45 protein-coding genes and 1 tRNA gene (1 of these 46 running past the window's edge) are annotated in these 57671 nt (G+C 66.4%); 20 read left to right on the forward strand and 26 right to left on the reverse strand.

Translation table 11 applies throughout. From position 1 onward, the window contains the following. Positions 1-546 precede the first annotated feature (546 nt). Together xerC and ACIBZJ_RS16560 are read left to right on the forward strand one after the other, a co-directional pair. Positions 547-1518, forward strand: coding sequence for a tyrosine recombinase XerC (xerC, locus tag ACIBZJ_RS16555; RefSeq protein WP_395930269.1), 972 nt, complete (start codon positions 547-549; stop codon positions 1516-1518). A gap of 173 nt (positions 1519-1691) precedes the next feature. Next, the gene (locus ACIBZJ_RS16560; protein WP_395930271.1) at positions 1692-6458 is read left to right on the forward strand and encodes a hypothetical protein; all 4767 of its coding nucleotides are present in this window, start codon (positions 1692-1694) and stop codon (positions 6456-6458) included. Between the two features lie 83 nt (positions 6459-6541). Here ACIBZJ_RS16560 and ACIBZJ_RS16565 read toward each other — a convergent pair whose 3' ends face one another. Continuing rightward, positions 6542-6757, reverse strand: coding sequence for a helix-turn-helix transcriptional regulator (locus ACIBZJ_RS16565; protein WP_395930273.1), 216 nt, complete (start codon positions 6755-6757; stop codon positions 6542-6544). 250 nt (positions 6758-7007) lie between these two features. Here ACIBZJ_RS16565 and ACIBZJ_RS16570 point away from each other — a divergent pair, with 250 nt between their 5' ends. The 3 genes from ACIBZJ_RS16570 to ACIBZJ_RS16580 all read left to right on the forward strand — a co-directional run bounded on the left by ACIBZJ_RS16570 (position 7008) and on the right by ACIBZJ_RS16580 (position 12733). After that, positions 7008-7559, forward strand: coding sequence for a hypothetical protein (locus ACIBZJ_RS16570; RefSeq protein WP_395930275.1), 552 nt, complete (start codon positions 7008-7010; stop codon positions 7557-7559). Between the two features lie 712 nt (positions 7560-8271). After that, complete coding sequence (gene mobF, locus ACIBZJ_RS16575; RefSeq protein ID WP_395930277.1) at positions 8272-12105, forward strand: MobF family relaxase; 3834 nt, start codon at positions 8272-8274, stop codon at positions 12103-12105. Positions 12106-12226: 121 nt separating this feature from the next. Further along, positions 12227-12733 carry a topology modulation protein gene (locus ACIBZJ_RS16580; RefSeq protein ID WP_395930279.1) on the forward strand — a complete coding sequence of 169 codons (507 nt, stop codon included), beginning with the start codon at positions 12227-12229 and terminating at the stop codon, positions 12731-12733. A gap of 167 nt (positions 12734-12900) precedes the next feature. Here the strand turns inward: ACIBZJ_RS16580 and ACIBZJ_RS16585 are convergent, their stop codons facing one another. From ACIBZJ_RS16585 to ACIBZJ_RS16600, 4 genes are all read right to left on the reverse strand, one after another. Then, positions 12901-13476, reverse strand: coding sequence for a GNAT family N-acetyltransferase (locus ACIBZJ_RS16585; RefSeq protein WP_395930281.1), 576 nt, complete (start codon positions 13474-13476; stop codon positions 12901-12903). Beyond that, positions 13473-14948, reverse strand: coding sequence for a multiprotein-bridging factor 1 family protein (locus ACIBZJ_RS16590; protein WP_395930283.1), 1476 nt, complete (start codon positions 14946-14948; stop codon positions 13473-13475). The genes ACIBZJ_RS16585 and ACIBZJ_RS16590 overlap by 4 nt, the downstream gene beginning before the upstream one ends. Before the next feature lie 78 nt (positions 14949-15026). After that, positions 15027-15227: a DUF397 domain-containing protein gene (locus ACIBZJ_RS16595; protein WP_395930285.1), complete on the reverse strand. Its 201-nt coding sequence runs from the start codon at positions 15225-15227 to the stop codon at positions 15027-15029. 6 nt (positions 15228-15233) lie between these two features. Next, entirely contained in the window at positions 15234-16100 is an 867-nt protein-coding gene (locus ACIBZJ_RS16600; RefSeq protein ID WP_395930287.1) for a Scr1 family TA system antitoxin-like transcriptional regulator, read from the reverse strand. 466 nt (positions 16101-16566) lie between these two features. Here ACIBZJ_RS16600 and ACIBZJ_RS16605 point away from each other — a divergent pair, with 466 nt between their 5' ends. From ACIBZJ_RS16605 to ACIBZJ_RS16635, 7 genes are all read left to right on the forward strand, one after another. Next, positions 16567-16749 (forward strand): hypothetical protein, encoded by a 183-nt coding sequence (locus ACIBZJ_RS16605; protein ID WP_395930289.1) that lies wholly within the window; start codon positions 16567-16569, stop codon positions 16747-16749. After that, the gene (locus ACIBZJ_RS16610) at positions 16746-16961 is read left to right on the forward strand and encodes a hypothetical protein (RefSeq protein ID WP_395930291.1); all 216 of its coding nucleotides are present in this window, start codon (positions 16746-16748) and stop codon (positions 16959-16961) included. Before ACIBZJ_RS16605 ends, ACIBZJ_RS16610 begins: the two co-directional genes overlap by 4 nt. An 87-nt stretch (positions 16962-17048) precedes the next feature. Next, entirely contained in the window at positions 17049-18305 is a 1257-nt protein-coding gene (gene fxlM / locus ACIBZJ_RS16615; protein ID WP_395931218.1) for a methyltransferase, FxLD system, read from the forward strand. Continuing rightward, the gene (locus tag ACIBZJ_RS16620) at positions 18302-18457 is read left to right on the forward strand and encodes an FxLD family lanthipeptide (RefSeq protein WP_395930293.1); all 156 of its coding nucleotides are present in this window, start codon (positions 18302-18304) and stop codon (positions 18455-18457) included. Before fxlM ends, ACIBZJ_RS16620 begins: the two co-directional genes overlap by 4 nt. A gap of 57 nt (positions 18458-18514) precedes the next feature. Next, on the forward strand, positions 18515-21259 hold the full coding sequence (locus ACIBZJ_RS16625; protein ID WP_395931220.1) for a lantibiotic dehydratase: 2745 nt from the start codon (positions 18515-18517) through the stop codon (positions 21257-21259). Then, a complete protein-coding gene (locus ACIBZJ_RS16630; protein WP_395930295.1) occupies positions 21256-22335 on the forward strand; it encodes a lanthionine synthetase C family protein in 1080 nt (359 codons plus the stop codon). The genes ACIBZJ_RS16625 and ACIBZJ_RS16630 overlap by 4 nt, the downstream gene beginning before the upstream one ends. A 5-nt stretch (positions 22336-22340) precedes the next feature. Further along, positions 22341-23243: a thiopeptide-type bacteriocin biosynthesis protein gene (locus tag ACIBZJ_RS16635; protein WP_395930297.1), complete on the forward strand. Its 903-nt coding sequence runs from the start codon at positions 22341-22343 to the stop codon at positions 23241-23243. Here ACIBZJ_RS16635 and ACIBZJ_RS16640 read toward each other — a convergent pair. Both ACIBZJ_RS16640 and dndA read right to left on the reverse strand, forming a co-directional pair. Continuing rightward, positions 23201-24610: a DNA phosphorothioation-associated putative methyltransferase gene (locus ACIBZJ_RS16640; RefSeq protein WP_395930298.1), complete on the reverse strand. Its 1410-nt coding sequence runs from the start codon at positions 24608-24610 to the stop codon at positions 23201-23203. The genes ACIBZJ_RS16635 and ACIBZJ_RS16640 overlap by 43 nt on opposite strands. 14 nt (positions 24611-24624) lie before the next feature. Beyond that, entirely contained in the window at positions 24625-25761 is a 1137-nt protein-coding gene (dndA, locus tag ACIBZJ_RS16645) for a cysteine desulfurase DndA (RefSeq protein ID WP_395930300.1), read from the reverse strand. Positions 25762-25910: 149 nt separating this feature from the next. On the opposite strand from dndA, the gene dndB reads away from it, so the two are divergent. Genes dndB through dndE form a run of 4 tightly spaced genes read left to right on the forward strand, consistent with a single transcriptional unit; the run spans position 25911 to position 31036 of the window. Beyond that, entirely contained in the window at positions 25911-27053 is a 1143-nt protein-coding gene (gene dndB / locus ACIBZJ_RS16650) for a DNA sulfur modification protein DndB (RefSeq protein WP_395930301.1), read from the forward strand. Continuing rightward, positions 27050-28606, forward strand: a complete 1557-nt coding sequence (dndC, locus tag ACIBZJ_RS16655; RefSeq protein ID WP_395930303.1) for a DNA phosphorothioation system sulfurtransferase DndC — start codon at positions 27050-27052, stop codon at positions 28604-28606. The genes dndB and dndC overlap by 4 nt, the downstream gene beginning before the upstream one ends. A 7-nt stretch (positions 28607-28613) precedes the next feature. Then, positions 28614-30617 carry a DNA sulfur modification protein DndD gene (dndD, locus tag ACIBZJ_RS16660; protein WP_395930305.1) on the forward strand — a complete coding sequence of 668 codons (2004 nt, stop codon included), beginning with the start codon at positions 28614-28616 and terminating at the stop codon, positions 30615-30617. After that, positions 30614-31036 carry a DNA sulfur modification protein DndE gene (gene dndE / locus ACIBZJ_RS16665; RefSeq protein WP_395930307.1) on the forward strand — a complete coding sequence of 141 codons (423 nt, stop codon included), beginning with the start codon at positions 30614-30616 and terminating at the stop codon, positions 31034-31036. Before dndD ends, dndE begins: the two co-directional genes overlap by 4 nt. A gap of 639 nt (positions 31037-31675) precedes the next feature. Here dndE and ACIBZJ_RS16670 read toward each other — a convergent pair. The 8 genes from ACIBZJ_RS16670 to ACIBZJ_RS16705 all read right to left on the reverse strand — a co-directional run bounded on the left by ACIBZJ_RS16670 (position 31676) and on the right by ACIBZJ_RS16705 (position 42538). Beyond that, entirely contained in the window at positions 31676-32629 is a 954-nt protein-coding gene (locus ACIBZJ_RS16670) for an HNH endonuclease (protein ID WP_395930309.1), read from the reverse strand. A gap of 5 nt (positions 32630-32634) precedes the next feature. Then, entirely contained in the window at positions 32635-34347 is a 1713-nt protein-coding gene (locus tag ACIBZJ_RS16675) for a hypothetical protein (RefSeq protein ID WP_395930311.1), read from the reverse strand. Between the two features lie 926 nt (positions 34348-35273). Beyond that, positions 35274-35777: a DNA phosphorothioation-associated protein 4 gene (locus tag ACIBZJ_RS16680; RefSeq protein ID WP_395930313.1), complete on the reverse strand. Its 504-nt coding sequence runs from the start codon at positions 35775-35777 to the stop codon at positions 35274-35276. Then, the gene (locus ACIBZJ_RS16685) at positions 35746-37809 is read right to left on the reverse strand and encodes an AAA family ATPase (RefSeq protein WP_395930315.1); all 2064 of its coding nucleotides are present in this window, start codon (positions 37807-37809) and stop codon (positions 35746-35748) included. The genes ACIBZJ_RS16680 and ACIBZJ_RS16685 overlap by 32 nt, the downstream gene beginning before the upstream one ends. Before the next feature lie 187 nt (positions 37810-37996). Beyond that, positions 37997-40207, reverse strand: a complete 2211-nt coding sequence (locus ACIBZJ_RS16690; RefSeq protein WP_395930317.1) for a DEAD/DEAH box helicase family protein — start codon at positions 40205-40207, stop codon at positions 37997-37999. 511 nt (positions 40208-40718) lie between these two features. Beyond that, positions 40719-40791, reverse strand: a tRNA-Thr gene (locus ACIBZJ_RS16695). A gap of 34 nt (positions 40792-40825) precedes the next feature. Then, a complete protein-coding gene (locus tag ACIBZJ_RS16700; protein ID WP_395930319.1) occupies positions 40826-41398 on the reverse strand; it encodes a hypothetical protein in 573 nt (190 codons plus the stop codon). A gap of 66 nt (positions 41399-41464) precedes the next feature. Then, positions 41465-42538, reverse strand: coding sequence for a LacI family DNA-binding transcriptional regulator (locus ACIBZJ_RS16705; protein ID WP_395930321.1), 1074 nt, complete (start codon positions 42536-42538; stop codon positions 41465-41467). Positions 42539-42828: 290 nt separating this feature from the next. On the opposite strand from ACIBZJ_RS16705, the gene ACIBZJ_RS16710 reads away from it, so the two are divergent. Together ACIBZJ_RS16710 and ACIBZJ_RS16715 are read left to right on the forward strand one after the other, a co-directional pair. Continuing rightward, positions 42829-43917 (forward strand): ABC transporter ATP-binding protein, encoded by a 1089-nt coding sequence (locus ACIBZJ_RS16710; protein ID WP_395930323.1) that lies wholly within the window; start codon positions 42829-42831, stop codon positions 43915-43917. 115 nt (positions 43918-44032) lie between these two features. Continuing rightward, a complete protein-coding gene (locus ACIBZJ_RS16715) occupies positions 44033-44533 on the forward strand; it encodes a VanZ family protein (RefSeq protein WP_395930325.1) in 501 nt (166 codons plus the stop codon). Here ACIBZJ_RS16715 and rlmB read toward each other — a convergent pair. Both rlmB and cysS read right to left on the reverse strand, forming a co-directional pair. Then, positions 44486-45466, reverse strand: a complete 981-nt coding sequence (gene rlmB / locus ACIBZJ_RS16720) for a 23S rRNA (guanosine(2251)-2'-O)-methyltransferase RlmB (RefSeq protein WP_395930327.1) — start codon at positions 45464-45466, stop codon at positions 44486-44488. The two genes, ACIBZJ_RS16715 and rlmB, sit on opposite strands and share 48 nt — an antisense overlap. 15 nt (positions 45467-45481) lie before the next feature. Then, entirely contained in the window at positions 45482-46861 is a 1380-nt protein-coding gene (gene cysS, locus ACIBZJ_RS16725) for a cysteine--tRNA ligase (RefSeq protein WP_395930329.1), read from the reverse strand. A 96-nt stretch (positions 46862-46957) separates the two neighbouring features. Here cysS and ACIBZJ_RS16730 point away from each other — a divergent pair, with 96 nt between their 5' ends. Both ACIBZJ_RS16730 and ACIBZJ_RS16735 read left to right on the forward strand, forming a co-directional pair. Next, positions 46958-47443 carry a SigE family RNA polymerase sigma factor gene (locus tag ACIBZJ_RS16730; RefSeq protein ID WP_395930331.1) on the forward strand — a complete coding sequence of 162 codons (486 nt, stop codon included), beginning with the start codon at positions 46958-46960 and terminating at the stop codon, positions 47441-47443. Next, a complete protein-coding gene (locus tag ACIBZJ_RS16735) occupies positions 47440-48519 on the forward strand; it encodes a hypothetical protein (protein ID WP_395930333.1) in 1080 nt (359 codons plus the stop codon). The genes ACIBZJ_RS16730 and ACIBZJ_RS16735 overlap by 4 nt, the downstream gene beginning before the upstream one ends. A gap of 264 nt (positions 48520-48783) precedes the next feature. On the opposite strand, the gene ACIBZJ_RS16740 is transcribed toward ACIBZJ_RS16735, so the two are convergent. The 9 genes from ACIBZJ_RS16740 to ACIBZJ_RS16780 form a co-directional block, all read right to left on the reverse strand. Beyond that, positions 48784-49746 (reverse strand): TolB family protein, encoded by a 963-nt coding sequence (locus ACIBZJ_RS16740; protein WP_395930335.1) that lies wholly within the window; start codon positions 49744-49746, stop codon positions 48784-48786. A 112-nt stretch (positions 49747-49858) separates the two neighbouring features. Continuing rightward, the gene (locus ACIBZJ_RS16745; RefSeq protein ID WP_395931222.1) at positions 49859-50398 is read right to left on the reverse strand and encodes an NTP transferase domain-containing protein; all 540 of its coding nucleotides are present in this window, start codon (positions 50396-50398) and stop codon (positions 49859-49861) included. 1 nt (position 50399) lies between these two features. After that, positions 50400-51506: a ring-opening amidohydrolase gene (locus tag ACIBZJ_RS16750; RefSeq protein ID WP_395930337.1), complete on the reverse strand. Its 1107-nt coding sequence runs from the start codon at positions 51504-51506 to the stop codon at positions 50400-50402. A 41-nt stretch (positions 51507-51547) separates the two neighbouring features. Continuing rightward, positions 51548-52477 carry a carbamate kinase gene (locus ACIBZJ_RS16755; protein ID WP_395930339.1) on the reverse strand — a complete coding sequence of 310 codons (930 nt, stop codon included), beginning with the start codon at positions 52475-52477 and terminating at the stop codon, positions 51548-51550. Between the two features lie 92 nt (positions 52478-52569). After that, positions 52570-54066 carry a carboxyl transferase domain-containing protein gene (locus tag ACIBZJ_RS16760; protein ID WP_395930341.1) on the reverse strand — a complete coding sequence of 499 codons (1497 nt, stop codon included), beginning with the start codon at positions 54064-54066 and terminating at the stop codon, positions 52570-52572. Between the two features lie 75 nt (positions 54067-54141). After that, entirely contained in the window at positions 54142-54834 is a 693-nt protein-coding gene (locus tag ACIBZJ_RS16765; protein ID WP_395930343.1) for a hypothetical protein, read from the reverse strand. A gap of 47 nt (positions 54835-54881) precedes the next feature. Then, positions 54882-55541 carry a hypothetical protein gene (locus ACIBZJ_RS16770; RefSeq protein WP_395930345.1) on the reverse strand — a complete coding sequence of 220 codons (660 nt, stop codon included), beginning with the start codon at positions 55539-55541 and terminating at the stop codon, positions 54882-54884. A gap of 30 nt (positions 55542-55571) precedes the next feature. After that, the gene (locus ACIBZJ_RS16775) at positions 55572-56759 is read right to left on the reverse strand and encodes a CaiB/BaiF CoA transferase family protein (RefSeq protein WP_395930347.1); all 1188 of its coding nucleotides are present in this window, start codon (positions 56757-56759) and stop codon (positions 55572-55574) included. 51 nt (positions 56760-56810) lie between these two features. Continuing rightward, positions 56811-57671: the 3' portion of a lysine N(6)-hydroxylase/L-ornithine N(5)-oxygenase family protein gene (locus tag ACIBZJ_RS16780; protein WP_395930349.1), read on the reverse strand. It continues 435 nt past the right edge of the window; the window shows 861 of its 1296 coding nt (coding positions 436-1296); the start codon falls outside the window, past its right edge; it ends in the stop codon at positions 56811-56813.

Below are 57671 nucleotides of genomic sequence, written 5' to 3' on the forward strand. Positions count from 1 at the left end.
GCAATCCGATGGGAACGCCAACAGCAGTCCTCGACCGACTCGAACGCTCCGGACTCGCGGTCAGCGTCGCCGAGCTACGAAGCCAGCGCCACTAGTTACCTCACCGAGACGGCAACCCGCTGACCGTCAAAAGCTCGACGTATATTTCCTGGTCAGAACAGAGCTGGTGAGGGGACTTGAACCCCTAACCGCCCGAATATCGCGTCCAGTACTTTCGTTCTTAGTCAAAACTGGTCAGTAAGTGGCTCAAGCAGCGCGGATACTCAATCCACATTGTTCTCCGAAATCGACTTTGGGTGTGGTTTTGCGTTGTAAACTGTCACTAAACTGTCCTACGATTGACGGTGGAGCGTGGCCATGGGACGGCCTGCGTTAGAGGTCGGCACACACGGAAAGATCCGCCTGTACCGGGTCCAGGACGGTTGGCAGGCCCGCACGCTCTACCGGGACTACGACGGCCACACCCGATCGGTGGCCCGCAAGGGCAAGACCAAGGGCGCCGCCGAACGAGCGCTCGGGAAGGCTCTCCGCGACCGCGGCCGGTTCGTGGCGCTCGACGAGGATCTGACGGCCGAGACCAAGGTTTCTGCGCTGGCCGAGCGTTGGTACACCGGCGTCGAGAAGACCGATAAGGCGCTGAACACCAAGCGCGCCTACCGCGACCGGCTCGATAAGCAGATCATCCCCGGGCTCGGTGGGCGCGCGATCCGCGACCTGGGGCGACTCTCGACGATCGACCGGTTCCTGACCACGATCGAGACCAAGCACGGCGCGTCGACGGCGAAGATGTGCCGGTCGGTGCTCTCGGGGATGTGCGGCCTGGCGGCTCGGCACGACGCACTCGACCGGAACCCCGTCCGGGACGCCGCCGCGATCTCCACCAAGCCGGAACGCCTCCCCCGCGCGCTGACGGTCGCGGAAGGGCGCCAGTTGCGGGCCTGGCTCACGTACGACGACAAGGCCATCGGCCGAGATCTGCCGGACGTGATCGACATCCTGCTCGCGACCGGCCTGCGGATCGGCGAGGCCTCCGCGATTGTGTGGGACGCCGTCGATCTCGACGCCGGCACGATCGAGGTTCGAGGCACGGTGATTCGGGTGAAGGGCGAAGGGCTGGTCATCCAACCCAAGCCGAAGACGAAGGCTGGGTATCGGACGCTGACGCTGCCGAGTTGGGCGGTGGACATGCTCAAGCGTAGGTACCGGGATGCTGACGACCCGACGGAGCAGAGTCCAGTGTTCACTGCCCCGAAGGGTGGGCTGCGAGATCCGTCGAACACGCAGGCTGATCTGCGGGAGGCATTCGACTTCGCTGGCTTCGACTGGCTGACGTCTCACCTGCTCGGCCGAAAGACCGTTGCGACGGAGATGGACAAGGCGGGGCTGTCGGCACGGGCGGCGGCTGATCAGCTGGGGCAGCAGAACCCGAGCATGACCCAGGACCGGTACATGGGACGGGGCGCGCGAGACACGGGCGCCGCAAACGTCCTGGAGGCATTCGGCTTCGTCGCGGCCTGACCGACGAAGCTGTCTCCACGGTGCGGTTCGGCATTCCGGGCTGCCTGCCCGTCGCGGTGTAGGTCACCCAGAGGCTCTATCCTCTGATGCTCGGGTTTCCGTGCAGCCGAGGGCACACGCGAACGACGCGAACTCGGAACTCATCGACAAGCGGCACGCGGATAGGGGGCAGTGTGACGCAGTCTGCGGCTGGCGGATCGGGCAACGTCGCGGGCGTCCGCCACGAAGGTCGCAGCCTTGCGTGGATGGCCGCCCACATGCTCGTGGAGAAGGCACTACCTGATTGGGCACCGGCTGGCCTGATCACCGCTGTCGGTGCTCAGACGAGCAGGGCCGTCGACGACATCGGTGCGTTGACAGACGCGGATGGGTGGATCTGCGCGCAGGCCAAGAAGAACCTGTCGCGTAGCGACCGGCCCACCAGCGATTTGGCTTCCGCGCTCGCGCAACTGATTGAACTCAAGTCGGACGGCATCCCCGACAGGCCTCCGCACCAGGACACCATGCGTGCTCTCGATGCCGAACGAGATCGCGTCCTCATACTCACTGACGAGCGAGCTCCCCGGACGGTTGCAGTCTCGTTGGCAGACGTCACAGATCGTCTCCGCACTTTGCCTGAGGGCGTACCGCTGGGGGAAGTTGCTGAGAACCGCGGCGAGCGCGAGGCTCTAGCCACCCTGCACGGCCATCTAGAGCGGCTGCTCGCGGCCAAACACGGACGGCCATCCAGCGAGGCCGAGGTAAGGGCGGTACTGCGTCTGCTCGCCGTTAGGGCCGTTGACCTAAGAGAAGATGGCCGGGACCTCCAAGCTCTCCTGCCGGACCTGCGGGACTTGCTGGAGGACCCGGCACGGGTGCCCGATCTCTGGCGAAGCATTGAGGCCATCGCTCAGCGGCTCGCATCCGAGCGCCGATGGATGAGACGTACTGACCTGGTCAGTGAGCTGGAGTCTCGCGGCTTTTATCTCCGACCCCTCACCCGGCTTCGTCCCGACATCCAGCGGCTTCGCGATGTCAGTGCCAGCAACTTGCAATCGCCGCCAACGAACCTGGCCGTCACGACTCCAAACGGCCCCATTGAGCTTCCCCGGCCGGAGGTAGCGCTCCTTGAGACAGCGACATCTAACGTCGCGATCACGGGCGAGCCTGGAGCGGGCAAATCGGTTGTGCTGCACCGGTTGGCTAATTTTCTAGCTTTCGACATCGTCTATCTCACGAGCCACCAATTGCGCGGCTCGGCCGGCGAGACCCGGACCGAGATCGTTCTACAACATGGTCTGGAGGAGGTACTTCGAGGCTGGACCGGCTCCAGTCCAGGTGTGCTGCTACTTGATGGCCTCGACCAGACACGCGGTCTCGATACATCTACATGGCTGCCGCTGCTCGCTCGGCGTCTTGAGGGAACCCGCTGGCGGATCGTGGGAAGCGTTCGCTCCTTCGATCTGCGACAAGGTCGGGATTGGCAATCGATGTTTGCTGGTACGCCGATCGACACCAGCCGTGCGGACCCGCTGCTCTCGCAGGTGAGTCACCTCGTCGTCGGTGCACTTACGAGTACGGACGTGGCGGTGATCCGGGAGAGCAGTCCCGCGATGGACACAATGTTCGCGCGAAACGGTGACCGCCTGCGAGGGCTGCTAACCAATCCGTTCAACCTAAACCTCGTCGGCGAATTGCTCTCCGCGAACGTCGATATCTCCGCTGTCCGCAGCCGATTGGACCTCCTGCATAGCTACTGGCGCTTGCGTGTGAGCGGCAGACATGACGGACGCATGCGTCACCGCGTACTGCAGCATCTGGTCCGCGCGATGGTGGCAGAGAAGGTCCAGCAGGTCGACGATTCCCACCTACAGGACTCATCTCTCCAGGTACTGAGCGATCTGCTTCGCGACGGCGTGCTGCGAGAGACCGCACCCAATCAATGGATAGTCACCCCAGCGATCGGTTTCACTCACCCTGTACTATTCGATTACGCCGCTGCGATTATCGCGCTTGGCGATATCGATCACGCAGACTCCCTCGCCGACGCCCTCGACGCTCACCCCGATTACGCTCTGCTGCTCCGACCCAGTCTCGACTACCGCCTCGCCATCGCGTGGCACGCTGACCCAAACCGTTCGACGTACTGGCAACTAGCGCTCCGGCTCAGCAGTCGGGCGGCCGGTCACACTCTCGCGGCGGCGGCCTCGGCCGCGCTGGCGGCCCAAGTGTTGCAGCAATCGTCAGATCTCAATGAACTGCAATCAGCGTGCACCGCAGATCAAGATGCTGAGCGTTGGACCGTTAACGATGCGCGAGCGCTTGCGTTCCTAGTCGCTGCAGGACTGCGCTCGACTAAATCGACGCAGGTGGCACTCGACGCCTTCGGCCAGTTTCTCGCTGCACTTGGAACGCATGCCCAAGCGACTGATGACGTTGCTTTGGCGCTGCTGGCAGCGCAACTGTCTACCCGAGCGGTGGACGAGCAGGGCCTTGACCGCGATAGCGCATCGGCGCGCTACTGGGTAGATACATCTGTTGCTTGTATGAAGGTCGCCTTGGTCGACCCCGAAAGCGTAGAACGCTTCGAACTCGCCGAACGCGCCGCGCTGGGACTATCAACCGCGGCAAAACTCGACGCCGCCGCAACTGCCGCCACTATCCGTCAAGTAATCGCGGAGCCGGCACTCCGCGCCTGGGGCACGGAAGCCGTACGCCCATTGATCGAGGCGCTCCCGGCCATCGCTAAGCAGGACGTCGAACTCGCAGCCGAAATCGGGCGCAGCGTCTGGATCTTCGACGACGACCAAGATCAGCCCACTCAAATCGGCAACAGCCAGATTCTTCGGCTGACGTCGAACCGAAAACAAGACCTCGAAGGTGCGCGGCACCAGGTTGGCGGGAAGTTCCCCGCGCTCGCGGCCGAAGACGTCACGGTGGCAGCGGCGCTGTTCGTCACGGTCGTGGAGCACCGATCCGCAGAAAGACGTCCCAGCGTCGAGCCACCATCAGGTCAGCAACCCGCTGTCCAGTACAGCGGCGATCTGCGATTCGTTGGGGGTCATCACGCACTTCCCGCGATGGCCAACGCCCTCATCGATCGCTTTGAGGCGCTCGCGCCCGACGGCGGCGAAGCCATCGAGGTGTTGCGCAGTCGCTTGACCCATTCGGAGGTGTGGAATCGCTTGCTGCAGCGTGCGGCCTCCAGCCCGTCGTCCGAACTCGCTGTCGCGCTAGTCCCCGTCCTATCCAGCCCTTCGCTCTTCGCCCATCCTCAGACTTGGTTGGCCGCCGCGCACGTCGCTCGTCGACTGGCTACCGTCCTTTCCGCCGAAGACTTGGCGCCCATCGACCAGTCGATCATTGCGGCCACCGAACCCAACCAGGACGACACCGACGTACGACGCGAACGACTCAGGGATCGCCGCGCGCTGATTCTCAATGAACTAGCCGCCGCAAGAAGCGAAAATCCAGCCGATAGCGTGCTCGCTCCTATCCTCCTTGACGAGGACGGTTCTTATCGCGTCACACCCGACAGCGAGACATCTGATCTCACCCCCAGGCAGGACCTACTGCGCCGCGCCCATGAGGCCCTCTCGTCGGTTCGTCAAGCAGGCGACCGGACTTCTGCCAGGCGATTGATTCTCGATCTATGGCCGGAACTCCGTGCAGCTCACGAGGCTGAATCAACGGACCAGAACCTACACGTACAGCTAGTCTCGGCGGCCTTCGAACTAGCCGCACTTCCCGATGTGCTGCCGAACACGATGATTGGTGAACAGGTCTTCACCGTTGTGCAGGCCGCGGTCCCCTCCGCGCCAGAGGACCAAGACCGGGCGGCCGGCAGCGCCACGGAGAATGACGAAGGCTGGCTGCAGACCGCCCAGACCGAAGCCCTTCCAGCCGCCCAGCGGCTTCTAGCACGACGAGAATGGCGAGATGCGCACGGCGAACAACTTCGGTCATGGCTCATCAGCCAACTGGATAGCGACATCTTCGAGCATCGAGTCTTGAGTAACCAGGCAATTGCCACGATCTGGCCCAGTCCCGACGACCGCATCCGCGCGGTCGAACAACGACTTGCTAATGAACATCAAAGCCATATCGCGCGATTGCTGCTCAACCAGCTATACTGGCTGATCTCCACGCACCCGCACGAGGTCGATGCCGCCTTCGAACGGCTCGCGATTAGCTCCCCAGCGCATTGCTGCGCCGAGCTAAGTGGCACTCGTAGTGAGATCTACAATACGCCGGCTGAAGACCTCGGCCGCTCTCTAACCACGCTCGCAGTGCGGGTACAGACGCCCTTCGCGGATAGGATGCTCCGGGAGTGGATACAGAGCCCGACCACCTACGCGGGGATGGTGGCCGCGATTTGCTCTTGGCTGCGAGGCTTCCTCAACTCGGCAGATCTCTCCCTTGGCGGGGCTCAGCAGCGAGCATTCGCGCTGCTCGATCGGGCGGCCGACGGTCTTTTGGCTGCCTGGACTGCTGGCACTGACAGCCAGGCCGCTCTTGAGGTCGCGAATGCCATCGCCGAACAGATCTACCACGCCAGCGGGGCATTCGAAGCCGGCGAACCAACGAAGGAAGCCCTTGGGGATCCCGGACTATTCGCGGACCTAGCGATCCCGGTTTTGGAAAAGGTCAGGTTGGCCCGCCATCCTGCCGTGACACACCATATTGTCGAGACAGCTGCCCACTTCGCAAATGTGCGACCTAGGCCCGCACTGCTTCTTGCGATGCGTGCAATTGTCGATGATTCTCACTACGCAGCTGAATCCCTCGGATTGAACGCCGCATTGAAGCTCATTGAACGGTACGCGGCAGACCACCGCGACCTTATCCTTGGCGATCCGGACTGTACGAGTGCGGTTCGCCGTGTACTAGAGCACTTTGTGCGAGTCGGGTGGGCGCAAGCGGTGGAACTGGTCGAACGTGCTGATGAATGGTTCCGCTAAGTTCGCTATTCGCCGCCTTCCTCGCTCACTGTCAGCGCGGCGCCTCCGGCTCCTCGCCGCGCCGCGCCGACCGAGCGTCATCCTTATCTGGCCGTCGGCCCCCAGCGGTCGTCGAAAACTTCGTCGCGCTGCCGGGCCAGCCACGTCTGGACCTCACTGTCTCGCCAGCGGAGGTGGCGTCCTACTCGGAAGGCAGCCGGTCCGTCGCCGGTCTTCCGCCATTTGTAGATCGTCGCCACTGGAACATCGAGGAATTCAGAAAGTGTGTCGATGTTCCAGAGCGGTTCCCGTTCTGGCACTACGGAATCACCTCCCTCCGGTCGCGAAGAGGTGGTCCATTGACGGTAACTCGCGAGAGCCGCGCAGCATAGAACTATCGAAAAGATAAGCAAAGACAGTGAAAGACAGGGAATGGTCAACAATGCAGGTCGGCGGAATTCGGACCATTCACCTGGCGGAGATGGGCCCGATGCCTTGGGCTGCCGGTTCCGGCGTGGTCTGTAGGCTCCCGGTCGTCACTGACGGTTGAGCGAGAGAAGGCGAGCGCTCGTGGCCCGTACCTGGCTGTCGATCCGGGTAGAGCTCGTCTCCGGCCGTGGCGTAGAGCCGTGGCCGCGGCCGGGCCGGATCTTCGCGGCAGCCAGGTCACACACCTTCGAACAGCTCGCTGCTGCGATCGACACCGCGTTCGCCCGCTGGGACCTGGCCCACATGCACACGTTCACCCTCGCCGACAGCACCGAGATCACCACGCTCGATCTCTGGGACGGCGACGAACCCGAGGGCAGCCTGGACAGCGCCACGACCAAGCTGAGCCGGCTCACACCCGGGGAGCAGTTCGCCTACCTGTTCGACTTCGGCGACGACTGGGCGCACCTGTGCACCGTTGACACCACGAAGATCGACCCACTCGACCACATCGGCGTCGTGCCGCCCGTCCCGGTGCCGTACTTCGGCTGGGGAGACCTGCCTGATCAGTACGGGCGACGCTGGGACGAGGACGACGGCGGATCCGCGCGGCCGAAGCGACCTGCGCAGCCGTTGTCGGCACTGCCGCCGATCCTGCCCTGGTGGGGAGGACCACGGCGGCGCGGCGAGTAGACCCCTTCCCGGAGAGCTGAGCGGGACGCTGTCTCCGGCCGTCGAGTCTCCGCCCGGCAGTCCGCGCGTGCCGCTTCCCCGCAGCGCGTTCGCGGCATATGCCGGACGCGGCGCGGCCAGCGGAGGCGGAGACGATGCACGCCGGCGGCGCTTGCTTTTGTCGACGCGCTTTGCCGATGAACATTCGAGTCTGCCGATTCCGGCACGCGGGCTGCCGCGACTTCCGCGTCAGCCGAACGCTGGCCACGCGACTCCCAATTCGCCCTGTGCCGCGACTGATTCTATGGTCCTACAGCGTCCAGCGACGGCCCGGACCCGCTGGACCCACCGGCCCGAAATCACCGGGAGAACCGAACACCGCCCGCTCTCCGACTGCGGGGAACTCGAACGGCGCCGCGGTCGGGCAGCGCATGCCAACCCCACCCACATTTGTCGCGAACCCGACGATCCGAGCCGCCCCGCTCCTTACGAGGGTCGAATCCAGCAACGATAACAACCTCCGTCGAAAGTCGATATTCGACGATCATCATTTCCCATTCGATAGAGTCGCTCAGCTCACGGATCAATTCCGAGGAGACGACAGCATCCCCATTAACTCAACACATAGAACGAGACACCTCTTGCTCTATCCGACGCACCCACCCACTATGGATTCGGGTGCCGTGAGTTCACGCCCAGCTAATAGCGCAACTCGAGCTTTCATTATTGGTCGATGGTCTGCAATAGGGGTGGTGACCTGTCGATGGTGATGACTATTCACAAGCTGACCGCCGGTGACGGGTACACCTACCTCACCCGCCACGTCGCGGGCGGCGACGTCGACCAGAAGCGCGGGCAATCCGCTGCGGAGTACTACACCGCCGAAGGCAACCCACCTGGCCGATGGATCGGCCACGGAGCACCACTCCTCGGGCTGGCCGGACAGCCGGTCACTGAAGCTCAGATGCGCGCCCTGTTCGGTCTCGGGATGCACCCGGACGCCGACCGGATCACCGCCGCGTACCTCGCCGCGCATCTCCAACCCGGGATGAGCAAGGCACAGGTCTCCCGGGCAGAAGAGCGCGCTCGGCGTGCCGCGACGCTCGGGCGATCCTTCCCGGAGTTTGCCGCACTTCCGCCCTACGACGAACGTGTCCGTGACCGGTTAGCCGCGCTGCGCACCGAGACCGGCCGATCGCCCACCAGCGTCGAGGTCTCCGGGATACGTGCAGAGGAGGCACGCAGGCAGCGCGCCGCTGTTGCCGGATACGACCTGGTATTCGCACCCGTGAAGTCCGCGGCACTGCTCTGGGCGCTCGACGACCGGCCCTGGGTCCGCGACGCCGTCCGAGCGGCACACGAGCACGCCCGGGACTCCGCGCTGGAGCTGCTGGAGGAGCACGCGGCGTTCACCCGCGTCGGTGCCGGCAGCGTCGCGCAGATCGACACCCGCGGCCTGGTGGCGGTCGCGTTCGATCACCACGACTCCCGTGACGGCGACCCGAACCTGCACACGCACGTCGCGATCGCCAACAAGGTTTGTGGTGTCGACGGGATCTGGCGGTCCCTCGACGCCCGCGCCCTCTATCGGATGACCGTCGCGGTGTCCGAGCACTACAACACGATCTTCCAAGCGGCTCTCACCCAGCGACTCGGCGTCACCTGGACCCCGAGGACTCCGCCCGGCGGCAAAGAGCCAGTCCACGAGATCGCCGGCGTCCCGGCCGAGTTCGTCGAGCACTTCTCCCGCCGCCGCGCCGCCATCGAAGCGCGGTACGCGCAGCTGCTCGTCGAGTACCGGGCCGCACACGGTCATGACGCGTCGGCCAGCGCGGCGCACAAGCTGGCCCGGCAAGCAAACCTGGAGACCCGGCATGGCAAGAAGCCGCCGCGGTCGCTGGCCGGTATGCGTGAGCAGTGGCGGCACGAGTTGGTCGAGGTCTTTGGCGCCGAGGCCGGGGCGCGGCTGGCCGCCGTTGTCCCTGACCGGCCGTCGGTGGCCGAGGTCGAAGCTAGGTCTGGTTCGACCGCTGCTCGAGACGCGATCGAACCGTTGGCGGAAGAACTGGCGCGACGGGTGGTGGCAACCGTTGGGGAGCAGCGGTCGACGTGGACGGTATGGAACCTTCGCGCCGAGGCCGAACGGCTGCTGCGCGTCGACAACCTGGCCCTCGACCCTGACCAGGCCCGCCAGCTGGCCGACGCCGTCGTCACACTGGCTGCGTCTCCGGAGCACTCCGTGCTGGTGGAAGCCCCGACCGTCAGCGACGAACCTGCCGCCCTTTGCCGCGCCGATGGGGAGTCGGTTTTCGCCGAGCATGCCGCGGCCCGCTACACCAACTTTGCTGTCCTCGACGCGGAGGAACGTCTCGTCACCGCCGCCCACACCATCACCGACGGTGCCGTCTCGCCGAGGTGCGTGGTTGCCGCACTCGCCGACTTCGACGCCCGAGCGCCGTACCCGCTAGACGACGGGCAGCGGGCGCTGGTGACCGCGTTCGCCACCGACCCACGTCAGCTGGTCGTCGGAATCGGCGCGGCCGGAACCGGGAAGACCACCGCCACCCGCGCCTACCTCTATGTCCTGCGCACCGCCGGGCGACGCCTCGTCCCGCTCGCAACGTCCGCCGCCTCCGCCGCCGTCCTCGCCGGTGAGCTCAGCGTCCCAACGGAGATCGTCCACAAGTTCCTCCACGAACACATCCACGGCCCCCACGCCGCCGCGCTCGCCGCGGGCGCCCCGGTTCCGGCTAGCCACGCCGTGTTCGCGCTCCGGCCGGGAGACGTCGTTCTCGTCGACGAAGCCGGAATGGCCGGCACCGGCAACCTCGACCGGCTCGTCACCCTCGCCGCCACCCACGGCGCGACCGTCCGGCTACTCGGGGACTACCGGCAGCTCGCCGCAGTCGAGTCCGGCGGCGCCCTCCGGCTGATCGCCGCCGACGCCGGAGCCGTCGAACTCGACACCCTCCACCGCTTCGCCGACCCCGCCGAAGCCACCGCCACCCTCGGCCTACGCACCGGCGACACCACAGCCCTCGACTACTACACCGACCACGACCGCATCACCGGCGGCTCACGCGACGCCATGACCGAAGCCGCCTACACCGCCTGGCACACCGACATGACCGCCGGACAAGTGAGCCTCATGATCGCCGCCACCAACCGCGACGTCACCGCCCTCGCCGCCCGGGCCCGCGCCGACCGGGTCACCACCGGCCACGTCGAACCCGACGGCGTCCCACTCGCCGACGGCAACCACGCGGGCGTCGGGGACTGGATCGTCACCCGCCGCAACCAGCGCCGCCTCTCCGCCCACGGCGGACGAGACTTCGTCCGCAACGGCGACGCCTGGACCGTCACCCACCGCCACGACGACGGGTCACTGACCATCCGCCACCACGACCACCACGGTGTCCTCCGGTTACCAGCGGTGTACGTCGCCGAACACGTCCAGCTCCTGTACGCCACCACCGCGCACCGCGCCCAAGGCGCCACCGTCGACACCGCCCACGTCCTCGCCGACGACTCCATGGCCCGCGAACACCTCTACGTCGCCGCGACTCGCGCCCGCCACGGCACCCACCTCTACGTCACCACTCACGAACTGCTCCCACTGGACGAGGACGGCCGCCTCGACCGTGCCGCCACCAACCCCGACGCGCGGGCCGCCCGCGAAGTACTCGACACCGTCCTCGGCAGGGAGAACGCCGAGCTATCCGCCACCGAGACAATCCGCCGCAACCAGGACACGGCCGAATCGCTCGCCGTCCTCGCTCCTCGCCTCGCGTACGCGGAGCTGCATGCTGCCGAACAGGGCTCCGCCGCCGAAGACGACGGTCACCTACACAACTACATGGCCCAGCTGCGCCAGCAGATCGCTGACCGCGTCGCGTCCCTCGTCGACGACGCACTCCGTTCCCGGCCCGCTTGGACCGTTGCGCTCGGCGAAGCGCCGACGGCCAGTGCCGACCGCCAGCAGTGGCTAGAGCAGCTCGCCATCGTGGCTGCCTACCGCGACCAGCACCAGATCCTTCATGACGACGCAGCCCACCCACTCGGCCCGTACGCCACCGCTGACCAGCCGCACCACGGCCAGTACTGGGAAGCGGCCCGCGCGCTGGTTCGCGCCCACCAGCTCGCCGAGCGCTACCAGAGTCTCAGGCCACGAGACCCCACCGACGTCGAGGCAACGCACCAGAACGCTGTCGACGTCTACAACGCGCTGTCCGAGCAACAGCGCCTGAAAATTGCCACCGGCATGGTCGCCCGGCTCGGAAACCTCTGGTACGGCCACCCGAACGCCCTCGATGAAGGCGTCACGCAATCCGCCTACGCGTCTCACCTCCGGCGCGCGCTCACCGGCGCCGGACACCTCGAACGAGCCAACCGACGCGACCGACTCACCAGCGGACGAACGTCACGGCAGCGTGCGCACCAGCCGGAGCCCCGCCGGGCCGCCAGCCGCCAACCCATCGAGGGGAAGAAGCATCGATCTCCTACGCCGCTGGTCGAGCCCCCTCGCCACCAGCAGCAGCTCGGTCTCGGCCCGCGCCCTCGCCTCTAGGAAGCGCGAACAGTCAGGAGCACGAGCGGTTCCACAGGGTCCCGCGAATAGACGTTTGACACCACACGCTGCTCCGCACGGATCACCATGGAGAGCCGACATCGGCCCTACTGTCGCGGGCATGGACCGGATCGCGATCATCGGCTGCGGCGGTTCCGGCAAAACCGTCCTGGCCCGCCGCCTGAGCGACATTCTCGGCCTGCCGGTCACCCACCTCGACACCCTGTACTACGACCACGACTGGAACCCCACCCTGACGGAGACGTTCGCCCAGACCCAACGCGACCTGGTGACAGCCGACCGCTGGGTGATCGACGGCAACTACGCCTCGACGCTACCTATCCGGCTCGCACGCGCCGACACCGTGATCTTCCTCGACCTACCCGCCCGAACCTGCCTCTGGGGCATCGCCCGCCGTCGCTGGCACTACCGCGGCGGCCGGCACACCGACGGCGTCCACGACCGCATCACCTGGTCGTTCCTCTCCTACGTCCTCGACTACCGGCGCACGATGCGACCCCGGGTGGCCGCGCTCGTAGCCGAACACGGACGTCACGCCACCTACGAACGGCTCACCAGCCGACGCCGCATCGACCAGTTTCTCCAGCGACTCACGCGAGACCGATGACTCTGCCGAGTGGACGGAGTGGCGGCGAATCCGACCCGCCCAGACTCCTCCGGGCAAGTAAGGCGGAGACTAGCTGCCGGCGTGTGCGAGCGACTCCAGATGCTCGGCGTCGGGTCATCGCCGCTCCGGAACAACGAGCCACCGGTAAGCACGGCTGACCGCGGCACTTACCGCTCTCTCGATGCCTCGATCGGGAGCGGCAGGATCAGCGCATCGAAGTGCGGTGAGTCCGGGAACGGTTGGAGTTTGCCGACCTTCTGCCAGCCCCAGCGGAAGTACGCCGTTCGGGCGGGCAGGTTGTCCTCGCGGACGAGGATCGTCGCGCGCTCCTCGCCACGTCCGCGGAGCAGTTCGTCGTGGAGCGCGTGCGCGATGTGCCGGCCTTGCCACTCCGGGAGCACCATCAACTCGTTGAACGCGAACGTGCGGCTCCCGGTCTCGGTCGTGAACCCCTCCGGCAAGTCATCGCCCGTCAGGCCCGTCCACCATCGCGAGGTCGCCGGTAGGGCGTAGCCGAAGGCCTGGCCGATCGGCCGGCCGTCGGCGTAGGCGATGACAATCTCGAATCCCGGGGAGCGCAGGTAGCCCCGGATGCGCTCTGCGGCGCGTTCTTCGCTGTAGAAGGGTTTGTCGCTGACGTCGGCGTGGGTGTCCACGTAGATCCTGACGAGGACGTCATCGAGTAGCGCGGCAGCGGCTTCAGCGTCGTGTCGGGTGAAGGTGATCGCGGTGGAGTCGGTCATGGGCCTTCCGCAGGGGGCGCGAGCAGGTCGTGGGCTTCGATCAGGCCGGGATGCCGGTCGGCGCCAGTGGGCGCGAGGGAGAGTGCCGTGAGCGCGGTCCGGCGCAGGAGGCTATCGTGGCGGCGTTCTGCGGGCAGGGCTGTGAGCACGGTGACCAGATGACGGGTGCCTTCCTGGAGGTCACCGGATCGGATCAGGCTGCCCGCCCGGTACAGCTCGACCTGGCCGCGCCCCTGATAGTTCGCAGCTGGATAGCTGGACAAGGCAGCTTCGTGCGCGCGATTCGCTCGGTCCACGTCGCCGCTGAAGGTGTAAACGAAGCCAGCCACGTGGTGATACCGCTGGATCGACCATCCCCACTGCGACGAACGGTCGTCACGGACGTCGTCCGGCAACTTCTCGAACAGGACCTCAAGTTGGCGGAGTGCGGCTTCCGCGTCCTGCTGGTGGCCCAGATGGGCGAGGGCCTGCGCTTTCGCGGCGTAACCGGAGACGACCCCGGCATGGGGACGGTCGCCACCAATTCGGATGGCCTCCTCGGCGACTCCCAGCACGGAGGACGGCGGCCGTCCCTCGTAGAGCCCGTAGACGGCCTGGCGACCGCGCACCAGCGAGGACAGCGGCGCGTCGCCGGTGCGGTCGGCGAGTCGCGCGGTGGTCCGCCACCAGCGGCGCGCGCTCGGGACGTCGCCTGCTCCGGTGAAGGCGATCGCTGCCAGCGCTGACAGCCTCGCGGTGATGTGGCGGAGCTGCACGGCAGCGGAGCCGGTGGCCGTCTCGATCAGAGGCGCGAGTTCCTCGATGTCGCTCAGCAGGTTGGGGAGGACGCGCTGACCAGGTTGGAATCCGACCTCGTGGGCGTAGTCGAACGCCACTCGTTCCCAGCCGTCGCGATCGAGATCCGTGACGTCATCCCCGGCGGCGGTCGCAACGATTGCACGGATGGCTTCCACCCTGGAGGCGAACACCGCCGGTGCGGTCGCGCTCAGCAGTCCCAGCAACTCGCGGCGCTTCATGGCGTCGTCGTGTTGCTCGGTTCGCGCGGGTTCGTCGGACCGGTAACCATGGTCCAAGCATGCGCCTACGGCAGTTGCAACGGCACCCAGCTGGTCGCCTGCCGCAGGCTCTTGATGTTCCGGTGCGCTGGACCCGCGGACGATGAAGAAGCCCAGGTCGGCATCGGCTTCGGCCGTCAGGACCGCCCGGAAGGCCCGGCGGTAGAGGTCGTTAGGCCAGCGGTGTTCGCCGCGTTCGAGCTTGCCGATGTAGTTGGCGTCGAGGCCGACTTCACGGCCGATCTCACCGAAGATGAATTCGTTCGCTCGGTCGGCGAGTTCCTGCCGGGACATCGGTCGGCCCGAGCCGGTCGGCGAGGATCGCCGAAGGCGTGCCTGGCGCAGCCGATCGTTGGGTGTCTGCCCGCGCTGCCGCACGGCAATCACCTCTCGATCGGTTGCCGGTTGGAGGTCCACCGCTCCCGTGTCGCCGGTCAGATGCTAGCCGCGTCGAGCCCGGAATCGAGGGCGCACGCGCAGCTCTCGGGCCTCAGGTCACTCGCCGTCGATGCCGGACTTGAGCCCGTCGACGAACGACTGCCACTGTCGCCGGGTCAGCACAAGTACCGGCCCGTCCGGGTTCTTCGAGTCCCGAACACCCACCGTGGAGCGGCCCGCGACGGCCCATTCGACGCAGTTGTCGTAGCCGCTGCTGTAACTGGACTTCCGCCAGCCCTCGAACACCATATCCATCATCGGTTCCTATCTCGGTAGTGCCAGGTCGGCTGCGGCTCGAATCAACTCGGCGCTGTCCTGCGCGGAGAGCGCCGCGTCCTCGAGTCGCTGGTAGAGGATGCGGTACTTGCTGACCGCGTCTCCGTCGGTAAGGACGAGGTCGGAAGTGACTGTGTCGACGGCGACCACTACTGGATCGTCCGGGTCGGGGTACTCGTAGATCGAGAACGCCGACCGGGGCATCGCGTGCCCGAAGATCGCCGCGTCGATCGGCAGCACCCTCAGCTCGACCCGCGGGTTCGTTTCGATCAGCTCGACAAGGTGACGCAGCTGCGCCGTCACCACATCCGGCGGCGCGGCATGTCGGCGGATGGCCAACTCGTCGAGCAGCACGGCATACGTCGGTCCACCAGGTCGGCGCATCACTCGTTGCCGGGCCGCTCGCGCCTCCAGCGCCCGGAGCGGATCGTAGTGCTCGGCGTAGGTCCGCCGGTCGGCCTGAGCGCGCGCCTCGGTAAAGGCAGGCAACTGCAGAAGGCCCGGCAGGAACGTCATCTGATACTCGCGGACCCTGCTGGCGCCAGCCTCCAGGTTGGCGTAGAGCGCCTGGCGCGGCCCCATCTCGGTGGCGTACTTCTCCCACCAGCCGCGTTCCTGCGCCTCCCGGGCGATCGTCATGATCTGGTTCCAACGCCGCTCGCCGACGCCCAGGGCACCGAGGATCCGCATCACCTCGTCCAGATCCGGCCGCACGTGACAGTTCTCCAGACGGCTGATGCGTTGCCGGGCGACGCCAATCGTCACGGCCAACCTGGCCGACGAGTAGCCGTACTCCTCGCGCAACGCGATCAGCTCGGACGCCAACCGGCGGCGGCGCACATACGGACTGATCACGACGTGCACCTCCGCTCGGGCGCATGGACTGTCACGCGGTTGCGGACAACTCTCATTGAAGAGCAGCGACGGCTGATCTACCGACGTCAGAGGCTTGTCTCCCCCTAACTCTCCCCCTCCCTCCCGCCTAACCGGAGTTCTGCCCGGCTGGACCGTCCAGCACCGTGGACTGCCATGGAGGTCCGGCGGCTAACACCCGGCACACCGCCGGACCTCCGCTCCAGCCACGGGGAGGTGCAGATGAGAAACCTGGTGCTCGGCCGACCGCTGACGGCCGATGACGTCGAGACAGCACTGCGACTCATCGAGCTCCACCAGCCCAGCCCTGGCGTCGGGAGCGAACCTCCGCGGTGCGCTTCGGGCGCGCATCAGGTCCAGGCGCCAGCGTGGCCTTGCCCCCGATACCTGTGGGCGGAGGCCGTACTCGCCGCCGACAAACGAGGCGAGATCGCAGCGGGGGCCGCTCATGGCTGAACGTCTTGGCCCGCGCGACGCGGTAATCGCTCGCGCCCGTGACACCGGCGACGGTCAGAACCGCTACTGGACGGCCATCTACTACGGCGCGGAGTACGCCCTGCACCTCGGCCGCGACGCCCAAGCGGTCGACGCGCTCGCCAGCGTCGTCACCGAACCGGAGGACCGGCCGTGACCTATCGGGGTTACCTCTCGCTTCCCGATCCGGAGCCCACCGATCCGCACCTGGAGCTGACGGCCGCGGATGTCGTCGCCACGGTCGCCCAGCAGATCGAAGTCTCGGGCCGGCTAGCCACGATCACCCCGGAGTCGTTCGACACGGCGGAATCGCACGCCGAGTTGCTGCTCGCCGCGCTTGGCGTGTCTCCGGGCGGACGACCACCGTGAGCACCGGGCGGGTCGAGCCGCCGAACACACGACGAGGCGAGCAGTTTGCCCAGCCGGGCGACTCCAACGACGAGGGGAACGCACTCCATGAGTGTCGATACGATGAACAGCGACGATCTGCGCGCCGCGATGGTCGAGCAACTGATCGCCGAGCACACCGACAAGGGCCTAGTGATGCGGCCCGAGCTCGAAGCCGCGCTGCGCAACGTCCCGCGGCACCTGTTCACGCCGGGCGCACTTTTGGAGGAGGCGTACCGAACCGACCACGCCGTCATCACCAAACGGATCGGCGACGAGGCCGTCAGCTCGATCTCCGCCGCGTGGTTGATCGCCGAGATGCTCGGCCAGGCCGCCGACGCCCTCGGCGGTGGCCTCCGCGGTCGGCATGTGCTGGAGATCGGCTCGGGCGGCTACAACGCTGCGCTGCTCCGCGAGCTGGTCGGGGCGGACGGCTCGGTCACGACCGTCGACATCGATCCCGACGTCACCGACCGCGCCACCGCGTGCCTGGCCGCCGCCGGCTATGACGACGTCCGCGTGGTGTGCGCCGACGCCGACCGCCCGATCCCCGACGGACGCCGCTACGACCTCATCATCGTTACCGTCGGCGCGTGGGACATCGCTCCGGCCTGGCTGGAGCAGCTCACCGAGGACGGTGTGCTGGTCGTGCCGCTGCGCACGTTCGGGATGACCCGCTCATGGGCGCTGTGCCGCAGCGACGACCGGCTCATCAGCCACAGCCAGCGCCTCTGCGGATTCGTGTCGATGCGCGGCGACGGCGCCCATGAAGTCCGCTACGCCGACATCGCCGAAGGCGTCCACCTCCGTCTGGACGAAGGCCAGGAGGCTGACGTCGATGCCGTCGCGGCGCTGCTGACAGAACCCTCGACAGAGGCATGGACCGGGGTCAGCCTGCCGCCCCAGACGATCCTGGCCGACCTCGACCTGTGGCTGGCTGCCCGCTCTGTAGAAGGCGGGGAGCAGTTCGTCGTACTCACCGCGCAGCAAGAGGCCGTGGACGCCGGGACGGTCGCGCCAGCCTGGCGCTTCGGCACTCCCGCCGCCCTCCACAACGGGACCTTCACCTACCGCTCGGCGCTGCGCTGGACCGACGACCGGTTCGACCTCGGCGCCCGCGCACACGGACCGCACGCTGCCGACGCGGCCGAGCTGATGGTTGAACGCATGCGCGCGTGGGTCGACGCCGGTCAGCCCACACCGGCGCTTCACCTGGCGCCCGCTGGAACTCCCGACGGCGACTTGCCCGCCGGGACGGTGCTGGACAAGCGGCACACCCGCGTCGTCCTCGCCTTCACCCCCGAGAAGAAGGGACCCACCCCATGAACAACACCGACCTCGACGACTTCACCCTCGACGTCACCCTGGTCGACGCCGGCCCCGCCGCCAGCGGCTACGCCACCAACACCAGCGACAACTGCGGCTCGGGCAACACCGGCTCGAACGCCTGCACCACCAAGCCCGACAGCGGCTACTGACCAGCTCCCCGGGCCCGGCGTCGCGCACGCCGGGCCCGCCAATCCTCGGCGGTGACGATGATTCCCGCACCCGGCGCGGCGCTCATTCGCATCGCCGCGTACCCCACCGACCTCGCGTTGCCGGCCTGGCCAGACCTGAACTCCGATCAGCCCGACGCGTGGAAGACCTGGCTGACCACGATCTGGGCGACACCCGACTTCGCCGCAGCGGTCACTTCCGCCGCGCCCCAGCTGGCCGAGCAGATCGACCGCGTTGCTGCTGGAGAGGCATTACCGCCGCAGCGGCTGCGCCGCCTCGTGGAAGCAGCGATCCGCTACCTACTGCGGTGGACCACCCGCGCCACCCCGTTCGGCACCTTCGCCGGGGTAGCACCCATCCAATTCGGTGCCCGCGCCCAGGTCCGCGTTGGGAATCAGCACCGCACTGTCACACGTCCGGATGGCCACTTCGTCGCCGAGCAAGCGAGTCTTGCTGAACAGGATCTCGACACGCTGCGGTCCGCCGCGGTGGTGACGAACTCTCTCGGGTACAAGCGGGGCAGCAAGTGGGTGCTGCCGTGCTCGCGCAGGGACGGCGATCGACGATGGGACATCGAAGTCGGCCTGACCGACGCGATCGCATCGGCGCTTCAGGCCGCCAGTTCGCCAATCGCGTTTGCAGACCTCGCTACCAAGATCGCCGACGGCTGTACCCACGCCAGAGCTGAGCAGCTGCTGACTGCATTGATCGACGTCGGAGCGCTGCTGACCGAGATCCGGCCTGCGATGGCGATCACCGACCCAGCCGCGCACCTGAAGCGGCACGGCATCACCACCAACCCCGGAATCCGAGTTGCAAGCGACCTGCGCGCCGACGTCTCTCTGACGCTGCCTCCGGCGGTGCCGCACGAGGCGAGCCGCGCCGCATCGGCCCTCGTGACCGTCGCGCCACAGCTACCGGGATGGGCCGAGTACCACCACGCGTTCATCGAACGCTGGGGACCAGGAGCAGCCGTCCCCATCCGCGACGTGCTCAACGTGCTGGGCTTTCCCGCCGGCTACCGAGGATCAGCGCGCCGAGCCACGGCGGTCTTCACCGCTCGAGACCGACTGCTGAGCCAGCTCGCGCAGCAATCCGCGCTCGACGGCAACGCCGAAGCGATCCTCGACGACGAACTGCTCAACCAACTCCGAGGCGACGACGACCGGCCGCCCATCCCGCACACCGAGCTTCGTTTCACCCTCGCAGCCGAGACCCCGCACGATCTCGACCGCGGCCAGTTCACCCTTACCGTGCTCAGCGGCGCCCGCCACGCCGGCGTCTCCGCCGCCCGGTTCCTGCACCTGCTCGACTCCGCAGAACTCGCCGCCTTTCGGCAGATCTATCAAAGCCTCCCAACTGCTTCGCCCGGCGCAGACCTCGTCCAACTCTCCGGCCCTCCGCTCGACGCGCGCCTCGCATCGGTCGCACGGGTTCCCAAGCTGCTGCCCGTCCTTCCCGTCGGGGAGTTCCACCCAGAGCCGCGCTATTCGCTCGACGACCTCGCAGTGACCGGCGACGGCGACCGGCTCTGGCTCGTCTCACGCGCCACCAGCCGGCCGGTCGAGCCGCTGCTGCTCAACAGCGTGCTGCTCCCGACGCTGCATCACCCGCTGGTGCGCTTCCTCACCGAGATCTGGACCGCGTGGTCAGCGCCATGCACCCGGTTCGGCTGGGGTCACGCCAACAGTCTGCCGTTCCTGCCCCGAGTCCGGCGCGGACGCGCCATCCTGTCGCCCGCACGGTGGGTCATCGACCGCACGGCGCTGCCCGCCCGCACCGCGACCTGGCGACGCTGGCTCGACGCCTGGCAGCAACTTCGGCGCCAGCGTCGGCTACCTCCGCAGATCCAGGTCGGCGCGGACGACGTTCAGCTCCGACTCGACCTGGACGACGACACACACCTGACCGTCCTCCGCGACCAACTCAACCGGCACACACAAACGGTCATCACCGAGGCACCTGGGTCAGCTGGCTGGATCGGCGGACGCCCTGCCGAAATAGTGCTCACCCTCACCACCGACAGGCCGGATGTCCGGCCGCCTCGACCAGCGCGGGCCGCGACCTCCGTCCAGCACTGGCCGGGACGGTCGCGGTGGACCGAGGCGCACATCTACGGCCGAGTCGACGATATCCTGACCGACCTCGCCGAAGGGATCGTGGACTTCTTACCCGCAGGCTGGTGGTTCATTCGCTACCCCGACCCCCGTCCCCACCTGCGGCTACGCATCCCGCTACCGCACACCGAGGACTTCGCGGAGGTCGCTCGTCATCTCGCCCGCTGGGTCCAGCAGCTCCACGACGACGGCATCGCGTACGACTACAGCCTGCACTGCTACCGGCCCGAAACCCGGCACGGCACCGGAGCGACACTCAGCGCCGCCGAAGCAGTGTTCGCCGCCGACTCTGGGGCGACCTTGCGCAGGCTGATCGGTGATCGCGAGGCCGTGACCGCTGCCAGCATGATCGCCATCGCCGAGGCCTTCACCGGCGATGGCATGACCTGGCTGACGACGCACGTCCCACACCGCACCGGTCCCCGCCTCGACCCGGCGCAACTCGAACTCGCCCGAACGCCCTTCCGCGACGACCGGCTCACCTCAGCGTTGGGTACCTATCGCTCCCTCGCCGAGCGCGATGGTCTGGACCTCGACCAGGTGCTCGCCGATCTGCTGCACCTGCACCACGCCCGCATGATCGGCGTCGACACCGCTTCCGAACAACACTGCCTCCGGCTGGCACGAACCATCGCCCATGCCTCCCAGTCCAGGCCGAGCCGATGAACGACGAACAGTCGTTGGCCAACGGCGCAGTCGGCATCGCCCTCCTGCACCTGGAGACCGGCGACATGCCAGCAGCGTTCGCCGCGCTACGCCGAGCCACCGCCAACGGACTCAGCACCGGCCCTGGCGCCAGCCTCTTTTACGGCGCCCCCGCACTGGCGTTCGTCCTCGCCGGCACCGACCACCCGGGCCTCGCGCGGCCCCGAGCGATCACCGCCGACGCCACCGCGACCATCACTCGCCAACGGCTCGATGCCGCGCACCGCCGGATCGGCCAGCGTCAACGGCCGCACTACGCCGAGTACGACCTCATCCGCGGACTCACCGGCCTCGGCGTTGTCCTCCGCCGGCTCGGCAACCATGACGTCCTCCGAGGAGTTCTCGACTACCTCGTTCGCCTCACCGAACCGATCAGCAACCTCCCTGGCTGGTGGTGCCGCAACGAACCCGAACGCACCCAGCCGCCGGGAGGCGGCCACGCCAACCACGGCATGGCCCACGGCATCACCGGCCCACTTGCACTACTTGCCCTCACCTACCGCGACGGCATCATCGTCGACGGGCACGCCGCCGCGATCACACGCATCTGCCAGTGGCTGGACGCCTGGCAACAGGAAAGCAGCGGCTCCATCTGGTGGCCGCAGACCCTCAGCCGCACGGAGATTGAGCGGGGAGCACCGATCCAGAAGAGGCCATCACGCCCGTCATGGTGCTACGGCGCACCAGGCATCGCCCGCGCTCAGCAACTCGCTGCAACCGCACTTTCCGACGAGCGCCGACGTCGCGTAGCTGAGAGCGCGCTGCTCTGCTGCACCAAGGACGTAGACCAGCTTGCGAGCAGCGGACTCTGCCACGGTGCGGCCGGCCTCTTCCAAGCCGCCTGGCGCGTGGTTCTCGACGCGGAGAGTCCCGAGCTCGCGGCGCAGCTGCCCCACCTCGAAGCCCACATGTCGGCCTTCCCTCCCCCCGGTGAAGTCGGCATCCTCGACGGCAACACCGGCCAAGCCCTCGTTACCCAGACCGCGGCCCGAGGTCTGCCGATCACAGGCTGGGACGCCAGCCTTCTGCTGAGTTGAGTCCGATGCGCGATATCGACGACCTGACAATCCATCCGGCGTCCCCATCGCCCTGGCACCAAATCAACCTGCGAGTGCCCGATGAGCTCACCGGTGCCACGGGGCTCCAGTCCGTCATGGGGAGCGCCGAGGCTGATGGTCTGATCGACTCCTGGTTCTTCATCCGGAAAGGCCAGTGGCGAGTGCGCTTCCGTCCAGCCGACCTCAGCGTTGCCGACCACGCTCACGCCGCCATCCTCGGCGGTCTGGCCGACCTGCGCCGCCCTAACGACCTAGCCGACCCTCGTGGCGTGTCCTACGAACCGGAGACCTACGTGTTTGGCGGACGGGTTGGCATGGACGTCACTCACCAACTCTGGCACGCCGACAGCCGGAACGTCGTAGCCTATCTGGCCAGCTTAGAGACCACCGGGAAGCCCGACCGACGTCGCGAGATTTCCATCTTGCTACTTTCGGCGATGCTGCAGGCCGCCTCGCTCGATTGGTACGAGCAGGGCGACATCTGGGCACGAGTCGCGGATGAGGACCGTCCGCTGGATAAGACACTCGATTCGAGATTCCTAGTCCGGCTTGTAGAACAAATAAGACGACTCATGATCGCTGGCCCAGCCATTAGTGCCACTGCCGCCGAATCGATCGCGTCCCTCGCATCGTGGCTGTCCGACTTTGTTCATACGGGGCGCGCATTCATGCGGCACGCCCAACAGGGCGAACTCAGCCGCGGACTTCGTCGCGTCCTTGGCCATCAGTTCATCTTCCACTGGAATCGCCTCGGCCTGACCGCCAAGCAACAGGCGCTGATATGTGCAGCTGCTCGATCAGCGGTATTTCCGAGTGATATTGGCATGCACCCCTTCCCCGCACCCTACTTGGACTTGTCGGCGAGATCGGGAGCGACAAGTGGGTGACTGATCTGAGTCAATACCTTCTGCCAGCCAGAGCGGCTGCCGATCAAGTGAGGGTGATCAAAGGCTCCCGTGGAGACCTCGCGGGCTGTTTGACGAACCCAGTCGGCTCGCCGGGGGTGATTGTCGGCAACAAACTCTTCCCGGCGATGCAAAATAGGCGGATCTTCGGAGTTCTGATGACTAACGTACTTCACTTGCAGTCCACCGAGATCAACGTGGGTTGCACTCTCTTGCTCGGGATGCGGGTCAGAGTCGAAACCGGGGTAGTAAAGATACGACACAACGGGCATATCATGGCGCAATCGGACGATGTTGGCCGCTTCCGGTCGACCCGAGAGAAGTTGTGCGCAGGCTTCAAGAATTCGGAGGATGGCTGGTAGGCGGCGCAACGCGTCGACGTGGACGTAGAGCGATGTGGGCGTGATCTTGCCGGTTCTCGCCGACGTGATCGAGCGTCGGATCTGGTCTGGTTGACCGGCAGCCTTCAGGACTGTTTCGGCGGTCCGGTAGCCCTTGGTGTAGCTGCCGAAGAACGCTCGGATGTCGGCGCGACCTTCGGCCGGCAGGTCGTTGAATCGGGGGCGACCGTGAAAGGTGTCCATGGCGAGCGCGACGACCAGGTCGGCTGTGCGGCGTTTTGCTGCTAGCGCGGTGGCCGTGGGCGGGGTGATCCGGTCGGCGGCGCGTCGTGCGCGCGTCGTGCTCCCGTAGTTCGCGGTGAGGTTCTCGATGAGGTTGGGCTGCTCCTCGGTGGTGGGCATCCTGCCGTAGCGCTGCAGATGGCGGGCTAGCCTTTGGAGCGGCTGCATCCCTGCGGTGGCGTCGCCCTGCTCCGTCCGGGCGAATTGTCCATGGACGAAGGCGATCCGCGCTTCCGCGGAGGTGAACAGGTAGGCCGTCTCGGGTCCGCCGCTCAACGGGCGGATTCCGGTGACGTGTTGTAGCCAGAGTCGGAACTCGCGCGGCCGGTGGAGCGCCTGGAAGGTGTTACGGCTGGTGATTACCCCGTCTGCGTGGTCGTCGCCGGTGACCTCGTCCCAGCGAAGACGCGTCGAGACCACCAGGCATCGACGGGCGAGGCGGAGCGCGGCCTGCAGTGTGTGCCTGCGTTCGTCCAGGTCGTCGATCGTGTTGAGAACATACGTGAGGAGGACGACGTCGGCGTGTGCCGGTGGCGGCTGGGGGCGGTAGTGCGGGTCCCAGCCGGTCGCTCTGATCCCGAGCTCCTGGAAGTGAGCCAGGTCGTCGCCCCGGCCGCATCCGTAGTCGAGCACGCTGCACGTCGCGTCGATCAGCCCGTGGTCGACCGCGCGGCGCGCCGGGACCGACAGCCGGTCTCGGCTAATTGCGGTTCGCTCCCGTGCCACACTTCGGGCGAGAGTCACAGCGGGAGAAGGTCTTGCAGGCGTTGAACGGCCTCCGCCCAGTCGACCGACTCGGTCAGGTGAGTCCAGGACAACCGGAGCGCTCCGCGGATCTCGTCGTCGGACAGGTGCATGGCGGTAAGCACGTGACTCGGGTCGTACGAGGCGGAGGTACACGCGGAGCCGTTGGAGACGGCCAGGAGTCCTCGCCACGCCACCATGACGGCCTCGGAGTCCAGACCGGGGAAGGACAGGTTGAGGACGTGCGGCATGACGAATGCAGGGTCGCCGTGGAGGCGGGGGGCGAGTGGCGCTAGTCCGTCGAGGACTTCGGCGCGGTAGCGGACGCAGGCATCGATCCGGTCGGCGTGCTCGCTGACGGCGAGTTCAGCGGCGAGCCCGAGGCCGGCGATGAGGGCGACCGGCAAGGTTCCGGGGCGCAGGCCTCGTTCTTGGCCACCGCCGAGTTGCAGGGGGGTGAGCGGCGGCCGCCGGAAGCCGCGTTTGCGGGTGATGAGGGCGCCGATGCCTTTAGGGGCGAAGACCTTGTGCCCGGAGACGGACATCAGGTCGATGCGTGGGTTCCGTAGCTCGGGGACGAGCTTTCCGAAGGCTTGAGCGGCATCGACATGCACGTACGCGGGATGGTCGTCCAATAGCCTGCACAGGTCGGCGACCGGCTGGGTCACCCCGGTCTCGTTGTTCGCCGCCATGAGCGAGACGAGCAGGGTGTCTGGACGCATCTTGTCGGCAATGGACGCGGCTGAGACTCGACCCGTCTGATCGGGAGACACCAGGTCGATGTCGAAGCCGGCGTCAGCCAGACGTTCGAGTGGTTCGAGTACGGCCTTGTGCTCGATCGCGGTGGAGACGATGTGCCGTCGGCCGGTTCGATCACCCTCCGAGGCGAGGCCGAGGATGGCGAGATTGTTTGCTTCTGTGGCGCCTGAGGTGAAGATCACCTCATCGTGGTCGGCGCTCACTACCTTGGCGACCTGCCGGCGCGCCTGACTCACCGCGCTCTGAGCAGCTTGTCCCATCTCATGCGTGCGGCTGCCTGCGTTGCCGTACTCCTCGGTGAGGTGTGACAACACGAGGTCGGCGACGCGCTTGTCCACCGGCGTGGTGGCGTTCGCATCCAGGTAGACAGTCAACGAAGAGCCCTTCCACAGGAATCAAGGCGATCGAACACGGTTCTACACGTGAGTAGCCTCTGCCGAACACTCGAACGCCGTGTCAAAGTTGACGTTGTTACGTCTTCAATTTAACGTAAGGCGTGCCTGCTCAAGCGGAACCCTCGTCCGTGGTCGAGAACGCCGACGACCAGCTGCGCGTATCAACGACACCCGCCATGTCAGGTTTGTATGAATACGCGTTTCCTGCCATCCGCGGCGTACAAGCCGGGCGTGTCTATTTTGTATCGATGTGCCCGCTTAAGCTTCTTCCTCGGCTGTTCGTGTGGGACGACGACGATCTTCCTGCGGAGCTCCGCGCTCAGCGCACGTTGAACAAGGGCCGGATCCCGGAGATCGTCCGCTACCTCGAAGAGAACCCCGGTTCCTACACGTTCTCGGCGATTACGGCGTCAATCGACGCCTCCGTGCAGTTCGTCTCAGCGCAGGCAGGCGAACTCAACTCCGGCCTGGGCACGCTGCGCATCCCGATGGACGGGCGGTTCATCATCAACGACGGTCAGCATCGGCGGGCGGCGATCGAGCAGGTGCTGCGGACCAACCCGGAGCTCGGTGACGAGAGCATCGCGGTGGTGTTTTTCCTCGACAAGGGCCTTGAGCGGTGCCAGCAGATGTTCGCCGACCTCAACCGCTGGGCGGTGCGTCCCTCGCCGTCGATCGGAGTTTTGTATGACCATCGAGACCCACTAGCTGCGGTCAGCCGTACGGTCGCCGCGCAGTCGCCCGTCTTGCGGAATTTCGTCGAGACGGAATCCTCATCCCTGCCCAAGGGAACCCGCAAAATGTTCACCCTCTCTGCGGTGCACGGGGCCCATCGAGCGTTGTTCGCCGACACCGCCGTGGATGGTTACCAGGAGATGGTGGATACGGCGATGGGGATGTGGGGGGCGCTCGATCGGCAATTCCCGGAGTGGGAGATGGTCCGCGCCAGGGAGGTCCACGCGCGCGAGATCCGGGCGGACTTCATCCACACGCATGGCATCGTGCTGACGGCGGTTGGCCGGGTCTGCAACACGCTGTTGCTCGATGGGGTCCCGGTGAAGCGCTGGCAGCAGCGGCTTGCGCCGTTGGCGAAGCTTGACTGGTCGCGGACCAACACCGCGCTGTGGGAAGGCCGCGCCATCGTCGGCGGCACGGTCTCGAAGAACCGCTCGAACGTCATGCTCACTACGGCGGCGCTCAGGACTCATCTGGGTATGCCGCTCACGCTGGACGAGCAGAACGCCGAAGACAACCGGAAGGCACACGCATGAGCAAGGTCATGGTCCAGGCGCCGAGGCGCCGTCCATTCGGCGACCTCGGGCTTGCCAAGACCGTGCAGGCTGCGGTGGACGAAATCGTCGAGCTATACAAGGCCGACGGCATTCCCTGGGTGGTGGGCTACTCCGGCGGTAAGGACTCCACTGCCACCTTGCAGCTGATCTGGCTGGCCCTACAGAAACTGCCGGCCGATGAGCTGACCAAACCCGTGCACGTCATCACCACGGACACTCTGGTCGAGAACCCAGTGGTGTCTGCGTGGGTGAACCGCAGCCTCGAGGTGATGGGAAAGAAGGCACAGGAGCTCGGTCTGCCGCTGACGCCGAACAAGCTGACGCCTGAGTTGGCTGACACCTTTTGGGTCAATCTGATTGGGAAGGGTTACCCGGCGCCGCGGCCGAAGTTCCGGTGGTGCACCGAACGCTTGAAGATCAAGCCGTCGAACTCCTTCATCCGCTCGATGGTCCGCGCCCACGGTGAGGCGATCCTCGTCCTGGGCATGCGCAAGCAGGAGTCCTCGACCCGTGCCCGGGTGATGGCCACGCACGAGGCCAAGCGGGTCCGTGAACGGCTCGCGCCGAACGCCAATCTGCCCAACTCACTGATCTACACCCCCATCGAGTCGTGGAGCTCGGATGAGGTGTGGATGTTCCTCATGCAGGTGGACAACCCGTGGGGGTACTCCAATAAGGACCTGCTGACGATGTACCAGGGTGCCTCGCCCGACAGCGAATGTCCTCTCGTCGTCGACTCCTCCACGCCCAGCTGCGGCGACAGCCGCTTCGGCTGCTGGACCTGCACCCTGGTGGACCAGGACAAGTCGATGACCGCGATGGTGCTCAACGACGCCGAGAAGGCCTGGATGGAGCCGCTGCTCGCGTTGCGCAACGAGCTCGATTTGGCCGACGACCGTGAACTGCGCGACTTCCGCCGGATGAACGGCACGGTGCAGCTCTTCCACGACGACCCGATCCCCGGTCCCTACACCCAGCCCTCACGCCAGCGCTGGTTGCGACGCCTGCTCGAGGCCCAGGAGGAGGTGCGCCGCAACGGACCCTCCGAGGTTTCCGACATCGAGCTGATCACACTCGCCGAGCTGGAGGAAATCCGCCGGATCTGGGTGGTCGACAAGCACGAGTTCGAGGACAGCCTGCCTCGTGTCTACGCCGAGGCGACAGGCCGGCCGTATCCCGGCAAGGCCCTGGACGAAGCGCTACCGCTCGGTGCCGTCGAGGTCGAGCTGCTCGCCGAGCTGTGCGGCGAGGACCGCCTGCACTTCGAGACCGTCCGAGAGTTGCTCGACGTCGAACGGCGCCACCGCAACCAGCTCCGCCGAGCAGGACTGTTCCCGGCGCTAGAGAAGGCCCTCGCGAAGGGCTTCTACGACGACAAGGAAGACGCGGTCAACTACGCCCGCCGGCAGAAAGCGACCCGGCAGGCCATCGACGACGTCGACCTTGCCAGCGGCATCATCCAACCTGCGCTCGACGCGCCCGCTGACGAAACCACCGGCACCCCTGCCGCAGTGTTCGACGACTTCCGCTAGGCGAGGAATGATCTTCCAAGAACTGGTCCTGACCAACGTCGGCCCCTTCGCCGGCCGGCAGTCGATGCGGCTAGCCCCCAAGGAGCCCGACCACCCGATCGTGCTGTTCGGCGGCCTCAACGGCGCCGGGAAAACCACAGTGCTCGAAGCGCTACTGCTGGTGCTTTACGGGACGCTGACCCCAGGAAGCACCCGGCGGGCAACGAGCTACGAGAAGTACCTCGCGCAGCTGATCCACGACGCCGCCGACCCGGCGGACGGCGCATCTGTCGAGCTGCTGTTCCGTGCCGTGCATGACGGCGCATGGCAGGAGTTCCAGCTCGTCCGCCGCTGGAACATCGCCGGCGGCAAGCTTCGGGAGCGGGTCGAAGTCAGCCGCGACGGCTACCCCGACCAGATCCTCTCCGAAGGCTGGTCCGACCACGTCGAAACGCTCGTCCCCCGCGGGGTCGCCAACCTGTTCTTTTTCGACGGCGAACAGATCGAAGCCTTCGCCGAATCCGACGTATCCCAGGAACTGGTCCGCACCGCCGTCAGCGGCCTACTCGGTCTCGATCTCGTCGACCGGCTGCAAGACGACCTCGCCGTGCTCACACGCCGGCACCGGCAGGACGCCGCCGACCAGGAAGACCAAACAGCGATCGCGGCACTGCAGCAGGACCTGCAACGGCTCCGCAGCTCCGAGATCGATCTCATACAGAACATTGAGGTCGCCGAGCGCGAGCGACACCTGGCTGAACGCGATGCCACCGACGCACGGAACCGCTTGCAACGTGAAGGCATGTCGCAGTTCCAAGAACGAGAGCAGATCACCGCCAAGCTCGAGGCAGCCCGTGCCGACGCAAAGGCCAGCCGGCGGGACCTGATCGAAGCCCTCGGCGGCTACGGCCCGCTGCTGCTCGTACCGGAACTCCTTGCCACAGCCACCGCGCAGGCTTCCGCCGAACGGGAATGGGCAACCAATCAGACGCTCACCCATCTTCTGGTCGAACGCGACCACGCGCTGCTCGAGCACCTACGAACCAATCGCGGTAGCGCGAAACTTCAGGCGGCAGTCGAGCAGTTCCTCACCGAGGACCGCGCCGTGCGGGCAGGCAACGCCGAAGTCGAGCGGATACTCGGTCCGGACGACACCACGTTGGCGCTCGCGCAGCAACTGCTGGACACCGAGCTGACGTCCGTCCGTGAGGACCTGCAGCAACGCGTGGTTGCCCTCGAAAATGCGCGCGGGGCACTAGATGCGGCCGAACGCACGGCCGCTGCCATCCCCGATTCCGACATCGGCGAAACGCTCGTCGCGGAGTACGAGAAATCCAGGGAAGCCGTCGCTAGCCTCCGGGCCCGCATCGACGCCCTCCACAAAGAGCTCGAGGCAACGCGGTCGGCGATCCAGGCCGCCGACCGGACGTTCCGCCGCGAGCTGGAGGCGGCGTCCGAGGAGCGGATCAAGACCGAGCGGCTCCGCCGCATCGTCGAGCACGCTGGCAGAGCCCGCAACACGCTGTCCGCCCTGCGCGCTAAGGCGACCGAGCGGCACGTCAAGCGCATCCAGTCAATGGTCCTTGAGTCCCTGCAGTTGCTGCTACGCAAGGACAACCTCGTGCATGAGGTGATCATCGACCCGGACACCTGCATGATGGAGTTGCTGACCTACGACGGTCGCCCGGTCCGCCCGCGCACGCTCTCCGCCGGCGAACGGCAACTACTCGCCGTCGCACTACTGGCCGGTCTCGCGCGAGCCTCCGGCCGCATGCTGCCGGTCATCATCGACACCCCGCTCGGACGGCTCGACAGCGACCATCGCCTCCGATTCGTTCAGAGTTACCTGCCCAACGCCAGCCACCAGGTCATCGTGCTGTCGACCGACACCGAAATCACCCCGGACATCCTCGACACGCTCGATGGCTCAGTCAGCCACACCATCCGCCTCGAGCACGACCAGGCCACACGGGCGACACGCGCCACCCACGGCTACTTCACCCGCCCGGACGCACGAGGAGTGTCAGCGTGACCAGCCACGGGAAGCAGTCGTCGGGACCGGGCGATCAGCCGATCGCGCCACCGGAATCCGTTCGCATCGGCACCGACGTCCGCGAGCAACTGATCACCATGAAACGGCGCACCGGCGTGATGAACTGGAACGTGCTGTGCCGCTGGGCGCTGTGCCGATCGCTCGCGGAGCCCACCGCCCCGGCAGCCGTGCCGTCCGGGGGGGACACCGCGGTCGAGATGACCTGGAAGACGTTCGCCGGGCCGGCCGGCGACATCTACTGGTGGCTGGTCAAGCAACGCACCAAGGAGCTGGGGCTTCCCCTCGACGAGCACACTCTGAACGGACAGCTGCGCGCCCATATCGTCCGCGGGACGCAATACCTTGTCGGCGACGCCAACATGCGCGACACCCCGGACCTGGTGGCGCTCGTCGGCTGACGCCTCGCACCCCGGTCGGGTGGGGACGGCGTTCGATCCGCCCCGCCCGACCGCAGGTCACAAGTCCGCGATCTCTTCCTTGATCATCGCAGCCGCGTTGACTCCCCAGTACGAGCGGAGCGCGCCGTAGGCGGCATCCGGGTCGACGTGCACGTTTCTCCGCCTTGGCGTAGGCGGTCAGCAGCACGTCGAAGGCGACGTCCACCTTCATCAAGCAACCGCCGGGGTTCGTTGGCATCCAAGCCGGTCGGATCCTTCACCGTGTGCTCCTTCACCACTTCGTGCACGTCCCGGACGAAGGGATGCTGGTGGTAGATGTAGGCACCCGGAGCCCCTGGTGTGGTGTCTCGTCACCCCCCGCCCTGACCTCAGTGGAAGAGGTTGAAAAAGGCTCACTAATGTAAGCGGTCCGACCGACGGACTTCTTGCTAGGCAATCACACCTTCTACCAGGGACTCCTTCTACGCCATCACGCCGCTCCGACCTGTGTGGACAGAGGTTGGGAATGGCTCGATCAGCAAGGAGAACGCTCAAACGTCCGGGACCGGCCACCCAACGGGGTTGAGTGCTACCTCACACACTGTGTCAAGGCTGGGCCATTACGGCGGTCCGCCGCAGAGGCCAGTCTGTCCCGGCGGGTCACGCACGGGTCTTTGCTGTCAGCAGTCCGGGCCACACAAGTCGCGTCGCTGACCATGGATCATGGTCTCGGCAGCAGATCTTGATGTTGACGGGGTTGAGAGTTCCCGCTTCCACGAATGGGGCCGCATAGAGTTCGTGGGATCTTACGGTTGCCGGACATCCGCTTAGGTCCTCGCACCGCCCACGCAGGCTGATAAGTCGCAACAACCACAGCGGTTGAGGCATCGTGACCCAGCCAAGGCTCGGGTGGCGCAGGGCCCCCGTCGGCCAGGAGAAGGTGTCGTACAAGCTGGTGTATCGGTTCTTAATGGAGTTACACAAACCACACGCGAGCCTGAGGTTGTCTAGTTCATTCGCGCCGCCCCCCGCCAACGGCTGGACGTGGTCGATTTCGATCCTGACATGCCGCACTTTGACGCGTGGTCGGGTGAAGTCGACTAGCGGGGGAAGCAATGGTGACGGCTTGGTCGAATCGAAGAATTGGGCCATGGCGAGACCTGTGAACTTATATCCGCATAGGTAGCACCTCGGATCGGGCTCCGCCGCATACCAGAGGTCCTTCTTGATCCGCAGGCTCATAGTAGCCCGTTTACGGATGCGTCGCTTTTCTATTTCTTCCCAGGCAACATTGCTCAACGCTGCAATCACACGAATCAGTTCATCCTTGGGCATTCGGCTGTCGAGCAGCCGAATGCCGTCGCGAATCTTGGCTGCGAGGTGTGCGAGCCCAAGACTTTCATCGCGTGCGAAGGCCGCTGGGTCAACTAGGCCCTGCAGGAACCAATGGGCGTGCGCGATGGTCGCGTCGGCTCTAAGTAGCCACTCCTGCTGACCGAGAACGTCTTTTGGCACCCTCAGGCGAGCCAGTTCGTGCATGTCGACCTGCGACCACCTATGGTGACTGGTGGTCGAGAAAGTTTCAAAGAAGTCGATCAATTCCTCGGCGCGCACGCTAGCTACACCTTGGTGTACTCGCCTGGCGAGGGCAGCCTCGTGGGATTTCTGCGGTACTCGAACCAGAGCGACGCCCACTTGGTCCTAATTTTGGTTGAGTCCTTCTTTTCTCGCGTGAGCCTCCAATCGCGAGCGAAGTATTGAGGGTTGACATCCTTGAGCCACAAGCCAACAGTCTGGGTCACGTCCTCGGCCGAACTCAGCGTTTCCTCACGTCCGGACAAGAACTCGAAATAGTCGGCCGCAAGTATGGTCAGGCTAATCTTATTGAAGAGATTGCTCCGCGTGCTGCCCCACGCATTGTGCGCACCCATATCATCAGGATCCCCGAAGAAGGTTCGGATTTCGGCGAAAAAACGAATAAAGATATCACGCCAGGGACCGGCTGGCTCACCCCAGATCTTCTTCATTTCAGTTAGGCCCTGGACATCGGACACATAGCTGGAACTCGGCAGGCACTTCTTTGCCCAGATGGCCGCGTAGTCATTCTTCTGACCGTACAGACGACCTCCTGAGAATTCACGGAAGATCCTCACGAGACCTTGGAAGACGGTCCATTGGAGTTGTCCATTCCTGTCGCTAGTCATCCCAGTCTGAACTAGGCCATAGAACGGACTCTCGGGCGCCCTCGTTAGATATGCGATGGCTCGGGAGTCGTCAAGATTGATTCCAGCATTACGCAACCGCTGCGCAACGGGTTCCAATTCGTCTACTCCGAGGCTGGTGGCGACGATTGTGCCCAGGAGAGCGGAGGGCATTGGGGTTGCCTTCTGGTTCACTACTACGAACTGGAACACGTGTTCGCTTGGGCTCTCGTTCATCAGCAGCGATACCGGTAGCCGGCGGGAAAAATTGCTCAGGCCTTCGTGCTGAACGTCTTCCGGCGACCCGCCGCGTCCAATCCGTTCGTAAATTTCTCCTCGGTTTTGTTCATCCTGCATTTCGCCTTCAGCTGCCTGCACGGCGCCGCGGAGGCGATGCTGGCCGTCGACAAGGACCACTGGCAAGAGGTATGCGAGAACCGCCTCCCGCGTGAATCCGAGGAACTCCTGCCGGCTCCAGTTCGAGATGCGGTCGAGCGCCTGAACACGGGCCTGCACTTCAGTATAGAACTCGACGATGTTGGTCTCTTCGGACAACAGGACTGCGCCGAGTTCCGCTTCGCCGATCTCGTCTGGATCCTGGGCCTCCGACTCGGGTGCGGCTTGGTCGGCCTCGACGTCATCGTCGGACTCGTCTGGCAGCACGTCCTCCGCGGTGTACGTCGTCTGAACCTGGGAGAGGAGTCGATCGACCTCGCTGCCGGGAACCTCGTAGTCGCCTAGCGATGGCACCCTGTGACGCAGCAAATCCGCGAGACGACGCAACAGCTCCACGAGCGGGAGTGACTCCAGCCCGGAAGCATCAATAATAAGCTCCCCAAAAGGGCTCTCATTGTCAAACGGGATGAACTGGACAGCCTTGGAGTCCTGCAACGCGGCGAGCAGCGGGTTCTGCACGACATTCCGAGGATCCCTGAAGAACGAGGCGATCTCTCGTACACGTTCGGGCTTTCCTTCCCGCTGGAACCCGAGCGTCTCCCGCTCGTCGAGCCTCTTTCGCTGCGGCACACCCGCCCAGTGCTCGATGTCGGCAGCAGGCGCGGCGAACAGGACAAGCGGTTTGCCGGTGTCGGTCTGATACATCCGGTAGGCCGGGTAGCGAAATTCCGACACTGAACACTCCTTGAGACGAGCCGTCGGTGACTTAGGTGTACCGGATAGGTCTCAGTTATTCCAATCTTTCGTCTCATCAAGGCGGTCGGCGGGCGACCCGTATAGCCACAACGACACGTAGTCAACCATCCGAGCAACCAGAGACCGACCGCAGGCCACATAGGACAGGTCGGCCCGGTCGAATGCACTGGTCTTGTCGAACTCCTCGCTGGCAGGCAGTGCCATCGTTTCTAACTGGGTCCAGCCGGCGAGGGTGAGAGCCGGGAGTGCGCTGGTCAGCCGTGCGCGTGGCTGGAGCCCGACCGATCTTCCGGAGTATCCTTCAGGTCTTGTTTTGGGCCTTCCCGCGTTTCGCCACGTGTGTGAAGGCGGGGCGTTTGGACGGCCCTGGCATCGCTCCGTTGCATGACCGACGGCAGCCGGAGAACTAGGGCTTCTGACACTCCGAGCGGCACCGGGGCCACTCAAATCGTGCTGCTCGCGTCACTCAGTAGTACAAGTGGATGACTCAACCCGCTTGCCTCGCTCGGCTGCCGCTTGCTGGCGGCCAGCTGGGCCCGCGATCGGAAGCTGAAGTCCGCTGAACTGTGGAATGACACGCTGTCGACATCCTGGCAACCAGTGAGCATATTTCTGTTGGCTTCAGCAGCCGAGGATGAGGGCCTGGGCGGCGTGGACCAGTTGAAAGGCGTGGTTGGGGCTCGACCGGATCCTCCGGAGCATCTTCCAGCTCTTGAGGTTGGGCATTCGGGCGTTCGTCAGGTCCGGCTCCGCAGACCCGACGGAACGCGTCAACGCGGAGCTGAAGAACTGGAGGGTCCTCCGAAAGAGCCGCTCCAGCCCAAACCAGGCCGGACCGTTGATCAACGCCGTCCAGACCCTCCTCCTGGCCACCTCAAATCAGCTCCCTGCCGACGGGCAATGTGCTACAGACCGAGCTCATCAGCGAAGCGGGATAGATCGACTCCGCTTTTTCCCCGTTGTTTGTCTATATGCCAGCCAACCAAAGAATATAGTGCGTCATCCATCCTCGCTAGGCGATTAGCATTCAGATGAGCCTGGATGATTTCGAGTCCACCATTAATATAGCGCTCGAAAATTGCAACGCGGTCTCCAACCCGCTCATCTCTGAGAATCTCCAAGTCGTCAGCTTCTTCTAGCACGGACACCACTTGGATAAGTAGCTCATGGCCACTTTCTCGCTGAAAGAGTTCGAGACGTATCGGGTCCCCAGACGCCCCAATAAGCGGAACGCACTTACCCTCCGCCTTCCCAAGAGCAGCAGCAAAGACGAATAGATCCCTCATTGACGAGAAGGGGGCCTCGGGCGATTCGCCTGCTAGGCGGGTGATCAGCTCATCCTTATCCGACGGTCGCCGCACTCGTTGTTCTTGCATTTCAGCCGACCTTCCGAAGCTGGGCCGAGTCATAGTCGGAAGCAGGGATCACGTAATCCCACTCCTGCCCTGCCACAGTAATCGACTCTCTCAGAGCGTCAGGCTTTGTGGTGTGAACGCAGATCACATGCTCGGCGCCAACATGCGGCGCGAGTTCACGGGCAACGATCCCTTCAGCTTGACTCTTGCTAGTCAGTACGACCACCTGGGACGTCATGCCCGGGAGGGCGCGTGCAATGGCTTCTCGATAATTATTGTCGAGATTACCGAAAGCTGCATCCATAACAATCGGGTACAGCCCCCCAATCCGGCCAAGCAATTGAGCCTCCCCGGCACGCTCTGCCTGCTCTTTGCAAACCTGGGCAAGTGCGCCCACAAAGGAGAGGCTGAGCAGCTGGTTCTCGCCCGTGGACTTAGGCGCCAAAAGCCTATCCGGACCCTCGCCTCGCCATAAGCGAAGCTCAAAAGCAGGATTCAATTCGGGCATGAACGGTTTAATCGTAATCTTAGAATGCACGCTCCGCACTCGACTATCTAGACGCTTACGCACGCTCTCACTCGCAGTGTCTAGCATCAATTTGATAGCTCTCGCAGCTTCGCCCGTTATCGCGACGCGACGCCGCAGTGCCTCTACTTTAGCATTCTCACTGTGTGCCTTCTTTAAGGCATCTTCCAAGCGTTTGATCTCGACAGAAACTGCTTCCAGCTCTTTGTCGATATCCCGTAGGCGAAATTCATGATCCTGAATCTTGGCCCTGGCGTCATTCCGTCGCAATTCAAGATTCTGCGCGTCCTCCGGGCCCACCTTTTGGAGTTGCGCAGCGATCTCGTTAAGGGAGTCTTCTGCCTGCCGATGAGCCTCACTAGCCGCAGCAATTTCTGAGCTGAATCTCTGCAGGCTCGCTACGACATCACCGGCATCCTCAGCGAGGTTTTTAGCCTGCCCTCGCATCTCCTGCCAAATGCCCTCCACTTCGGCGAGACCAGCCTTCTGTCGCCACTGCTCTACATGCGCATAGGGCTCTTCACCACGCCGCAGTGGTGTTCCACAAATACATATACCGGACTGCAATCTCTCGTCGACGAATTGGCGCTTCAGTGGCGCCGGCAGTTCGCCACGTTCATGTAGATTGGTGTGAAGGTTCTCGACCTCAGGCAAGAGGTCGGCGAGCCACACGCGGTACGACCTACGGGTCAGGATATCTGTTCGGGCTTTACGTGCATCTCGGAGCCGCTGGTCGGCTTCATCAAGTGCTCGGCGTTGCTCATCACGTCGGGCCTGCAGCTGTGCGGTAGCTTCGTGCTGCCGGAGTAGTTGATCTAGGGTCTCGACCTCATCCTTTAGGTGCGCGACTTCGCCGCGCAGCCGCTTCTGCTCTGCTAGCAGCCGCTCGCGCTTCTCCTTCTCCGCCTCCAACTCAGCAACTAGCTTACCTGCGGGCGAGTTTCCAAGTTTTCGCAGCTCAGTCGAGAATGCTTTTTCCACCAGCGGTAGATGTTGCAATGCACGTTCGTATTGCTCAAGCCCAAGCAGCGTTTTAATCGCCGCCTGGATATCTTCGAATGCCTCCCGCTGCACCAGGTGCTCAATACGCTCACCATTGAAGAAGAAAAATTGCGCCAGGCGCTCGGGTAGAACCTGATCTAAAATGTCTGTATAGGACTCAATGTTCTTCCAGACGCCGTCGTCCGCCGACGCTGTAAGCATCACGTCTGGTTGCCGTGTTTGTTGCCGCGGCCCGCCTTTTCGGGTGCTGATTGAACGACGAAGGCGATATTGGGTTCCATCATGCTCAAAAATCAGTGTCGCGCTGCAGGTAACATCATCCCCGATGTCAGCCTGCTCCCAGATCGCATCTGTGATAAGGCGCTCTTGTTGTTCGACATCAGAACCGAGCGTTCCGTAGAAAAGCCATGTAAATACGTTTAGGAGAGTGGTTTTCCCTGCGCCATTGGCGCCATAGATTAGCGTAACGTTGCCCTCGTCGCCCCCCAGAGCAAAGTCGATCCGCTGGCTGCCAACGAATTGGCGGAAGTTCTCAAGTTCGAGCGAAAGTAGTTTCACTGCACGATCCCTCGCACGGCGTTCACCAGGAGGTCTACAGTTCCCTTATCCTGTCGGCGAAGGTGGAGACGACTCCGCTCGATACTCAGCACTTCTCTGATCACCTGCTTCACAGTCTCGTCCTGATCCGCATAGATCTCCGCCACGGCTTCCCGCTCTGTTTTGACGTCAGTCAACGATTTCGTCCTCACATGTCCATTAGTCCATAGGCGGTCCGAATCGGACGCATCGTTGCAAGCGCTTCGCCCGAATTGCGTGCGCATGAGGCGAATTCCGAAAACCGCGCAATCTCGCGGCGCAACAGACGCCGCTCGAGCCCGATGTCAATCTCTCCAGTGGGCACGGCGATGAAGTCGACTATTTCAGCGACCTCCTTGCCCTCCGCCTTCCTGAGAATTCGGCCCCGCCTTTGAATGAACTGACGAGGATTCGAACTGCTGCCAAGCATGTAGGCCACGCGAGCGTCGGGTATGTCAACACCTTCGTCGAGGCAGCGCATTGAAACCAGCGCTCGAAGGTCGGCAGACCGGAAACGCTCGAGGATCCTCTGTCTTTCCGGTCGACTTTCAGTTGAGGTATACGGGTGACATGGAATGTTGAGATCTCGGCCGAGTAGTCGCATAACCTGGTCGGCTTGTCGCTCATCGCCACTATCGGCTTGCGGAGCAACACCCTCTGCGCAGTAGACCAACTGCCAGCTCGAGTCTCGTCGCTTCTCGACCTCGGCTGCGAGCGACGGCAACTTGCCCCGCGTATGAGAAAGTAGCTGAGCCCGCCGGAGCAAGAGCATTGCTAGTTCCGAGTTTTCCGAATCAGGGTCAGAATCCTCGGCCCCCAATAGCCGGCCTATCCGCTGACTCAAGGCCGCGTATAGGCGACTCTCGTCGGCGTTGAGCTCTACAGGCACCGGCCTATAGTCGTACTCGCAAAGTGCACCGATACTGATTGCTTTCTGAAGACCAAGAGTGATTAGCGTGGGACCAAAGTAGTTACGCAGCGCCTCCGTTCCGATGGGATCGAACCAACGCTCCGGTGTTGCAGACAAAGCTAGCCGGTGTGGCGCAGCTGAAGGAAGTGAGCTTAGCGCGGAAGCTGCTCCTAGATTATGCGCCTCATCGGCTACGAACACGAAAGGGCTTTGATATTGCTGAAGGACCTGTTGAAAGGCCGGTTTGCCCAGGGTAACGTTCGTAGTGATCATCATTGCAAAGCCGTTAGTTCGGGCCGCTAGGCCGGACGTCAACGCGTGGGCGCTGTCGATCCACGTTTTGGCATCGTCGTAACAACACAACGGCCGAACGCCAAATGACCGTGCTTCTCTCGCCCATTGATCGACGAGGTGCAGCTGCGGAGCGACGACCACAGCGAGCAAGGGCCGGTCCTGCTTATCATAAATCTCTGCCAGTTTGGTGATTGCTGAAAGTGCAGTGATGGTTTTCCCAGTTCCGGTCGCCATTTCGAAGATCCCACGCCCGTTAGCTGCGAACCACGCGCGAATGGCTTCCCGCTGATACTCCCGTAGCTTAAGACGTTGAGCGATTTGAGGAAGGCGGAAAGATCCCCCAGCGGCACCTATGATTATCCCGCTATCTGGGGTCGGATAGGAGTCCTCTGTGCTAGCGCTCGCCTTTCGCGCTAATTCCAGCAGCCGCTCTTTACCCAGTTCAAAAAACTCGAAAACCTCCAGCTTTGGTGTCTGACCTTTCCAAATTTGATCAAAGTTTCGAGCGAGCCGTTTCACACGGCCGGAATCAGCCGTATTCCAGCTACGGAACACTTCAACAGACTCAAAATTGTCTATGAATGCGCTTGCGGTTTCGTTTGATGACCCATTAAATGCGATTTGGTCGCCAGACTGATCGGTAAAGATTCCAATCTTCTCGTGATACAGCGCTAGCCTGTCCCCTCGCCGTACAACCGCGATGCGAATGTCAAGCACACCTTGACCAATGAGCTTCCCCAAAAGGCCCAGTCGTTGCAGCAGTATGGGTGATTCCTCAACGCCAGCATCAATTTCTCGCATTAGCGCGCGGTCGATAATTGTGCGGTACTCGTATCCGAGCTCTATCTGCTCGATGTCATCTTCGGTGAGTTTAGGGCTAGCGACTAGGCGGATACGCCCATCGTTTCGTATCAGCCTTTCAACGCCACTTGATGCCAACGCAAGGCTCGTGCTCGTGAAGTACCCGACTGCTCTGTCGTACCGTGCAGCGGCGCTCATGCAGGGTTCGAAGAAGTCCGCCACGATGTCATCGGTGTCACTTCGGTAGTGGTCGGCAATTCCACTCTCCCGCAACGTGGCGATCAACGCTTCTCCCATTTCGATCCGCTGCTGCCCACGGCCTTGTGATGCAGCGTACGGGATGGAACCACGCGTCTGGGTCGGAGATTGGTCCATCTGGCGGCACTGAGGGCGGCTCCAAAGACATGGTGTGCTACGCCGAGGATGTGCTCTCCTAGCTGGTGGATGCAATGATGCCGATGTCTCACGCCGCCCGTCGACCGCATCAGAAGAGCCGTTGCTGATCGGCCCGCCAGCGGGAGCCCTCGCACGACCTCGCGCGATCAGACACACGCAACGGGCTGAGCTTCGCCCAGTTGCAGCGTCAACTCCCGTCAGATCAGACGCTTGTTCGACGCACTTGTGCTGCCATCATGATGCCGAGCTCCGCCGAAGGCTTCCTCTTGCCTATCGCTCCGATGAGCGGGCGGGGCAATCCACGGTGGATGGTGGTCTCCACGACACGCAGGGCCGTCACCGCTGTCGCAGCGATGGCGATGCGATGGGCCTTGCGAACTCGGAAGAACGGTTCGGGCGCCGAGGACATACGTCCAATGAAAGATGTCAGTAAAGTGTCAGCCAACCGACAGTCACACGCTGCGAGTAGCCTCAAACTGCCTGATCAGAGAGCTGGTGAGGGGACTTGAACCCCTAACCGCCCGATTACAAGTCGGGTGCGCTACCAATTGCGCCACACCAGCAATGCCACTGATCGTAACCGGTCACCGCGACCCCCTACTGGTGCGTCTGACCCCCCACCGCGAACCTCGTCAGGTCCGTCCAGTCGAACGCGCCGATCAGCAGCGGCTCGGGCGGCACCTGGTCGACCACCGCGCCCTCGAACTCGGGCCTCCAGCCACCGACCGTGGCGATGACTCCCGACTCCAGGTAGCTGGCCACGTCCAGGTTGAACCAGCGCCTCGACGTCGGCCGCCGGCCGGATCCGGCCGGCCGGGGGGCGTCCAGACCCAGGTAGCTCGCCTGCGTCCGCAGCATTCCGGACGCCTCCAGCTCCTCCAGGTCGCAGACCTGCGCCCGGATCACCCTCGACCACGCGGAGAAGCCGTCCAACAGGTCGAGATCCAGATCTTCGCGGGCCCAGTACCGCTCGTACGGCGGCGCCGGCGTCTCCAGGGCCGCCCGTACCCACTCCACCAGCGCCGAGGGCTCCAGCGCCTTCTCGTCGGCGTGGTCGTAGCCGGTCGACCACCAGGCCCGGAGGAACTCGCCCAGTGGTCTCCGCGCGGAGGACCCCACTTGGGACATCGCAAGGTACAGGTCGCTGTTGGTCCGCACCGGCTGCTGCACTCGTCAATCCAACTAGACCCGAGGGTCCCTCCAACAGGGACCGTTTCGATCTTTAACAAAAATGTGTCAGCGTGGGCCGGCCGTCGTCTCGCGGATGCGCAGCTCGGTCGGGATCGTCGCGCGCTGCGTCGGCACTTCGTCGCGGTCGTCGCGGCTCAGCAGACGCCAGGCCGCACGGCCCTTCTCGGCGTGCGACTGGTGCACGGTGGTCAGACCATGAGCACCCGCGTCGGGGATGTCGTCGAACCCGGTCACCGACAGGTCCGACGGCACGTCCCGCCCGATGGCGCGGGCCGCCTGAATGGTGCCCAGCGCCAGTACGTCGGTCGTGCAGGCGACCGCGGTCAGGTCCGGGTACGCGTCCAGCATCTCCTTGGCCGCACCGGCCGCGGAGTCGAGCGTGTTCTCCCAGCACTCCCAGACCGGAACTTCGTCACGGTCGAGCTGCAGGCCGTCGAACAACCCGTCCAGGCGCAGCCGGACGACGTCGTACGGCGAGGACTGCTGACGTTCCGGGGTCACCTGGCCGCCGGGGCCGCGCTCGTAGCTGATCCGGCTGCAGATGATGCCGATCTTGCGGTGGCCGAGCTCGGCCAGGTGCGCGCCCGCTTTCGCGGCCGCGGCCCGGTCGTCGATGCCGACGTAGTCCGCGCCGACGGCGTTCAGCGGCTCGTCGACGATGACGGTCGGCACCGGGCGGGCCAGCGCGGCGTCCAGGTGCGGGTCGCCGTTCGGGAGCGAGTAGACGATGAACCCGTCGACGGCGGCGGCCGCGGCCAACGCCGGATCGGTTCCGGCACCCGGAACCGCGGGAACCAGAAGCAGCCCCGTTTTTGCGTCTTCGCACTCGCGGGCGAGGCCCTCGAGGAACTCGACGGCGGCCGGGTCGCGGAAGGCGTACGACAGCGCTTCGGTCAGCAGCAGGCCGATCGCGCCGGCCCGGCGGGTGCGCAGCGAGCGCGCCAACGGGTCGGGGCCGGGGTAGCCGAGGCGCTTCGCGGCCTCGAGTACGCGCTGCCGCAGCTGTGGGGACAGCTGGTCCGGACGGTTGTAGGCGTTGGAGACGGTGGTGCGGGACACGCCGAGTTCCGCCGCCAGCGACGCAAGGGTGGCGGTCCGACGGGGCGGACGCTGAGCCATGGGCGGACCCTAACCGATCCAGCGCCCTGCGCATACCCGCCGGTAACCGACGGCCTTTGTGATGTACGTCATCGGCGCGCATCTCGTTCCGGTTTGAAACGATTCATACCTATAATGGTAACCTAATGTTATTACCCAATCACTATTAGTAGAACCCACTCTTTTCCCGATCGGCAACATCGTCGACACGCTGGAGATATGTTGAGTGAACGGGAGGCAGCGGACTCGTCCGCACCGTCCTCACCACTCGGATCGTCCGGCACGTTCCTGCCGGTGGAAAGGACTGCACGATGGCTACTGTCACGTACCAGGGGGCGAGCCGTATTTACCCCGGCTCCACCAAGCCCGCTGTCGACAAGCTCGACCTCGAAATCCAGGACGGCGAGTTCCTCGTTCTGGTCGGCCCGTCCGGCTGTGGCAAGTCGACCTCTCTCCGCATGCTCGCGGGCCTGGAAGACGTCAACGAGGGCGCCATCCTGATCAACGACAAGGATGTCTCGAACCTCCCCCCGAAGGCGCGCGACATCGCGATGGTCTTCCAGAACTACGCGCTCTACCCGCACATGACCGTCGCCGAGAACATGGGCTTCGCGCTGAAGCTCAAGAAGACGCCGAAGTCGGAGATCGCCGACAAGGTGCGCGACGCCGCGAAGCTGCTCGACCTCGAGGACTACCTGGAGCGCAAGCCGAAGGCCCTCTCCGGTGGTCAGCGTCAGCGGGTCGCGATGGGCCGGGCGATCGTCCGCGAGCCCCAGGTCTTCCTGATGGACGAGCCGCTCTCGAACCTGGACGCGAAGCTGCGCGTGCAGACCCGTTCGCAGATCGCCGCTCTGCAGAAGCGGCTCGGCATCACCACCGTCTACGTGACCCACGACCAGGTCGAGGCCATGACGATGGGCCACCGGGTCGCGGTGCTCAAGGACGGCCTGCTGCAGCAGTGCGACACCCCGCGCTCGCTGTACGACCGCCCGGGTAACGCGTTCGTCGCAGGCTTCATCGGTTCCCCGGCCATGAACCTCAAGACGGTCCCGCTGACCGACGAGGGTGCGCAGCTCGGCCCGATCGTCGTGCCGCTCACCCGCGAGCAGGTCAAGGCCGCCGGCGAGGGTGGCGCCAAGAACGTCACGGTCGGCTTCCGGCCGGAAGCGATCGAGCTGGTCTCCGACGGCACCGGGCTGCCGGTCGCGGTCGACCTGGTCGAGGAGCTCGGCTCGGACGCCTACGTGTACGGCCACGCCGAGATCGGTGGCGACGACACCCGGATCGTGACGCGCACCGACGGTCGCAAGATCCCGGTGATCGGCGACACGGTGCACCTGCAGATCAACAAGGACGCCGTGCACGTCTTCCACGCGGAGACCGGCAGCCGCCTCGACTGAGGTCAGCCTCGACTGAGCACCGTAAGGTAGAGAGACCTGCGCGAAAGCGCAGGTCTTTCTACGTTTCGGGGGTAGCGGCTTGGCCGGCAGCATCATCAGAGAGCTGCTACGCATCGTGCCCATCGCGGTGATCGTGCTGGCGCTGGCAGCCGTCGGCTGGCGGCCGATCGTCCGCAAACTCGGCACCCACCCGATCGTCGCGGCCGGGCTCCTGCTGAGCCTGGCCGGCATCGCGATCGTCACGCTCACACCGGCTCCGGCGCCGTTCGCCAACCCCTGGCAGGGCTGGGGCTGCATCCGCGCGGGCTGGCAGCCCGACTGGCTGCCGTGGCCGTTCACCGGCTCGATCAACGGGCGCAGCCTGAACGTATGGATGTTCGTACCGCTCGGCGTCTTCACCGCGCTCACGGGAAAGCGTAAAAGCACGCCGCTCACGCTGACCGCGTTCGGCGTGCTGATCCCGATCGGCATCGAAGCGGCTCAGCGGGTACTCCCGCTGAACCGCTTCTGCGACACCCGGGACGTCGCCGACAACGTCTACGGGCTGCTGATCGGCGTCGCGCTCGGCCTACTCGTGCGAAGCCTGGCGCCGCTGCCGCGCTACGTCCGCCAGTAGCACCGCGGCCGCCACCGACGCGTTCAGCGACTCGGTGTCGCTGGTCATCGGGATCGAGACCAGCTGATCGCAGGCCTCCCCCACCAGGCGCGAGAGCCCGCGGCCCTCCGACCCGACCACGATCACGACCGGGTCGGTGCCCACGTCGAGCCCGTCCGAAGTCACGTCGCCGTCGGCGTCCAGACCGAGAACGGTGAAGCCCTGCTCCTGCAGCGAGCGCAGCGTCCGGGTGAGGTTGGTGACGCGCGCGACCGGCAACCGGGCCGCCGCACCAGCGGACGTCCGCCAGGCCGTGGCGGTCATCCCGGCCGCGCGGCGCTCCGGAAGGATCACTCCCGACGCTCCGAACGCCGCCGCCGAACGCACGACCGCGCCCAGGTTGCGCGGGTCGGTGACGCCGTCGAGGGCTACCAGCAGCGGCACGCCCGAAGCCGACGCGACCACGTCGGGCAGCGAAGCGTAGGCGTACGGCGGCACTTTCAGGCCGATGCCCTGGTGCAGCACCCCGCCGGTCATCCGGTCGAGCTCGGTGCGGCTGACCTCGAGGATCGACAGCCCGCGGTCGCCCGCGGTCTGCACCGCCTCGTTGATCCGCTCGTCGACGTCGACGCCGAGCGCGATGAACAACGCGCTCGCCGGGATCTCGGCGCGCAGCGCCTCGACCACCGGGTTACGGCCTACCAGCAGCTCAGCGCCCTCGCGGGTGCCCTGGGCGCGCCGACCGGCCGTGGTGCGCGGACGGTCTCCGCCGGACGAGGAGGCCTTGCGGGCGGCCTTCGCCTTCCGGGCCGCCACGTGCTTGAAGCGGTCGGTGGCCTTCGGCGTCGGCCCCTTGCCTTCCAGCCCCTTGCGCCGCTGACCGCCCGATCCGACCACCGCGCCTTTCTTGGTGCCGGCCTTGCGGCGGTTCGGACGCGGGCTATTGCCGGGCATGCTGCAACCTTGGGTCTAAAGGGTCCAGCGTGGACCCGCTGGAGTGTCTTCCACCACGATACCGGCGTCCTTGAGCTGGTCTCGGATGCTGTCCGCGGCTCCGTAGTCCTTCCGCGCGCGCGCGGCCTGCCGCTGCTCCAGCGCGACGCCCACCAGCGAGTCGACCACACCGCGCAGATCGTCGGCCGCGCCGTTGACCTCCCGGTCGAGCGGATCCAGGCCGAAGACCTCCAGCCCGCCACGGACCTCGGCCAACGCCTGCGTGGCCGCCGCGTCGTCGCCGTCGGCCAGCGCCGAGTTCCCGACCCTCACCGCCTCGTGCACGGACGCGATGCCCGCGGGCGTCCCGAGGTCGTCGTCGAGCGCGGCGGTGAAGGCCGCGGACAGGGAACGCTCCCCGGCGCCGACCCGCTCGACCGCCCGCTGGACGAAGTTCTCGATCCGCCGGTAGCCCTGGGCCGCCTCGAGCAGCGATTCCTCGCTGTAGTCGATCGTCGAGCGGTAGTGCGGGGTCGCCAGGTAGTAGCGAACTTCGACCGGGCGAACCAACTGCGTGACCTGCGCGAGGTCGATCACGTTGCCGAGCGATTTGCTCATCTTCTCGGGGCCGAGATTGAGCAGCGCGTGGTGCACCCAGTAGTTCGCGAACCCGAACCCGGCCGCCTTGGACTGCGCGATCTCGTTCTCGTGGTGCGGGAACACCAGGTCGAGGCCACCGCCGTGGATGTCGAAAGCCTCGCCGAGGTACCGGCCGGCCATCGCCGAGCACTCCAGGTGCCAGCCCGGGCGGCCCGGCCCCCAGGGTGTCGGCCAGGACGCGGTCTCGGGCTCGTCGGGCTTGCGGCCTTTCCAGAGCGCGAAGTCGCGGGCGTCGCGCTTGCAGTGATCGTCAGCACCGTCGCCCTGCATGTGGTCGAGCCGCTGCCCGCTCAGCGCGCCGTAGGCGGCGTACGAGAGCACGTCGAAGTAGACGTCTCCCTCGGCCGCGTACGCGTAGCTGCGGTCGATCAGCAGCTTCATCAGCTCGATCATCTCGGGCACGTGGCCGGTGGCCCGCGGTGAAATCGTCGGCGGCAAGCAGCCGAGCGTCGCGTAGGCGGCCGCGAACGCGCGCTCGTTCTCGTAGGCGAGCGCCCACCACGCGGTGTCGGTGCCGGCCGACTTGTTCAGGATCTTGTCGTCGATGTCGGTGACGTTCTGGACGAATGTGACCGTGTAACCCGATCGGGTCAGCCAGCGGCGCAGGACGTCGTAGTTGACGGCCGAGCGCAGGTGCCCGATGTGCGGGGGTGACTGGACCGTCGGCCCACACAGGTAGATCCCGACGTGTCCCGGCGTGAGCGGAACGAAGTCGCGGGTCGACCTGCTGGCAGTGTCATGGAGACGGAGCGTCACGCCGCAGGATTCTACGCGGACGGCGCACCCGTGAATCTCCGCCGACCATTACCCGACAGCTGCAACCTGCCCGGCGTCCGGCTACCTCTTACAGGCGTGGCTGACGACGACGAGTACCACTCGTGGGTCCGTTCCGCGCTACCGGCGTTGCGACGGCTCGCGTACGTGCTCTGCCAGGACGGGCACCGTGCCGATGACCTCGTGCAGAACGCGCTGGTCACGCTGTACCTGAGCTGGGACCGCGTCCGGGTGAACCGCGACGCCTACGCCCGGACGGTGCTGGTCCGGGTGTTCCTGGGAGAGAGACGCGCCGGTTGGGCGCGGCGGGTCGTACTGGTCGACCACGTGCCCGAGGTTGCGGTGGGCGCTCCGGAGGCGGCGGACGGGGTCGCGCTGCGCGCCGCACTCGCGGCCCTGCCTCCGAAACAGCGCGCGGCACTGGTGCTCCGTTACTACGCCGACCTTTCGGTGGACGAGACGGCAGCAGCGCTCGGCTGCCCGCCGAACACGGTCAAGAGTCACACCGCCCGCGGCCTGGCGGCGTTACGCCGCGCCCTGCCCGAGGAGGTCGTTCAGCGATGAACCAGAACCTGCTCCGCGAGGTGATGAGTTCCCTCGCCGCCGAAACTCCGCTTTCCTCCGAGGTCGACTCCTACCGTGCGGTCGAGACCGCACTCCGCTGGCGGCGGCTGCAGCGGCGGCTGGTGCTGGCCGGCGCGGCGGCCCTGGTGGCGCTCGTGATGACGGCGAGCGTGGTGCTGGCGGCCTTGGTCACCGATAACCATCCGGCGCCGGTGACCACCCCGAGCCCGGCGGCACCCCTGCCGCCCGCACCGACCGCGTTCGACCCGCAACGGACGCGACTGGAACCCGGCTGGCTGCCGATCGCCTTCGACGGCTGGAGCCAGCGCCTGGAAGCCACCGGTGTCCGCTACACGACGTCGACGGTAGGTTCCGCCAAACCGCAGCAGATCGTCGTCTACCTGGCCTCCCGTGGCGCAGCGGTGCCGGACCTCAACACGGCGGGCAAGCGCGTCGGCCGGGAAACGGGGCCCGAGATCAACGGCGCCGCGTCGACGTGGCTCCCGCGGGAGACCAGTGCCGGCGTGCGGACCCTGGACGGCGAGCTGCAGTTCCACTGGGCCGCGGATGGTCTGGCCACGGTCGACGTCCGGGGCATCACGAACGCGCGCGAGGCCGCGGTCAAGGTTGCCGAGACGTTCCGCGTGCGGCTCGGGGTACCCCCTGGGCTGCCGTTCACGACGACCTGGCCGAAGGTGCCGCTCACCCGTCTGGAGATTTCGTACGGCGACAGCTCCCGGGCGTTCCCCGGTGCCCCCCACGTCACCTCGTCGTTCAACTTCATGTTCCTGGCGCAGGAGGGTGTCGGGCCGGGCTACGACATCCGGGTCGACACCGGCACGCTGCGGTCGCCGACGACGACGCGGATCGGCCCGTACGGCGTCGCCGTGGACCGCAGCTACGGCCAGTACCGCTACGCGTTCCAAGCCGATCCCGACACGGTCGTCGTCTTCGATGGCCGGCCGATCCGCAACGCCAAGGAAAACAGCGGGCCGGCGATCGGACTGGTCGAGAGAGCGATCGCGAACTTCCGGATGACCGGGAAACTCCTGGATCCCTCGACCTGGAAGCCCTGACACGACGCCGGGCCGGTTCGGTGATCCCGAACCGGCCCGGCCTTATCGACGCAGTGACTCTGTGGCGTGATCTGAGTCTTCGAGCGATCACCTCCTTCGGTCAGGCGAGTGGACGCATGGGTGGCGGAAGGTGCCTGCGTTCGGGCGGGCGGGTCGAGCCGGCCGGGCAGGACGCCTTCCGGTGGGAAACCGGCCGCTTGGCCGCCGGTCGGCGGTAGCCGGTGAGTCGTCGGGGGATGCCGTACTGACGGGCGCACATGGCGGTCAGCTCCAGGCGGTCGGGTAGCCGATTGCGTTGAGCGACGTCACCGAGGTGCCGTCGGCCTTCGACTTCATCACGTGCGGCGTGGTCTCGGTCTGCTGCGCCCAGGACGCGTACGCGATCGCGGAACCGGTCGGCGCCCACACCGTGTCCTGCTCGCTGACGTTCTTCGTGCTGGTGAGCTGCTTGAGCCTGCTGCCGTCGGCCTTCATCGTCCAGAGGTCGTAGGTGTCGCCCTGCTGCATGGCCTTGGCGCTGGTGTAGCTGAAGACGATCGTGCTGCCGTCCGGGCTCCAGGCCGGGCTGTTCTTGTCGCCGCCGGAGCTGGTCAGCGCGGTCTCGTTCGAGCCGTCGGCCCGCATCTCGACGATCTCGAGCTGGTAGGGCTCGCCGCTGCGCTCGTCGATCTGACCGCGGGTCACCGCGAGTCGGTTGCTGTCCGGGGCCCAGCTGATGCCCGCGCCGTAGTAGAAGCCGTCCTTGCTGACCTTGCGGGCGTTGGTGCCGTCGGCGTTCATGACCCAGATCGCGCCCTGGGTCTGGAACGCGATCCGCTTGCCGCTCGGGGAGAGCTCGGGGCCGAACGCCTCGGTGTCGAGGTGCGTCAGCTGGCGACGGTCGTTGCCGTCGGCGCTCATGCTCCAGATCTGCGCGCCGAAGCCCTTCGAGCCCTGGTCGGAGTAGACGATCTTGCGGCCGTCCTTCGAGTACGAGCCGTACTTGCGCTCGTAGGCGTCGCCGGCCAGCAGCGTCTGCTTGCCCGCGGACGAGAGCTGGTCCATGTCGGCGCCGTTGTCGACGAGCATCCGGCCGTCGGGCTTGGCGGTCCAGGTCGAGCCGGCCGGGTGGGTGTCCGGCTCGGCCGCGTGGGCCGAGGCGGCGAGCGCCGGGCTAGTGAGCGCCAGCGCGGCTCCGACGAAAGCCGTTCCGACCGTGGTCGTGGCCTTGAGCGCTGTCGTGATCATCCGCCGCATCGTGTTACTCCCCCGTTGTCCCCGCACCCTTCGCGCTACTTGTCGGCGCCCCCCGCGCTCCCTTGCAGGTTTTCTCCCGGTAATTCTGTGGTATAGGGCGAAATCACCGCAAAGCGTCGGGGGTGTCGACGTCGTCGGGGCGGCCGGTGTCGTCGCAGGGAACCAGCGTGATCAGGGATTTGTTGGCGGCCAGGAACGCGCGGGCACCGACGTCACCCACGGCGGTTTCCCGGACCGCGGGCCAGTGCTCGGCGGCGATCAGGACCGGGTGACCACGGGTGCCGCCGTACGTGGCCGCGGCCACCGTCGCGCCCGCGCGGAACGCCGTGATCAGCCGCCGGACGGCGTCCGCCCCGAGGTAGGGGGTGTCGACCGGGACGAGGACCGCCGCACCGCCGGAGGCGGCACCGAGACCGACCCGCACCGACGAGCCCATCCCTTCGTCCCAACCGGGGTTGTCGACGACGGTCGCACCCGCGACGGTCAGCGGCGCGGCCCCGGACACCACCAGCACCGGGTCGCACCCGCCGTCGCGCAGCAGGCTGACGGCCCGGTCGACCAGGCGTGAGCCGTCGTACTCGACCAGGGCCTTCGGCCGCCCGAAGCGGCGACCGGCCCCGGCCGCGAGCACGATTCCGACCACCTCAGCCAAGATCGACGATCGCGGCGACCGGGCCGCCGCCGTCCGGGCCCTGGTGGGCGGCGGACACCGAGACGAAGACCGCGGGGTCGCCGGTCACCGCGGCGGTGACGCCGCCGACCGTCGCCTTGATCTGGCGGTGCCAGTGCACGTCGGAGTCGTCGAGCATCGCGTTGCGGCGGCCGCGCACGACGCCGTCCTGCGAGACCTCGCACTTGAGGAACACGTTCACGAGTTTGCCGTCGAGGTCGCTCGGGTGCGGGCGTTCCGGGAGCTCCAGGCCCGCCGACCGGATCGCGGCCCAGATGCCGTCCGCGTCGAGCGCGTCGTTCATGACGCCGTGCCCGATCCGGTACCGGCCGCCGACGCCCCTGGCGTTGCCCACGACGACGACCTGCGCCTGGTCCAGCTCGACGCCGGACGAGCAGGACGCCACCGACGAGTAGAGCGAACGGTCGTGCATGACGTCGGCGTCGGTCGGCATCTCGATCTCGCCCAGCGCGACCGCGATGCCGAGGGCGGTCGTGCCGTTGGAGAGGTCCATCGACTCGTGGGTGTGCTCGGTCCAGACGGTCTTGCCGCGGCTCTTGGCGTCGCGGATCGTGTGGATCGTCAGCAGTGGGGTCTTGGTCTGGACGTAGTGCACGTCGGCGACGTCGGTGATGCCGGCACGCTCCATCGCGACCTTGACCGCGGCGGCGACCTTCTCGACCATCGCGACCCGGCCGATGTCTTCCGGGAGCAGCACCTCGCTCATCGCGAAGCCGACCGTGAGCCGCGGCTCGTCGGTCTTGACCTCGCTCCCGGCCGGGATCGTCGCGAAGATCGTGGCGTGCGGCGAGAGGACGCCGTCGGTGCCGCCCGACCAGACGATCGGGATCTGCTTGACGTCCTCGGCGCTGCGGGTGCCTTTCTCGACCAGCACCTCGCGGAACGCCCGGTCGGCGATGATGCGGGTGTAGTCGTTGACGCCGCCGTTGCCCTCGGTCTTGCCGATCACCGCGACCACGCGGTCGGCGTCGAGGACCTTGTCGTCGATGAGCTGCGCGAGGCCCGACGCGTCGCTGACGCTGAGGATCGGGACCTTGCGTACTTCGATGGCCTCGGGCACTAGAGGATCCTTTTCGAGTTTCGGATGAGCGGGTGGGGGTGTCAGGACCGGACCTGGTTCGTGACGGTGGTGCCGACGGCGCCGTTGACGGCGTCCGCGATGGAGTCGAGCGAGGTGATCACCGAGCGGCCACCGTTCTCGGCGAACCGGCAGGCCGCCTCGACCTTGGGGCCCATGGAGCCGGAGGCGAAATGGCCCTCGGAGGCGAACTCGCGGAGCTCGGCGACCCCGATCTCACCGAGCGGGCGCGCCTGCGGCGTGCCCCAGCCGATCACCGCGGCCTCGACGTCGGTGGCGATGACCATCGTGTCGGCGTTCAGCGTGTGCGCGAGCAGGGCCGCGCCGAGGTCCTTGTCGATGACCGCCTCGACGCCCCGCAGCCGTCCGTCGGCCTCGCGGACGACCGGGATGCCACCGCCGCCGTTGCAGATCACGGCGTACCCGGCCCGCAGCAGGGTCTCGATCGCCGGAGCATCGAGGACCGCCCGCGGTTCGGGCGAGGCGACGACCCGGCGCCAGCCGCGGTCGCCGCGATCTTCCCAGCGCTGGCCGTGCTGGATCATCAGCGCGGCCTCGGCGCTGCTCAGGTAGCGGCCGATCGGCTTGGTGGGGTTCATGAAGCCGGGGTCGTGGGCGTCGACGAGGGCCCGGGTGACCAGAGCCGTCGCCCGGACCTCGGGGAGCCTCTCGGTGAGCGCGTTCAGCAGGACGAAGCCGACAGTGCCCTGGGTCTGGGCGCCGCACCAGTCGAGCGGTACGGGTGGCACGACGTGGGCGGCCATCTCGTTCTTCACCAGGAGGTTGCCGACCTGGGGACCGTTGCCGTGGGTCAGCACCACCTCGGCGCCGCTCGCGATCACGGCCGCGATCGGCCCGGCGGCGCGGCGAATGGCCGCGATCTGGTCCTCCGGACGGGCTCGGCCGTCGGGAGAGGTCATCGCGTTGCCGCCCAGTGCGATCACGACCCGCATCCCGCGAGCGTAGAAACGATCAGGCCCACGAACATGGGCAACACTCGCCCAACGCGAGAGTATTTTCGCCCCACTCTCGCCGAGGCTCGGCGTCAGCCTCCGATTCGGCGGTAGCGGTCGGCCCGGGAGTGCAGGCGCTTGTCGGGTTCCTCGTCCAGCAGGCCGACCAGCTCGTGCTCGATCACCCGGCCCAGACGGGCCAGGAACGCCTCCGGCTCGTCGGCCGCGTCCGGACGTTCGGCGACGATCCGGTCGACGATCCCGTTCGCCAGCAGATCCCTCGACCGGACGCCCTGCGCGGCGGCCATCTCCGGCGCCCGTTCGGTGGTCCGGTGGACGATCGCCGACGCACCCTCGGGCGGCAGCGGCGACAGCCAGGCGTGCTCGGCCGCGATCACCCGGTCGGCGGGCAGCAGGGCCAGCGCCCCACCACCGGTGCCCTCTCCCAGCAGCACGCACAGCGTGGGCGTCGGTAGCTCGATCAGATCGGCCAGGCAGCGGGCGATCTCCCCGGCCAGCCCACCCTCTTCGGCCTCCCGCGACAGCGCCGCACCCGGGGTGTCGATCACCGTGACCAGCGGGAGCCGGAGCTCCTGGGCCAGCCGCATGCCGCGGCGGGCCGTGCGCAGCGCGCCGGGATCGAGCGGGCTCTGGGCGGTCTGCCCGCGCCGGTCCTGCCCGAGTACCACCGCCGGCGCGGCACCGAAGCGGGCCAGCGCCAGCCGCATCCCCGACCCGATCTCGCCCTGCTGGGTGCCGTGCAGCGGAATCACCGGCTGCGCCGCGTGCCGCAGCAGCCGCCGGACGCCCGGCCGGTCGACCCGCCGGGAGCGCGTGACGGACTCCCACGCCGGTACGTCGTCCAACTCCTCGTACGGGACGTCCGAGGGCCGCGGCAGCCCGTGCCGGGGCGTGCAGAGGATCTCCAGCGTCCGCGCGGCCAGGTCGGTGACCTGCTCCGGCGGCAGGACGGCGTCCACCAGGCCGTGGGTGAACAGGTTCTCGCCGGTCTGCACACCGGCCGGGAACTCGCGGCCGTTGAGCAGCTCGTAGACGCGCGGGCCGAGGAACCCGATCAGCGCCTCGGGCTCGGCGACCGTCACGTGGCCGAGCGAGCCCCAGGACGCGAACACGCCGCCGGTCGTCGGGTGCCGCAGGTAGACCAGGTAGGGCAGGCCGGCCGCCTTGTGCGCGGCCACCGCCCTGGTCATGTTCGCCATCTGCAGGAACGCGACCGTGCCCTCCTGCATCCGCGTTCCGCCGGACGTCGGGGCCGCGATCAGCGGCAACTCCTCCCGCGTCGCCCGTTCGACCGCGGCGGCCACCCGCCGGGCGGTGGCGACGCCGATCGAGCCGGCCAGGAACCGGAACTCTCCGACCACGGCCGCCACCCGGCGACCCCGGATCCGCCCCGCGCCGGTGAGCACGGCCTCGTCGACGCCGGTCGTCTTCCGGGCCTCCGCGAGCGCGGCCAGGTACGCCGGGTCGGCGCCGGCCGGGTCGGTGACCGGCGTGTCCCACGACTCCCAGCTGTCCTGGTCCAGCGCGCTGCGGATCAGTTCCCGGGCGGAAAGACGGCGTCGGCTCACGGCTCCTCCTCGGCGTCGGAGAGAACCTCATCCTGCACCGAAGTCCTTACCGGAATCGGTTCAGCAGGGCGGAAGTCACATGCCGTCGTCCCCGTCCAGGCGACGGCTGGCTTCTTCGGCCTCTTCTCGCGTCGCGTACCGCGGCTCGGCCAGGTCGTAGAGGAGCTCGTCCTCCTCGTCGCTGACCAACAGCTCTTCCAGGTCGACGCCCGGGCCGACGACGTCGTCGGGCTCGAGCGGCGCCGCGGTGTGGTGGACGGTCATGAAGCCGCTGCCGGGATCGAGCTCGGGCACGTCGAGCGCCGGGAACGTGGAGCCGGAGACGTGGAACAGCTCGTAGATCGCCTCGCCCACGCCCGCGACCGGCTCGGCGCCGTGCGGGTCGCCGTCCCAGGAGCGCACCCGGGCCAGCTGGCCGGCCCGGATCAACGCCTCCGGGTCGGAGACCAGGTAGTCGTACCGGGCCCGGACCGTGACGGCCATCGGCGGCGTCGCTCCGTGCTCGATCTCGGGCTCGTGGTCGTGGTCGTGCTCGTCGTCCTCATCGAAGTCGTCCTCGTCCAGGTCGGCGAAGACAGGACCCCAGCCGGACGTCCCGAAGATGACCTCTTCGTACCGGCGAGCCGAGGTGCGGAGCCCCTCGATCGCCCCCAGCGCGTCCCGGACCGGAGCGTCCGAGTCGACCATGACCGCGGCATGTCGCCGGATGGATTCGGCCAGCACCTCGGCGGCCGCGGCGACATCCTCGTTGGAGAAGGCGTTCGACATGGCGCAGACTTTATTGGGGGGTTGCCCCAGCGACTAATGGCGCGCCGTCAGGCCCGTCCGAGCGTGAGTTTTCCGAAGCCGCCGACCGACAGGTCGTAACGGTCCGCCGCACCCTCCCAGCCGGCCGGCGTCCAGACGCGACCGGCCGGAACGCCGGTGGTCTCCACCCCGTCGACGGTGACCGTCCCACCGCCGCTGCGGCAGGTCAGCCGGGTGGGGACGCTCGGCGGCAGATAGATCGTCGCGGTGCCGACGCCGGAGAGCGCAGCCGTGGACTCACCGGTCGGCGACGGCAACCAGACGTCGGCCCGCGAGATTCCGGCCGGCACGTCCAGGCTCACCACTCGCGCACCGCGCAGATCGGCGGTGATCCCCGACGCACCGCCGGAAAACGTCAACGACCAGCGCACCCGGTTGCTGAGCGTCAGTTCGAACTCGGTGCCGGTCGCCGCCAGCGTGACGTCGTCGCCGATCACGGTCGTGGACGGCGACCCGTCGCCGCGCCGGACGGCGGCGCGCAGGAGTTCGTCGCCGGTGTCCGCCACCTTCACCCGCACCTGCTCGGCGGACAGTCTCACCTCGAGCGACGCCGCGCTCCGGCCGTTGAGCGGCACCGACACCGACTGCAGGTGCCGGAACGAGCCGTCCGCGGGAGCGCAGGCGGCGAGTAACAAGACCAGCAGCCCGAGCGCGAGCCTCCTCCACATGCTGCCGAGCATGCCCGTCAACTGACGTGCTTACTCGCGTTCGCCGACTTGCTCGGGTTCCTCCAGCCATGCCAGGACTGCGTCGGTGTGCTCACCCAGCATCGGCGGCGGGGTATGGATCGGCCGACCGCCCGCGAACGCGTTCGCGTCGAACCGCAGCGGCGGGCCGGGCAGTGTGATCGAGCCGAGCACCGAGTGGTCGACGTCCACCAGCAGGCCCTGCGACCGGGTCTGGTCCCACTCGTAGACGCGGTCGAGCGTCCGGACCTCGCCGGCCGGGATGCCGATCTCGGCGAGCTCGGGCAGCAGGTCGGCCAGGGAATAGGCCGCAAAGACCTGGTTCACCGCGGAGATGACTTCGTCGCGCTGCCGCACCCGATCCGGGTTCGAGCCGAACTCCGGCCGGTCCAGCGACGGGAACGCCGCGATGAACCGCCGCCAGAGCGCCTCGCTCCCGACCGAGATCTGCAGCGTCCCGTCGGCGCAGTGGAACAGCCCGTACGGCGCGATCGACGGGTGGTGGTTCCCCGACGCGGTCGGCACCTCCCCCGCGACCGTGTAGCGGGTGCCCTGGAACGCGTGCACACCGACGATCGCCGCCAGCAGGCTCGTGCGCACGACCCGGCCGCGTCCGGTCTCGTTGCGCTCGTGCAACGCCGCCACGACGCCGTACGCGCCGTACATCCCGGCCAGCAGGTCTCCGATCGGGACCCCGACCCGCGTCGGTTCCTCGGCGTTCGGGCCGGTCAACGACATCAAGCCGGCCTCGCCCTGGGCGATCTGGTCGTATCCGGCCCGGCCGCCCTCGGGCCCGTCGTGCCCGAACCCGGTGATGCTGAGCACGACCAGCCGCGGGTTCAGCTGGTGCAGCCGGTCCACGTCGAAGCCGAGCCGGTCGAGCACGCCCGGGCGGAAATTCTCGACCAGCACGTCGGCCCGCTCGACCAGCCGCGTCAGGACGTCTTTCCCGGACGGCGACTTCAGGTCGAGCGTCACCGATTCCTTGTTGCGGTTGCACGACAGGAAGTACGTCGACACCGAGTCGTCCGGCCCGACGAACGGCGGTCCCCACGACCGGGTGTCGTCCCCGCCGTCCGGATTCTCGATCTTGATCACGCGCGCGCCGAGGTCGCCGAGCATCATCGCCGCGTGCGGCCCGGCCAACGCCCGGGACAGGTCTACTACCAGCACGCCGTCCAGCGGCCCGTTCGCTCCCATCGGGCCAGGCTATGCGCGGCCGGACCCGCCGAGAACGGCGATCCCAGCCAACTACCGGACGCCGAACGTGGTGAACGCTGCCCGCGACGGCAGCCGGTAGGCCTCCCGCCCGATCACGGCGTTCAGGATCGTCGCCGCCCGGTGGGCGCCGAGACCGAGGTCGGGCGTCCCGACGCCGTGCGTGTGCAGCTCCGCGTTCTGGACGTAGAGCCCGCCGGTGACCGCTGCCGCCAGTTGCACCCGGTAGTCGCCGTCGATCCGGAACCGCCCGGCGTCGTCCCGGTTGATCGCGGGCTCCAGCGGCGCCAGGCAGAGCGGCGGCCGGGCCGCGTACCCGGTCGCGGCCACGACCCGATCGGTCCGGATCGTCACCGTGCGCTCCTGCAGCAGCTCCCGGCACTCCAGCGTGATGCCGTCCGGCCCGCGCGACGCCCCGACCACCTCGACGTTCGGCGACATCGTCAGCGGCACGGTCCCGCCGGCCACCGTGCGGTCGTAGAGCTCGGTGTGGATCGCGTCGATCGTGCCGGCGTCGATCGCCTTGTAGAGCTGCCACTGCTCCGGCACCAGCGTGTCGCGGACCCGCTCGGGCAGCGACCGGAAGTACCGCGTGTAGTCCGGCGTGAAGTGCTCCAGACCGAGCTTGGAGTACTCCATCGGCGCGAACGCCGGGGCCTTGGTCAGCCATCGCAGCCGCTGCCCGGTGCCGGCCCGCGTCCGCAGGAGGTCGAGCAGCACCTCCGCGCCCGACTGACCGGACCCGAGGATCGTGACGTCCTGCGCTGCGCGCAGCGACTCCTGGCGGTCGAGGAACTCCGCCGAATGGAACACCTCTTTCCCGAGCAGCGGACGCAGTGCCGCGGGCACCACCGGCTCGGTACCGACGCCGAGCACCGCGTTGCGCGCCCGGAC

It is taken from the genome of Cryptosporangium sp. NPDC051539 (genome assembly GCF_044454545.1).
Taxonomy (GTDB): domain Bacteria; phylum Actinomycetota; class Actinomycetes; order Mycobacteriales; family Cryptosporangiaceae; genus Cryptosporangium.

Coding starts and splice junctions, on each gene's coding strand:
- ACIBZJ_RS16770 (WP_395930345.1), bottom strand. CDS start 55,541: ATGTGGAGGAGGCTCGCGCTCGGGCTGCTGGTCTTGTTACTCGCCGCC.
- ACIBZJ_RS16620 (WP_395930293.1), top strand. CDS start 18,302: ATGAACAACACCGACCTCGACGACTTCACCCTCGACGTCACCCTGGTC.
- dndD (WP_395930305.1), top strand. CDS start 28,614: ATGATCTTCCAAGAACTGGTCCTGACCAACGTCGGCCCCTTCGCCGGC.
- ACIBZJ_RS16710 (WP_395930323.1), top strand. CDS start 42,829: ATGGCTACTGTCACGTACCAGGGGGCGAGCCGTATTTACCCCGGCTCC.
- ACIBZJ_RS16690 (WP_395930317.1), bottom strand. CDS start 40,207: ATGGACCAATCTCCGACCCAGACGCGTGGTTCCATCCCGTACGCTGCA.
- ACIBZJ_RS16630 (WP_395930295.1), top strand. CDS start 21,256: ATGAACGACGAACAGTCGTTGGCCAACGGCGCAGTCGGCATCGCCCTC.
- dndC (WP_395930303.1), top strand. CDS start 27,050: ATGAGCAAGGTCATGGTCCAGGCGCCGAGGCGCCGTCCATTCGGCGAC.
- ACIBZJ_RS16775 (WP_395930347.1), bottom strand. CDS start 56,759: ATGGGAGCGAACGGGCCGCTGGACGGCGTGCTGGTAGTAGACCTGTCC.
- ACIBZJ_RS16680 (WP_395930313.1), bottom strand. CDS start 35,777: ATGACTCGGCCCAGCTTCGGAAGGTCGGCTGAAATGCAAGAACAACGA.
- ACIBZJ_RS16635 (WP_395930297.1), top strand. CDS start 22,341: ATGCGCGATATCGACGACCTGACAATCCATCCGGCGTCCCCATCGCCC.
- ACIBZJ_RS16585 (WP_395930281.1), bottom strand. CDS start 13,476: ATGACCGACTCCACCGCGATCACCTTCACCCGACACGACGCTGAAGCC.
- ACIBZJ_RS16705 (WP_395930321.1), bottom strand. CDS start 42,538: ATGGCTCAGCGTCCGCCCCGTCGGACCGCCACCCTTGCGTCGCTGGCG.
- mobF (WP_395930277.1), top strand. CDS start 8,272: ATGGTCTGCAATAGGGGTGGTGACCTGTCGATGGTGATGACTATTCAC.
- ACIBZJ_RS16755 (WP_395930339.1), bottom strand. CDS start 52,477: ATGCGGGTCGTGATCGCACTGGGCGGCAACGCGATGACCTCTCCCGAC.
- ACIBZJ_RS16580 (WP_395930279.1), top strand. CDS start 12,227: ATGGACCGGATCGCGATCATCGGCTGCGGCGGTTCCGGCAAAACCGTC.
- rlmB (WP_395930327.1), bottom strand. CDS start 45,466: ATGCCCGGCAATAGCCCGCGTCCGAACCGCCGCAAGGCCGGCACCAAG.
- ACIBZJ_RS16605 (WP_395930289.1), top strand. CDS start 16,567: ATGGCTGAACGTCTTGGCCCGCGCGACGCGGTAATCGCTCGCGCCCGT.
- ACIBZJ_RS16740 (WP_395930335.1), bottom strand. CDS start 49,746: ATGATCACGACAGCGCTCAAGGCCACGACCACGGTCGGAACGGCTTTC.
- ACIBZJ_RS16625 (WP_395931220.1), top strand. CDS start 18,515: ATGATTCCCGCACCCGGCGCGGCGCTCATTCGCATCGCCGCGTACCCC.
- fxlM (WP_395931218.1), top strand. CDS start 17,049: ATGAGTGTCGATACGATGAACAGCGACGATCTGCGCGCCGCGATGGTC.
- ACIBZJ_RS16765 (WP_395930343.1), bottom strand. CDS start 54,834: ATGTCGAACGCCTTCTCCAACGAGGATGTCGCCGCGGCCGCCGAGGTG.
- ACIBZJ_RS16735 (WP_395930333.1), top strand. CDS start 47,440: ATGAACCAGAACCTGCTCCGCGAGGTGATGAGTTCCCTCGCCGCCGAA.
- ACIBZJ_RS16595 (WP_395930285.1), bottom strand. CDS start 15,227: ATGATGGATATGGTGTTCGAGGGCTGGCGGAAGTCCAGTTACAGCAGC.